Annotated in this window: 36 protein-coding genes and 2 pseudogenes; 17 read left to right on the top strand and 21 right to left on the bottom strand. The window is 43.2% G+C overall.

The annotated features are described in order from the left end of the window. The 3 genes and pseudogenes from ACTCNA_RS07195 to ACTCNA_RS07205 all read left to right on the top strand — a co-directional run. The coding region (locus tag ACTCNA_RS07195) for a T9SS type A sorting domain-containing protein (RefSeq protein ID WP_462947227.1) at nucleotides 1-421 on the top strand (421 nt) is incomplete at its 5' end. A gap of 104 nt (nucleotides 422-525) precedes the next feature. After that, entirely contained in the window at nucleotides 526-945 is a 420-nt protein-coding gene (locus tag ACTCNA_RS07200; RefSeq protein WP_462947228.1) for a hypothetical protein, read from the top strand. Nucleotides 946-957: 12 nt separating this feature from the next. Further along, nucleotides 958-1,374, top strand: a pseudogene (locus tag ACTCNA_RS07205) (DUF6261 family protein); the annotation flags it as partial. 113 nt (nucleotides 1,375-1,487) lie between these two features. Here the strand turns inward: ACTCNA_RS07205 and ACTCNA_RS07210 are convergent. The 3 genes from ACTCNA_RS07210 to ACTCNA_RS07220 form a co-directional block, all read right to left on the bottom strand. After that, nucleotides 1,488-2,975: an aldo/keto reductase gene (locus ACTCNA_RS07210; protein ID WP_462947229.1), complete on the bottom strand. Its 1,488-nt coding sequence runs from the start codon at nucleotides 2,973-2,975 to the stop codon at nucleotides 1,488-1,490. A 97-nt stretch (nucleotides 2,976-3,072) separates the two neighbouring features. Further along, nucleotides 3,073-4,707 (bottom strand): glycoside hydrolase family 9 protein, encoded by a 1,635-nt coding sequence (locus ACTCNA_RS07215; RefSeq protein WP_462947230.1) that lies wholly within the window; start codon nucleotides 4,705-4,707, stop codon nucleotides 3,073-3,075. Between the two features lie 218 nt (nucleotides 4,708-4,925). Beyond that, nucleotides 4,926-6,155, bottom strand: a complete 1,230-nt coding sequence (locus ACTCNA_RS07220) for an LL-diaminopimelate aminotransferase (RefSeq protein WP_462947231.1) — start codon at nucleotides 6,153-6,155, stop codon at nucleotides 4,926-4,928. A 143-nt stretch (nucleotides 6,156-6,298) separates the two neighbouring features. On the opposite strand from ACTCNA_RS07220, the gene dapF reads away from it, so the two are divergent. The 10 genes from dapF to ACTCNA_RS07270 all read left to right on the top strand — a co-directional run bounded on the left by dapF (nucleotide 6,299) and on the right by ACTCNA_RS07270 (nucleotide 17,168). Beyond that, the gene (gene dapF / locus ACTCNA_RS07225; RefSeq protein WP_462947232.1) at nucleotides 6,299-7,159 is read left to right on the top strand and encodes a diaminopimelate epimerase; all 861 of its coding nucleotides are present in this window, start codon (nucleotides 6,299-6,301) and stop codon (nucleotides 7,157-7,159) included. Between the two features lie 105 nt (nucleotides 7,160-7,264). Then, complete coding sequence (locus ACTCNA_RS07230) at nucleotides 7,265-8,530, top strand: diaminopimelate decarboxylase family protein (RefSeq protein ID WP_462947233.1); 1,266 nt, start codon at nucleotides 7,265-7,267, stop codon at nucleotides 8,528-8,530. A gap of 65 nt (nucleotides 8,531-8,595) precedes the next feature. Then, entirely contained in the window at nucleotides 8,596-9,705 is a 1,110-nt protein-coding gene (locus ACTCNA_RS07235; protein ID WP_462947234.1) for a glycosyltransferase family 4 protein, read from the top strand. Between the two features lie 6 nt (nucleotides 9,706-9,711). Continuing rightward, nucleotides 9,712-10,275, top strand: a complete 564-nt coding sequence (locus ACTCNA_RS07240) for an L-threonylcarbamoyladenylate synthase (protein WP_462947235.1) — start codon at nucleotides 9,712-9,714, stop codon at nucleotides 10,273-10,275. A 233-nt stretch (nucleotides 10,276-10,508) separates the two neighbouring features. After that, nucleotides 10,509-11,522: a LacI family DNA-binding transcriptional regulator gene (locus ACTCNA_RS07245; protein ID WP_462947236.1), complete on the top strand. Its 1,014-nt coding sequence runs from the start codon at nucleotides 10,509-10,511 to the stop codon at nucleotides 11,520-11,522. 222 nt (nucleotides 11,523-11,744) lie between these two features. Further along, on the top strand, nucleotides 11,745-12,416 hold the full coding sequence (locus ACTCNA_RS07250; RefSeq protein ID WP_462947237.1) for an MFS transporter: 672 nt from the start codon (nucleotides 11,745-11,747) through the stop codon (nucleotides 12,414-12,416). Further along, on the top strand, nucleotides 12,391-14,706 hold the full coding sequence (locus ACTCNA_RS07255; protein WP_462947238.1) for a family 65 glycosyl hydrolase domain-containing protein: 2,316 nt from the start codon (nucleotides 12,391-12,393) through the stop codon (nucleotides 14,704-14,706). The genes ACTCNA_RS07250 and ACTCNA_RS07255 overlap by 26 nt, the downstream gene beginning before the upstream one ends. Before the next feature lies 1 nt (nucleotide 14,707). Next, entirely contained in the window at nucleotides 14,708-16,552 is a 1,845-nt protein-coding gene (locus ACTCNA_RS07260) for a glycoside hydrolase family 13 protein (protein WP_462947239.1), read from the top strand. A 210-nt stretch (nucleotides 16,553-16,762) separates the two neighbouring features. Beyond that, nucleotides 16,763-17,059: a glycoside hydrolase family 99-like domain-containing protein gene (locus tag ACTCNA_RS07265; protein ID WP_462947240.1), complete on the top strand. Its 297-nt coding sequence runs from the start codon at nucleotides 16,763-16,765 to the stop codon at nucleotides 17,057-17,059. Next, nucleotides 17,055-17,168, top strand: a complete 114-nt coding sequence (locus ACTCNA_RS07270; protein WP_462947262.1) for a hypothetical protein — start codon at nucleotides 17,055-17,057, stop codon at nucleotides 17,166-17,168. The genes ACTCNA_RS07265 and ACTCNA_RS07270 overlap by 5 nt, the downstream gene beginning before the upstream one ends. A gap of 186 nt (nucleotides 17,169-17,354) precedes the next feature. On the opposite strand, the gene ACTCNA_RS07275 is transcribed toward ACTCNA_RS07270, so the two are convergent. Beyond that, complete coding sequence (locus tag ACTCNA_RS07275; RefSeq protein ID WP_462947241.1) at nucleotides 17,355-17,957, bottom strand: TetR/AcrR family transcriptional regulator; 603 nt, start codon at nucleotides 17,955-17,957, stop codon at nucleotides 17,355-17,357. Between the two features lie 142 nt (nucleotides 17,958-18,099). Beyond that, entirely contained in the window at nucleotides 18,100-20,346 is a 2,247-nt protein-coding gene (gene rnr, locus ACTCNA_RS07280; RefSeq protein WP_462947242.1) for a ribonuclease R, read from the bottom strand. 95 nt (nucleotides 20,347-20,441) lie between these two features. Between rnr and ACTCNA_RS07285 the strand changes: the two genes are divergently transcribed. Together ACTCNA_RS07285 and ACTCNA_RS07290 are read left to right on the top strand one after the other, a co-directional pair. Beyond that, nucleotides 20,442-22,406, top strand: a complete 1,965-nt coding sequence (locus ACTCNA_RS07285) for an Ig-like domain-containing protein (RefSeq protein ID WP_462947243.1) — start codon at nucleotides 20,442-20,444, stop codon at nucleotides 22,404-22,406. 230 nt (nucleotides 22,407-22,636) lie between these two features. Next, complete coding sequence (locus ACTCNA_RS07290; RefSeq protein ID WP_462947244.1) at nucleotides 22,637-23,134, top strand: response regulator; 498 nt, start codon at nucleotides 22,637-22,639, stop codon at nucleotides 23,132-23,134. 116 nt (nucleotides 23,135-23,250) lie between these two features. On the opposite strand, the gene ACTCNA_RS07295 is transcribed toward ACTCNA_RS07290, so the two are convergent. After that, nucleotides 23,251-23,835 (bottom strand): hypothetical protein, encoded by a 585-nt coding sequence (locus ACTCNA_RS07295; RefSeq protein ID WP_462947245.1) that lies wholly within the window; start codon nucleotides 23,833-23,835, stop codon nucleotides 23,251-23,253. A gap of 256 nt (nucleotides 23,836-24,091) precedes the next feature. On the opposite strand from ACTCNA_RS07295, the gene ACTCNA_RS07300 reads away from it, so the two are divergent. Continuing rightward, nucleotides 24,092-24,787 carry a 2-phosphosulfolactate phosphatase gene (locus ACTCNA_RS07300; protein WP_462947246.1) on the top strand — a complete coding sequence of 232 codons (696 nt, stop codon included), beginning with the start codon at nucleotides 24,092-24,094 and terminating at the stop codon, nucleotides 24,785-24,787. 20 nt (nucleotides 24,788-24,807) lie between these two features. Then, a complete protein-coding gene (locus tag ACTCNA_RS07305) occupies nucleotides 24,808-25,983 on the top strand; it encodes a MalY/PatB family protein (RefSeq protein ID WP_462947247.1) in 1,176 nt (391 codons plus the stop codon). Nucleotides 25,984-26,231: 248 nt separating this feature from the next. Here the strand turns inward: ACTCNA_RS07305 and ACTCNA_RS07310 are convergent, their stop codons facing one another. From ACTCNA_RS07310 to ACTCNA_RS07380, 15 genes and pseudogenes are all read right to left on the bottom strand, one after another. Beyond that, nucleotides 26,232-27,218 carry an NAD-dependent epimerase/dehydratase family protein gene (locus tag ACTCNA_RS07310; protein ID WP_462947248.1) on the bottom strand — a complete coding sequence of 329 codons (987 nt, stop codon included), beginning with the start codon at nucleotides 27,216-27,218 and terminating at the stop codon, nucleotides 26,232-26,234. 1 nt (nucleotide 27,219) lies between these two features. Further along, nucleotides 27,220-28,059, bottom strand: coding sequence for an SDR family NAD(P)-dependent oxidoreductase (locus ACTCNA_RS07315; protein WP_462947249.1), 840 nt, complete (start codon nucleotides 28,057-28,059; stop codon nucleotides 27,220-27,222). A gap of 212 nt (nucleotides 28,060-28,271) precedes the next feature. Next, nucleotides 28,272-29,261, bottom strand: coding sequence for a glycosyltransferase family 9 protein (locus ACTCNA_RS07320; protein ID WP_462947250.1), 990 nt, complete (start codon nucleotides 29,259-29,261; stop codon nucleotides 28,272-28,274). A 62-nt stretch (nucleotides 29,262-29,323) separates the two neighbouring features. Continuing rightward, the gene (gene atpC / locus ACTCNA_RS07325) at nucleotides 29,324-29,566 is read right to left on the bottom strand and encodes an ATP synthase F1 subunit epsilon (protein WP_462947251.1); all 243 of its coding nucleotides are present in this window, start codon (nucleotides 29,564-29,566) and stop codon (nucleotides 29,324-29,326) included. A gap of 17 nt (nucleotides 29,567-29,583) precedes the next feature. Beyond that, nucleotides 29,584-31,089, bottom strand: a complete 1,506-nt coding sequence (gene atpD / locus ACTCNA_RS07330) for a F0F1 ATP synthase subunit beta (protein WP_462947252.1) — start codon at nucleotides 31,087-31,089, stop codon at nucleotides 29,584-29,586. A 106-nt stretch (nucleotides 31,090-31,195) separates the two neighbouring features. Next, on the bottom strand, nucleotides 31,196-32,179 hold the full coding sequence (locus ACTCNA_RS07335; protein ID WP_462947253.1) for a polyprenyl synthetase family protein: 984 nt from the start codon (nucleotides 32,177-32,179) through the stop codon (nucleotides 31,196-31,198). A 10-nt stretch (nucleotides 32,180-32,189) separates the two neighbouring features. Next, nucleotides 32,190-34,577, bottom strand: coding sequence for an efflux RND transporter permease subunit (locus ACTCNA_RS07340; protein ID WP_462947254.1), 2,388 nt, complete (start codon nucleotides 34,575-34,577; stop codon nucleotides 32,190-32,192). Between the two features lie 84 nt (nucleotides 34,578-34,661). After that, nucleotides 34,662-35,396 carry a protein-L-isoaspartate(D-aspartate) O-methyltransferase gene (locus tag ACTCNA_RS07345; protein WP_462947255.1) on the bottom strand — a complete coding sequence of 245 codons (735 nt, stop codon included), beginning with the start codon at nucleotides 35,394-35,396 and terminating at the stop codon, nucleotides 34,662-34,664. A gap of 67 nt (nucleotides 35,397-35,463) precedes the next feature. Next, nucleotides 35,464-36,948 carry a glycosyl hydrolase gene (locus tag ACTCNA_RS07350; RefSeq protein WP_462947256.1) on the bottom strand — a complete coding sequence of 495 codons (1,485 nt, stop codon included), beginning with the start codon at nucleotides 36,946-36,948 and terminating at the stop codon, nucleotides 35,464-35,466. A gap of 30 nt (nucleotides 36,949-36,978) precedes the next feature. Next, complete coding sequence (locus ACTCNA_RS07355) at nucleotides 36,979-37,803, bottom strand: glycoside hydrolase family 16 protein (protein ID WP_462947257.1); 825 nt, start codon at nucleotides 37,801-37,803, stop codon at nucleotides 36,979-36,981. 19 nt (nucleotides 37,804-37,822) lie between these two features. Continuing rightward, the gene (locus tag ACTCNA_RS07360) at nucleotides 37,823-40,063 is read right to left on the bottom strand and encodes a glycoside hydrolase family 3 N-terminal domain-containing protein (protein WP_462947258.1); all 2,241 of its coding nucleotides are present in this window, start codon (nucleotides 40,061-40,063) and stop codon (nucleotides 37,823-37,825) included. Between the two features lie 273 nt (nucleotides 40,064-40,336). Further along, entirely contained in the window at nucleotides 40,337-41,125 is a 789-nt protein-coding gene (locus ACTCNA_RS07365; protein WP_462947259.1) for a hypothetical protein, read from the bottom strand. Nucleotides 41,126-41,153: 28 nt separating this feature from the next. Continuing rightward, entirely contained in the window at nucleotides 41,154-42,863 is a 1,710-nt protein-coding gene (locus ACTCNA_RS07370; protein ID WP_462947260.1) for a RagB/SusD family nutrient uptake outer membrane protein, read from the bottom strand. 18 nt (nucleotides 42,864-42,881) lie between these two features. Next, a complete protein-coding gene (locus ACTCNA_RS07375) occupies nucleotides 42,882-44,834 on the bottom strand; it encodes a SusC/RagA family TonB-linked outer membrane protein (RefSeq protein WP_462947261.1) in 1,953 nt (650 codons plus the stop codon). 9 nt (nucleotides 44,835-44,843) lie between these two features. Then, nucleotides 44,844-45,526 (bottom strand): annotated as a pseudogene (locus ACTCNA_RS07380) (SusC/RagA family TonB-linked outer membrane protein); the annotation flags it as partial.

Below are 45,526 nucleotides of genomic sequence, written 5' to 3' on the forward strand. Positions count from 1 at the left end.
ATACAGCAACGGAACTGTATATTGGGGAACTTTATCTGATGGTGCTACAATGTATTTTAACCTTGTTACCGCCAGTAACGTGCATTTTGAAGTTTCGTATAGCAAAGGGGAATGCGGAGAAGTGACTAATAACTACCATTTCATAAAAGGGAATAGACTATCTCTTGCTATTGCTCCTAATCCAACAACAGGAGAAACTACGCTGGCGATTAAATCTGATTCCAAAGAAAAAGATTTTGATGATAACGCCGAGTGGGACATGGAAATCTACAGCCCCATGCAGGCATTAAAAACGAAGAAAACCAAACTTAAAGGCAATAGCACAACCATTCAAACCGCCGGCTGGTCCAAAGGGGTTTATACTGTTCGTGTAAAATACAAGGATGAAATATTAACCGGGAAACTTATTGTGAAGCGATAGATTTTTTAGCTGTAATTAACCAAACCTTCAGGGGTTGCGTAACCCTGAAGGTTTAAACAAGCCAGTAAACTTACTTCTTACATCCCGGCTAAACCAAAAAACAGATGACAACCCGAAACAAAATACATTTGGAAAACCCCATGCAGCCTGCAGCAACAAATTCAAGGGACCGGAAAGTTTACTGCACTGTGCAGCAAAGTTTCCAATTAATTGGAAAACCTCCTGCAAGCTGCAGCAACATTTTAAAAGCAAACCTCGGAAACTACCGAAATGAAGAACATTTCCAGTTTCAAACCGAATTTAAAGGGCTGGTGGAGAAATACACGCCCGAAACGCTTAACATCAATGCGGCCAGGGCCGTTTATTTGCCGACCTACAACAAAGAAGACGGCACGCTGAATGTTATCCGCAAAAACCCGCTGACTTCCGATATCTCGGCGGCCGACGACCGGTGCGATTCGCTGGGCACCGGCCTTTTTTATACGGCAAAGGGCGCTACCTACCATTACTCTGCTGCCAAATGAGAAGCGGCCGGGCGGGTGCAGATTGTCGTTGAGAATTACGGCAACATTAACCGGAAATCGTACGACGAACAAACTGCCGCCATTAACAGTATGGTGAAAGACCTGCAAACCGGTTATGCCGAAGACATTGCCACCCTGGGCCTGGAAAAGTGGGTAACCGAACTGGCGGCAGCCAATGAGGCTTTTGAGGAGTTGATGCAAAAACGGTACGAGGCAGAAGCCGGAAAACCACAATATACCATGAAAACCGCCCGCGAGGAGGTGGATGAGGCTTATCGGGTCATCATTGAACGCATTGATGCCTTGATTATCGTGAATGGCGAAGAACAGTATGCCGGTTTTGTAAACAACCTGAACGAACGCATCGAGCGTTACAACAATGCTGTTTCGCGCCGTTACGGGCGGAACGAGAAAGAGGATGAAAATTAGCCAGCAGAGACGCACGGCCGTGTGTCTCTGCATCTCAGGGATCGGCGAAATGAATTCGCTGTCTTTTAGTCATAGCCTCACTAAGAGCGAGACTATGACTTTGTCAAAACTTTCTATTCCAGTTTTGTTTCGGAACGGTTTCCGGCTTTATCAACGGCTGCAATGAGTATCTCGCTTCCTGTTTTTTCGGTTTCAAAAACAAAGGGCCTGCTTTTTAAAGTTTGTGGCTGATGGGGCACCTCACCTGCCTTTTGGCCGTCAATAATCACCTCGTAATGCGAAACGGGTTCGTCGCCTGCCAGGGCTGTCTCCCAAATAATCCGGGTTTTTTCACCCGTTTTTTGCAGTTTCGGATTTCGTGGCCCTGAGAGTCCTTCATTTTCCAGCGCCTGGAAATAGTTGGTTTTTCCCTCTTTTACTTTGGCTGCATGTGCTTCAATTTTTCGGCGCTCTTCGGCCGATAATCCGTCGGGTTCAATCTGGGCGGCATAAAAATTCTGCACCAGCTGGCATTTCATGGGGTCGTCGTCAATCTGGCCTATACCAATAATCAACGTATGAATTCCCGGCGTGGTAAGTGCATACTCCACCAGCGGGCGGCTGGGCAGTTCGGGCGTTCCCACTTTCCGGTAAACATCGGCAGGCTCGTTCGACCATTTCGGTTCTTTATGATACATGGCCGCATCGGCAAAAACTTTCATGCCGATTATTCCCATGCCTTTGGCCTCGGCAACCGGGATAACATTGTGCTGCATGTTCATTTTCAGCTTGTCGTTGGCGTTGATGGCCACCAGCATTCCATCCAGAAGTCCGTATTCATCGCGCTGGATCATCTCCATCATTGCCGGCGGATGGGCATGCCCGGAGAAACCGATGTGACGGATCAGTTTTTCATTTTTCGGGTTCATTCCGGTGTGGTTAGTGCCGTCGCGTAAATCACGCAAAGCCACGAGCGCGCCAAAATTTCCTTCCGGATCGAGAGGCGTTTCCAGGCCTTCATATAATACGTCCACTTCATCCATGTTATGCAGGGTGTGAATCAGTACCATATCGAGGTAAGCCCCCTCGGGGTACCAGCCTTTGTTATCGCCAAACAGCTGGGTGAGCGAGCGTTTTACATCGTCAACGGCGCATTGCACTTCTTCCCCGTTCGACCAGTTACTCACATTTTCCCGCTCCGGCCAGCCGGGTTTTCCCCAGCGCATAGCCGTTTTACTGGTCAGCCAGATGGATTTGCGCAGCTCTTCGTTGTAGCCGTCTTCGCCGGGGATCAGGTTCAGTTTTTTAAAAGCTTTGTTGTAATTCAGCTGACTGTCAGCGTACAGGTTCGACGTATCGAAATAATTGATGCCCAAATCGAATGCTTTCAGAATGATGGGAACAGGATCAACGTCTTCGGGTGTCCACTGCAGTGAGGCCTGTCCACCCAGACCAAGCGTGGTTACATCGAATCCCAGGTTCCCAAACGGGCGTTTCATGGGCGCGGGTACATCCTCCACATTGCATCCGCCCAATGACATGGTTGATACCGCGGCAGTTGTTGCTGCCGATACTTTTATAAAATTCCTTCTCGAAATCGGGTATTTTTCTTTTTTCTCCATAACATTATTTTTTTTTGTAAAGATACAAAAAATGATTGAAGCACCTTCAATCCGGCACATTAAGTATCAGGTTGTCAACAAGTAAACTTACAACTTTTCAGTTCACGAAACCTGCCAGGGCATAAACCAGGGCAGCCTGCCAGTTGATGGCCACTTCGTTGTGGCTGTACGATGCTTCTTCATCCATCCAGTCGGTTGCCGAATGGCCTCCCCCCACGATGTATCCGGGCCAGGGTGCTTCCACATCATCGGCCCCCGAGCGGCGATCGTGAGGGTTCATGGGCGGGTTCAACCCCAAACCTGTTACATACGAACGGTTGTAATAATTGTGCCCGAAAATATGGTTCACGGCATCCAGTGCGGTTTCAATATATTTTTTATCGGGCTGAAGCAAGTTGGCCACCTGAAGATTAACGGTTTGCCGTGCTACTGTGCCGTTGCAACCCCAGTAGTAACGACCAGCCAGCGGACGGTTATACACATCTTCCTGGGCTTTTTTTACCAGTGCATCGGCATTCCCGAGAATGTTTTGCTGTATGGTTTTTGCTATTTCCGGTTTTTTGCCTGATTTTTCTGAAAGGGCGTAAGTGAACATGCCCAGGTTGGAAACATCGCTCCAGTCCCAGTTTTCGTCAATTTCAAAATTCATTTCGGCAGCCCGTTTTTCGAAATCGGCCAGGCATTTGGAGTCGCCGGTGGTTTCCCATAGTTCGGCAGCGGCCCACAGGCGGTCGTCCACATCGCGCGACTGGTAGCCCCCGGTTTGAAAATCGCCCTGAACAAAGCGCTTGTATCCCGGATTTTCCTGCAAAAAGCGGTAACTCACCCAGGCGGCATCAAGGCATTTTTGGGCATATTCGGCATCGTACGGTTCGAAATGGCGCGCTGCCATGGCCATCAAAGCCACGAAGTCGGCAGTGGCTGCCGAGCTCCATTCGGTGAAATAACGCTTTTCGTGGTCGTCCTGCGGCATAATAAACCCTGAAAAGTTGGTGCGTGTGAGTTTGTGCGACACCCTGCCCGAGCCGTCGGGATACTGCATTTTCAGAATCCAGTCGGTTTCCCATTTCAGTTCTTTCAAAAATTCGGGAAACCCAGGTGCTGTTTCAGGCAATTCATAATTAATTTTTCCCAGGTTTTCCTGAAAATGATCCCAGGCATAAAACAGCACCCCCAGCGTTACTCCTGCATTCACCACGTATTTGCCGTGGTCGCCTGCATCGTGCCAGCCGCCGGTGCCATCGCGCTGGGAGCCGGGTTTGCCCATGTAATCTTCATAAGCATCCTCCAAATGGCAAGCCTCTGTTTCATACACATTGCCTTGGTATTCACCGTGAACGCCCATTCCACAACGCCACAAATAAAAGGCACGATAGCTGGTTTTGGCGGCAAAACGAAATACGTCGCCGGCAATATCAAATTCAGTGGATTTACCCAACCCCGGAACTTCCAGGTAATATCTACCGGGAGTTGTCACACCGGAAAAATCGGCGGTCCACACATTCTGGTCCACATCTTTCTGAAATTCGGAACCGGTGGTTTTCCCGGTAAAAACAACATTCCCGTTTTCAGCATTTACCACTGTAAACAACTCACATTCATGCGGTATGGCTGCTGTTTTTTTCGATCCAGGCAAAAACCCGATGGAATTCAGATGCACCGGATACATTTGAGCAGCAACTGAAAATGAAAGGGTTAACAAAACAAAAAAGGAGGAAATCACTCTTCTCATCGCTATTGATTTAGGTTGCAAATTTTCACTGGGTTGAAGTTATGCAATTTTTTTAATTGTGGAAAATACAAAAAGAAAAACCATTTTATGCCAGTGGTTTTAACCACATTTTGGTTTGTATCTGTTAAACGCCTAATTCAAAAAAATACGACTGAAAATAATTCCAGCCGTATTTCTTATTTTATTCTTCCTTCCTGAGAAGAGCCAGGAAGTGTTTGTTATTTCAGGTTCTTTATACGTTTCATTGCCTCGATGGTACTTTCGCGGTCGGCAAAAGCGGAAAAGCGGAAGTAACCTTCGCCGGCAGGCCCGAATCCGGAACCCGGGGTTCCCACCACGTTGGCTTCTTTGAGCACTTTATCGAAAAAGTCCCACGAAGTCATCCCGTCTTTTGTTTTCACCCAAATGTAAGGCGCATTCACACCGCCAAAAACTTCATACCCAATTTCAGTGAGGCTTTCTTTCATAATGCGGGCGTTCTCGAGGTAATACCCGATTACTTCAGCAATTTCTTTTTTCCCATCTTCAGTAAAAACAGCAGCCGCGGCTTTTTGCACCGGGTACGAAACGCCGTTGAACTTGGTCGATTGCCTGCGGTTCCAAAGCGGCTTCACCGGATGGGCTTTTCCATTTTTGTCGTAACCCACCAGTTGTTCCGGGATTACGGTAAAAGCACAGCGTGTTCCGGTAAATCCGGCAGTTTTCGAGAAGCTGCGGAATTCGATAGCCACCTCTTTGGCACCTTCAATTTCATAAATGGAATGCGGAATATTTCCTTCCGTAATAAACGCCTCATAAGCTGCATCGAAAAGAATAATGCTTTTATTTTCGCGGGCATAGTCCACCCATTTTTTCAGCTCTTCTTTTGTGGCCACAGTACCCATCGGATTATTGGGGTAACACAGGAAAATCAAATCCGGTGTATCTTCCGGCAGCTCCGGCACAAAATCGTTTTCAATGGTACACGGCATGTACACAATCCCTTCGTAGTGGCCGTTGGGCTGGCACTGTCCGGTTTTCCCCGACATTACGGTAGTATCGGCATAAACCGGGTAAACCGGGTCGCAAATAGCTATTTTATTGTCGTGCCCGAAAATCTCCTGGATGTTCCCGGTATCGCATTTCGAACCGTCGGAGATAAAGATATCGTCGGCCGAAATATCAACTCCCCTGCTCTGGTAAGCATTTTTGGCGATGGCTTCGCGCAAAAAAGCATATCCCTGCTCGGGGCCGTACCCTTTAAACGTTTCGGCTTTGGCCATTTCATCCACACCTTCGTGAAACGCCTTTACCACACTCGGGACCAGCGGCTGAGTAACATCGCCAATGCCCATTTTAATTACTTTCTTGTCAGGGTTCGCTTCCATGAATTCACTCACCCTTCTCCCAATTTCCGGGAAGAGATAGCCCGCCTGAAGTTTCAGGTAATTTTCATTAATTAATGCCATAAATTATTGTTTTATTCAATTATTTGCTCTTTTGTGTACATACGTGCAAAGTTAAAAATATAATTATCAGCAGTGAATTCACTCTCTGGTACGGGAACAATATCGGCAATGTTTAATACTTTTGTAAAATTAAAACAACTGTTATGAAGAATTTCTTTGTGAAATCGCACGGTTTGGGAAACGATTATATTATTTTAAACCAAAGTGAAATTGAATTTGACCTGACCGAAAAAGCGATTCAACGAATATGTGATGTTCATTACGGCATTGGTTCCGACGGTATTTTGCTGAAAGTGCCCAGCCTGAATGCCAATTTCGGAGTACGTATTCTGAATCCCGATGGTTCGGAAGCGGAGAAAAGCGGCAACGGACTGCGAATTTTTGCCAAATACCTCCACGATTACAAAATTGCCAAATCGCCGGTTTTTACCATCGAAACTTCAGGTGGGCTGGTGCAGGCCGAAGTTACAGAAGAAGTAAACGGCAAAGCACAATCGGTAAAAGTGGATATGGGAAATGCCATTTTTAATTCGCCTGAAATCCCGGTGAACTGCCAAAACCCGGAGTGCATCGACGAAACGTTGCACCTCGAATACAAAGATTACAAAGTTAGCTGCGTATCGGTAGGAAACCCGCACTGCGTAATTCTTACAGATAAACTCGACGAAAAAGAGGTGAAAACCTTCGGCCCGCAAATTGAAACCAACCCCATGTTTCCCAATCGCATCAATGTACAGTTTGCAAAAGTACTTTCGCCCACCGAAGTGGAGATTATGATATGGGAACGCGGTGCCGGCTGGACCCTGTCCTCCGGAAGTTCGTCGTGTGCAGTGGCATCGGTATTGGTAAAAAAAGGATTGGTACAGCCCAATCTGACTGTAAAAATGCCCGGAGGAAACCTGATAATTGAAATTGACAGATCATGGTATATCCGGATGACAGGCGCCGTGAGGGAAATTGCCAACGGAACACTGAGCAATGAATTGCTGGAAGATATCCAATAATAGCAGAAGAATGATTAATTCTCCACTAAATTTACTGTCTTTATTTAGATTAATTCCAGGATATTTAGCACAAACACTATTTTTGTGTAGCAAAATTTAAAAGTTATGGCCGAAAAAAATTTACCTTTTTCAAAAGAACAACTGGAAAATATTATTGAAAACCACCCAACTCCTTTTCACATTTACGATGAAAAGGCAATCCGTGAAAATGCACGAAAATTCAAAAAAGCTTTCGACTGGAATGAAGGGTTTAAAGAATATTTTGCTGTTAAAGCAACTCCAAATCCTTACCTCGTAAAAATTTTGCGGGAAGAAGGTTTTGGTGCCGACTGCAGCTCGGAGGCTGAATTGGAACTGGTGAAACGCGTAGGTATGAGCGGCAACGAAATTATGCTGACCTCCAACGATACGCCGGTGAGCGAATTCAGCAAGGCAAAAGAGATGGGTGCCATAATCAACCTCGACGATATTTCGCATATTGAATACCTGCAGAAAAATGTGGGACTGCCCGAAACCATTTGCATGCGTTACAATCCGGGCGATTTAAAAGAAGGAAACCTGCTTATTGGGCATCCCGAAGAAGCCAAGTACGGTTTTACACACGAACAGATTATTGAAGGTTACCGAATTCTGAAAAGCAAGGGAGTCAAAAATTTTGGCGTGCATACCATGGTGGCTTCCAATGAACTCGATCCCGACTATTTTATTGAAACAGCCGAACTGCTGTTTAACCTGATTGCCGAAGTGCATGAAAAATCCGGCGTGGTGATTAGTTTTGCCAACATGGGCGGAGGAATCGGCATTCCATACAAACCGGAACAGAAAGCCGTGGATATGGAATATGTAAGCGAAGGAATCAAAAAACTGTACGAAGAAAAAATCACTGCCAACGGTCTGAAGCCGCTGAAACTGTTTTTTGAATCGGGCAGGGCAATAACAGGCCCTTACGGATACCTGGTATCAAAAGTGCTGCACCTGAAAGAAACTTACAAAAAATTCGCCGGTCTGGATGCCAGTATGGTAGATTTAATGCGCCCCGGGATGTATGGCGCTTACCACCACATTACCGTGGCCGGAAAAGAAAACGAACCACATACCGAAAAATATGACATAACCGGTTCGCTGTGCGAAAACAACGACAAGTTTGCCATTGACCGGATGTTGCCAAAACTGGAACCCGATGATATTGTGGTGATTCACGACACCGGCGCTCACGGCCATGCCATGGGATTCAACTACAACGGCAAGCTGCGTTCGGCCGAATTGCTGCTGCGCGAAAATGGGGAAGTGACTCAAATCCGCCGCCCGCAAACGCTCGAAGATTATTTCGAAACCCTCGATTTTGACGGATTGAAAGATTTTGAAGTTTAAACTAAAATCGGAATATTTGTGAATGGCCGGGCAATTTAACCCGGCCTTTTTTGTAATTTCGTGAAATGAAAATCGGTTTCGATGCAAAACGGGCATTTCTAAACTCCTCCGGACTGGGCAACTACAGCCGCAATACACTGAATGCCTTAAAAAACTATTTTCCTGAGAATAACTACCTACTTTTCACCCCGAAAGTGAAACCGAAACTTTTTGAAAACCATGAGCAGTTTCAGGTAGTTTCTCCGCCCGGGTTGTACAAAGGTTTTTTGAAATCAATTTGGCGCAGCTATTTCCTAACAGGGAGGTTGAAAAAATCCAACCTGGACCTTTTTCACGGACTAAGCAACGAGCTGCCTTCCGGCATCCAAAAAACAGGCATTCCTTCAGTAGTTACCATTCACGACCTGATTTTTATGCGCTACCCGGAATTTTACAAGCCGCTGGACCGCAATATCTATTTCCGGAAAATGAAATATGCCTGCCAGGTTGCTAACAAAATCATAGCCATCAGCCGGCAAACCAAAAGCGATTTGGAAACTTTTTTTAAGGTTGCCCCGGGAAAAATTGAAATTATTCACCAGCCCGTAGCGGCCACATTTTTCAAAAAACAGGACACATCAAAAGTGTTTACCGATCATGTAATTCCTGAAAATTTTATTCTGGCAGTGGGGACAATCGAACCACGCAAAAATCAACTTGCACTGCTCAGGGCTGTTCAAAATTCAAAAATTGAAACCCCAATTGTTTTTGTAGGCAAACCAACAACCTATATTTCTGAATTGAAAAATTTTATTGACAGAAACAACATGCAACGCCAGGTCTTTTTTCTTTCCGGTTTGGAAAAAGAAGAGTTGGCAGCACTTTACCGGAAGGCGCTGTTATCGGTTTATATTTCTGTTTTCGAGGGATTTGGTCTTCCTGTCATCGAGTCGATGGCAAGCGGCTGTCCGGTGCTGACTTCTTCCGTTTCGTGTTTGCCCGAAACGGCAGGCGATGCCGCTGTTTTATGCAATCCGGCGGATGCAAGCGATGTTGCTGAAAAATTAAAATCGTTACTCGAAGATGAATCTCTCAGAAAACAAATAATTCAGAAAGGTGTTGAACGGGCCAAAGCTTTTCATCCTGAAATTTATGCCAAAAAATTAATTTCTTTGTACACCAGTTTATTGAAGTAAAAAAACATGCAAAACGATATTAAAAAAGCGCTGGGAGTTTTAAAAAACGGGGGAGTGATTTTGTATCCCACCGACACTATTTGGGGACTGGGCTGCGATGCCACCAACCCCGACGCGGTTAAAAAAATCTATGAAATTAAAAAGCGGGAAGATTCAAAAAGTATGCTGGTGTTGATGGAAAACCCGGCACTGCTGGAACGATATGTTAATGAAGTGCCCGAAGTGGCGTGGGATTTGGTGGAAATCAGCACCACACCGCTGACAGTGATTTACCCCGGTGCCAAAAACCTGGCAGCCAATTTAATTGCCGACGACGGCAGCGTTGGCATCCGGTTCACCAAAGAGGAATTTACCAGCCGTTTGCTGCAACGGTTTCGCCGCCCGATAGTCTCAACATCAGCGAACATCAGCGGGGAAAAAGCTCCGGCTTTTTTCGATGAAATTTCAGAAGATATTAAAGAGCAGGCAGATTACATTGTGGAATACCGGCAGGATGATGTAATCCCGTCGCAACCATCGAGTATCATTAAACTTGGTCCCGGCGGGCAAATTGATATTATCCGGAAATAAAAAGCCACTGCAAAAATGCAATGTCTTAAACCCAGATTATTTAAGGAAATAACAATATGTCCCTAAATTATTTCTTGTTTATTATCAAAGGTATAGTAGGTAACACGCATGTATTTTAATCATCATCTTGGGTGCAAATGTTTTACATGCTCGTTTCAGATTTTTAGAAAAACTCCTGTTACTTTCATTTGAATTTGGTAGCTTTAGAAACAGAAATTTAACTTCCTTTAATAATGAAAAGAGCGCTTGCCACCATAAAAGATATTGCGCGGGAACTAAAAGTTTCGCCGTCAACCGTTTCAAGGGCGCTGAAAAACCATCCTGACATTAGCGCAGAAACCAAAAAGGCGGTAAAAGAACTCGCCCAAGAACTAAACTACCAGCCCAATGCAGTGGCACTCAGCCTAAAACACCAAAAAAGCAACACCATCGGCGTTATCATACCGAAAATTGTACACTACTTTTTTTCATCAGTTATCAGTGGTATTGAAGATGTGGCTTACGATGCCGGAATAAATGTTATCATTTGCCAGTCGAACGAAAGATACGACCGCGAGGTTGCCAACGTAAAAACATTGCTGGCCAACCGGGTTGATGGTATTCTGATGTCGGTTTCAAAAGAGACCCAGGATTTTAATCACATCGAATATATTCGCGAGAACCAGGTCCCCATGGTTTTTTACGACCGCATTGCCCCGGGATTTATTACCGACCAGGTTATTATCGACGACTTTGAAGCAGCCTGCCAGGCTACAAAACACCTGACCGATTCAGGCAGAAAAAAAATTGCCCATTTTGCAGGGCCGCAAAACCTGTTGCTCGGTCGTCAGCGAAAAGCCGGGTACCAAAAAGCTATTGCCGAAGCAGGTTTAACAACCGGCGATGAACTGATTTTCAGTACCGATAGTTTTGAAAAAGCCCACCTGACAGTTTTGGACATCCTGAACAAAAAAACAGAAATTGACGGCCTTTTTGCAGTTAACGATCTTACGGCCATCGGGGCAATGAAAACACTTTTAAAACATGGCGTAAAAATACCCAAAGACGTGGCAATCGTCGGTTTTTCTGACGGAAGGCTTTCAGGAATTACCGATCCTTCATTAACTTCCGTCGATCAGCACGGTTACGAAATGGGCTCTGCTGCCACCGAAATGCTTCTACGAAGAATTACTTCCAAAAAAAATTACCCGGCCGAAACAAGAATCCTGAATGCCAATCTTATTGTCAGGGAATCGTCAGCTATTTAAAAAAATGATTTTTTTGTCTCTCCGCAAACGTTTGAAACAACTATTCAAGCTTCAAAACTCCCTTTTTCAGTTTGTTGTAAAAACTAAAATATTTGTTTTTTTAAGATTTTATGCCGTATATTTGATTTGGCTTATCACATTATACTTCTCGTCTGCAACGCAGCAAATATCCCGAAATGTAATTTTTTTACATTGCATCGATGTAACTTAAAATATTGAATTATGAGTAAGAAACCTACGCTCAGCTTTTGGCAGATTTGGAATATGAGTTTCGGTTTTCTGGGCATTCAGTTTGGATTTGCACTGCAAAATGCGAATGTCAGCCGGATATTCGAAACGCTGGGTGCCGAGGTGGAAAATATTCCCATTTTGTGGATTGCCGCACCAGTTACCGGTTTGGTGGTTCAGCCTATTATCGGCCACATGAGCGACAAAACCTGGACCCGCCTGGGTCGCCGCCGTCCCTATTTTTTGGTTGGGGCCATTTTGGCTTCGCTGGCGCTGATTATAATGCCCGATTCCCCTGCATTGTGGATAGCGGCCGGTATGCTCTGGATAATGGATGCCTCCCTGAATGTTTCCATGGAACCATTTCGCGCTTTTGTGGGCGACATGCTGCCCAACGAACAGCGCACCCGCGGTTTTGCCATGCAAAGTTTTTTTATCGGCACCGGCGCAGTGGTGGGATCACTCCTGCCTTACATAATGACAAACTGGCTGAACATCCCGAACACTGCTCCTGAGGGAGTTATTCCACCCTCAGTGCGATGGTCATTTTATACTGGGGCATTCATATTTTTTCTCGCCATTCTATGGACCATCATCTCTACCAAAGAATACCCGCCCGAAAAAATGCAAGAATACGAAAATGAAGGACTTTATCATTCATCATGAATGGAAAATAATAGAAGAGGATTTCAATCCTGAAAACAACCGGATTTCAGAAAGTATTTTCAGTATTGGAAACGGCAAAATGGGCCAGCGTGCCAATTTTGAGGAAAACTACTCGGGCGATTCTCTGCAAGGCACTTACATTGCCGGAATCTATTATCCTGACAAAACCCGCGTGGGCTGGTGGAAAAACGGATATCCGGAATACTTTGCCAAAATTATTAACTCCACCAACTGGATTGGAATCGATATTTCAGTAAACGGCGAAGTACTCGACCTGGCCAAAATGAAAATTGAAAAATTCAGGCGCGAACTCGATATGAAAGAAGGTGTACTTTCACGCAGTTTTGTGGCCACAATGCCCGGCCGACAAAAAGTGGAAGTAAACTCCACGCGCTTTGTCAGCATCGACGATACCGAAATTGGGGCCATCCGCTACTCGGTAAAAGCACTGAATTTTTCGGGGGAGCTGACCCTTTCACCTTACCTCGACGGTGATGTAAAAAACGAAGATGCCAACTTCGATGAAAAATTCTGGGTGGAAAAGCATAAAGAAATCAATAAAAATGAAGGTTACCTGACGCTGGAAACACTGAGAACCCGTTTCCAGGTTACCACCGGAATGTGGTTCAGCATTCTGAAAAATAATGAAAAAGTTGCGGGACAACCCGAAAATGTCATCCGTGAAAAATACATCGGGGCATCGCAAACAATTCAGGTTAAAAAAGAAGACGAAATTACAATTGAAAAACTGGCGGCAACGGTTTCATCGTTGAACTACCCAAAACCCGATTTGCTGAAAAAAGCCAAATCTGCCATTGCCCGGGCACAAAATGCCGGATTCGACAAGCTTTTTAAAAACCACAAAAACAAGTGGCTAAAAAAATGGAAAACCAGCGATATAAAAATTGAAGGAGATATTGCCGCCCAGCAGGGAATCCGCTACAATATCTTTCAGATGAACCAAACCTACACCGGAGAAGACGAGCGCCTGAACATTGGCCCCAAAGGATTTACCGGCGAAAAATACGGAGGTGTAACTTATTGGGATACTGAAGCTTATTGTTTACCTTTCTTTTTGAGCACGGCTCCTCCAGAAGTGGCAAAAAACCTGCTGCTTTACCGGCACAAACACCTTAAAAAAGCCATTGAAAATGCTGAAAAGCTCGGCTTTAAAAACAACGCCGCGCTTTACCCGATGGTAACCATCAACGGCGAGGAGTGCCACAACGAATGGGAAATTACCTTCGAAGAAATTCACCGCAACGGCGCCATTGCCTACGCCATTTATAATTATATCAACTACACCGGCGATAAAGAATACCTCGCGCCCTACGGTTTCGAGGTACTTTTGGCCATCAGCCGTTTCTGGAGCCAGCGAGTGAACGGGTCAGAGGAAAAGCAAAAATTTGTAATGCTGGGCGTTACCGGACCGAACGAATACGAGAACAACGTGAACAACAACTTTCACACCAATTACATTGCAGTGTGGACACTGAAGTACACGCTTGAAGCTATCGACTACCTGAAAAAAAAGTTCCCGTTTTTGTTTGAAGAGCTGATTAAAAAATGGAAGTTCAATGAAACAGCAGAAACTACGCACTGGAAGAATATTATTGAAAACATGCATTTCCCATACGATAAAAATCAAAAGTTGTTTTTACAGCAAGACGGGTTTTGCGACAAAGTACTGCAACCGGTTTCGAAACTTCCGGCAAAAGAACAGCCTATAAATCAGAAATGGTCGTGGGACCGGATTCTGCGCTCGTGCTACATCAAACAGGCCGACACGCTGCAAAGTATTTTCTGGTTTGAAAATGATTTTTCAGATGAGCAGATAAAAAAGCATTTTGATTTTTACGAACCGTTTACCGTACATGAATCATCGCTCTCGCCATGTGTGCATTCCATTCTGGCAGCCAAAATCGGGTACGAAAAAAAGTCGTATGACATGTACCTGCGCACTGCCCGCCTCGATTTAGACAATTACAACAACGACACCGACGACGGCCTGCACATCACCAGCATGGGAGGTACCTGGATGTCGGTGGTAATGGGATTTTGCGGGGTCCGTGTAAAAAACAACCGGCTTGTTTTCAACCCTTTTCTGCCAAAAAAATGGAAAGCGTATTCATTCCGCATCAATTTCAGGGGCACCCATCTCGAAGTAAAAATGGAACGAAATGAATTTACCGTTGTAAACCATTCCAATCAAAAAACCTCGATTCAGGTTTGGAAAGAACAAGCTGAAATAGAAGGCAATAAACAAGTAAAACTTAAAAATTCAAAATAATATGAAACGCACTGTTTTTTCTGTGTTGATTACCCTCATCGCCTTGAATATTGTATCGGGCCAGGTCCAGCTCGAGCGGGTGGAACCCATGTTTTGGTGGGCCGGAATGAAATCGCCCGACCTGCAACTGATGGTTTATGGCGAAAATATTTCTGAAACAAATGTTTCGCTTGAATACTCCGGCGTAGAATTGGTTTCGGTTTCCAAAGTTCAAAACCCAAACTATCTTTTTATCGATTTAAAACTTTCGGAATCTGTAAAACCGGGCAGTTTCGACCTCCTTTTTCAAAAAGAAAATGAAACGGTGGAAACGTATAATTACGAATTGAAAGCCCGCGAAAACGGTTCGGCCAGCCGCGAAGGTTTCGACCAGTCGGATGTGATTTACCTGATTACCCCCGACCGTTTTGTGAACGGAAACCCGGGCAACGACCAGGTGGAAGGGATGAAAGAGCTGCCCGACCGAACTGACAAAGACGGCAGACACGGCGGCGATATCCGCGGAATTATCAACTCGCTCGATTACCTGCAGGACATGGGATTTACAGCAGTGTGGCTCAATCCGGTGCTGGAAAACAACATGACGCAGGTTTCGTACCACGGTTATTCCACCACCGATTTTTACAAGGTCGATCCACGTTTTGGCTCCAACGAAGAGTATCGCGAACTCAACGATGAATTAGACAAACGCGGCATGAAACTGATCATGGACATGATTTTTAACCACTGTGGATCGGAACACTGGTGGATGGACGACCTGCCCATGAATGACTGGATTAATCATTACCCGGAATATAAAATTACTTCGCACCGGCGCACCGTAAACCAGGATCCACACTCCTCGGAGTCGGATTACAAAGCCATGGTAGATGGCTGGTTTGTGCCTACCATGCCCGACCTGAACCAAAAAAATGAGTTCATGAAAAATTACCTCATCCAGAACAGCATCTGGTGGATTGAGTTCGTGGGCCTCGAAGGAATCAGGCAGGATACGTGGCCTTATCCCGACAAACACATGATGGCCGAATGGACACAACGGGTTTTGGAAGAATACCCGGATTTCAACATTGTGGGCGAAGAGTGGAGCCTGAACCCGGCCATTGTTTCGTACTGGCAGAAAGGACAGAATAATTTTGACGGGTACGAATGCCACCTGCCAAGCCTGATGGATTTTCCGCTGCAAAGTGCAGTTAGCAGCGGTTTGACAAACGAAGAAGGCTGGGGAACCGGGCTCATTGAAATGTACGAAATGCTGGCCAACGATTTTTTGTACCCCGATCCTGACAACCTTGTGGTATTCCCGGACAACCACGACATGTCGCGTTTTTTTGTACAGGTGGGCGAAGATGTGAATTTGCTGAAAATGGGAATCGCATATTTCCTGACTACGCGCGGCATTCCACAGTTGTACTACGGAACCGAAGTTTTAATGACACACGAGGGTAACGAACACGGTAATATCCGCGCTGAATTTCCCGGCGGCTGGACCGATCACGACGTAAATGCTTTTACAGGCGAAGGTTTGACGGCCGAACAAAAAAAGGTGCAGAACTATATTTCCACCATTCAAAACTGGCGGAGAAACAAAGAGGTTATCCACCACGGCAAACTGATTCATTTTACACCCGAAGATGGTATTTACACTTACTTCCGTTACAATGATGATGAAACAGTAATGGTGGTACTAAACAAAAACAGGGAGGAAAAAATGCTTTCCACAGAGCGATTCAGTGAAATTCTGAAAGGTTATTCCACAGGAAAAGAAATAATTACGTCGAAAACTATTTCTGATCTTTCAGAAATAAAAGTTCCTGCAATAGCGACAATGATTATTGAATTGGAGTAGAAAAAACCAATTATTTTCTTTGATCGACCGTAGGAAATAGAGCGAATTATTACGGTCGATCGTAGAAAATCGCCTGAATTGCTACGATGTTGAAGTTTATCTATGCCAGAAGAAATATCAGAAACTAACAAGTTTTCTCACTGTTTTAGAATTTATGCCGGAATTTCACTAAAATTGTAAGCAACCTTTTGATAAGAAAAAAAATTACCAATGAACCGGTTAAAACTCAATTTCAATTTTTCGCAGATAACTGTTTTTGCATTTGCACTTGCACTGTTTTCATGCAATCCGCCGGTAGAAAAACAAAGCGACGAAAACCCTAAAGAGAACGACTATAACGTTGCTGCTTACGTCTGGCCATCGTGCCACCACGACGAGCGGTTTGGCGATATGCTGTGGCCCGAAGGAACGGGCGAGTGGGAAATCATAAAAAAAGGAACTCCCCGGTTCGAGGGGCACTACCAGCCCAAAACTGATTACCGTTTTTTCGTGGAACGAATGGATTGAAGGCGGCTACCTGCTGCCTGACATGAAATACGGTTTTGGCCACCTGGAAGCTGTGAAAAGGGTGATGGAAGGAGAATACAATCCCTATCCTTCGAATTGGAACCAATAATTTCCTGCTGCCGAAATAATTAAAGCATCAAAAAAAGTCGTTAAAAAAGTAAACCTTTTTCGAGAAATTCTGTTTAAATAGTTGAAAGAAATTAGTTAACCCACCATACAGATGGTTTGGTTTTTGGTTTAGTTTAGGTTTAGGTTGATTGAGAAAAGGCTGGTTGTTGAACCGGCCTTTCTTTTTTTATCGTTTCATAATTCCGTAACACACAATTTTCAGGATAGTATCCACGCTGCGTTCCAGGTTCACTTCACCGTAATGCCCGGCCGAAAGCGGCATTTCAAGGCCTTTAATGGCAGTGGTAATTCCTATTGCAGACAGGTTAAAATCGTAAATCTCAAATTCATTTTTGCGGACACCTTCAATAAGAATTCGTTTTATCATTCTAATCTCATCCTGCTCGTAGCGGTGTTTAATATCTTCAATAAACTCAACGGCAGTAACATCATTCTCAATGGCGTGGTAAAAATTGGCCAGGCTCCTGAAAGTGGTCAATTTGGTAAGGACGTAATCGCGCAGTTTGTCAACCGGGTCGGTGTTTCTGTTGATTACAATTTCCAGTTCACGGGCCAAAATTTCAACCTCTTTCATAATTACAGCCTGAAAAAGATCTTCTTTACTTTTAAAATAGTAGTAAAGCGAGCTTTTCCCTTTTCGCACCGCATTGGCAATGTCGTCGAGTGTGGTTTTTTTGTAGCCGTATTTGCTAAAAATTTCGCGCGCAATTTTTAGAATGTTCTCTCTGTTCTGATCTCTTTTGCTGCCGTTTTCAGAAATGGTTTGCATCTTAGTTTGTTTTGCCGCATTAATACAGGTAGCAAATATAATTATTTATTTCACCTGCAAAACTGGTTGGAACTTTTTACTTTTACAGACGAATGGCTGCAGGTTAATCGCCACTGCCTTCAAATTACTGAATACACAATCCTCAATATTCGAAGTGAGATTCATTCTCGTCTTCCACAAGCTGAAAATCAAGTTGTTTTCGTTCAAGGTTTGTGCGCCAAATTTTCACTTTTATGTCGGCTCCCAACTGGTATGATTTATTTTTGTGGCGACCTACCAGTGCATAATTTTTTTCATCAAAAACATAGAAATCGTCGTCCAGCTCACGAATGGGAACCATGCCTTCAATTTTATTTTCCAGTTCAACAAAAATTCCAAAATCGGTAACTCCAGAAATCACACCAGAGTAAACTTCACCCACGTGGTCCTGCATAAATTCCACCTGTTTGTATTTAGTGGAAGCCCGCTCGGCATTCACAGCACGTGCTTCCATGTCGGAAGAATGGCGGCACAAATCTTCATATTTCTTTTCGTTGGCCGAGCTGCCGCCTTCCAGGTATTTTTCGAGCAGGCGATGAACCATCATGTCGGGGTAGCGGCGAATGGGCGAAGTAAAGTGCGTGTAATAATCGAATGCAAGCCCGTAGTGCCCAATATTTCGTGTTGAATAAACAGCTTTGGCCATGGTCCTTATTGCCAATGTTTCCACCAGGTTCTGCTCCTTTTTCCCCTTCACATTCTGCATCAGGTTGTTGAGCGAAGTAGAAATCGCGCGGGGCGTAGTCATTTGAATGCCATAACCAAAACGATGGATAAATGAATTGAACGATTCCAGTTTCTCGGCATCTGGCTTATCGTGAATTCGATACACAAAAGTTTTCGACGTTTTATTTCTTCCTTTTTTGCCGATGAATTCAGCTACGCGTTTGTTGGCCAGCAGCATGAATTCTTCAATCAACTCGTTGGCTTCCTCTGCCTGTTTAAAATGAACCGACAGGGGTTTGCCTTTTTCATCGATATTAAATTTTATTTCGATGCGATCGAACGCGATGGAACCTTTTTTGAAACGTTCATCCCGGAGTTTTATGGCTAAATCGTTCAAAGTCAGCAATTCTTCAGCCAGTTCTCCTTCTCCTTTTTCGATAATTCCCTGTGCATCTTCGTAAGCAAACCTCCGGTTGGAGTGAATTACCGTTTTTCCAAACCACTCTTTTTTAATGCCTGCTTCTTCATTCATCTCAAAAACAGCCGAAAAGCAAAGTTTGTCTTCATTGGGCCGTAGTGAACAAACCCCGTTTGAAAGCCTTTCGGGGAGCATGGGAACAACCCTGTCAACCAGGTAAACGGACGTTGCACGGTCCCTGGCTTCATCTTCAATTATGGTGTTGGGTGTAACGTAATGTGTAACATCGGCAATGTGGATGCCCACTTCCCAGTTTCCATTGTTGAGTTTCCGAAGCGAAAGCGCGTCGTCAAAATCTTTGGCATCGGCCGGGTCGATTGTAAAAGTGGTGACATCCCGGAAATCGCGGCGTTTTTTGTATTCTTCTTTTGGAATTTCCAATGGAATTCTCTCCGCTGCTTTATCCACTTTTTCGGGAAAAATGTGCGGCAGTTCAAATTCGGCAAGAATGGCGTGCATTTCGGCATCGTTATCGCCGGTGTCGCCCAGTACTTCAACAATCTGACCAATTGGGCTGCGCGCTTTTGGCGGCCATTCAACAATTTCGGCAATGGCTTTCTGCCCGTCTTTTGCACCTTTCAATTTTTCTTTCGGAATAAAAATATCGAAGCTCACTTTCCCTGACGGCGCAAGGAATGCAAAGTTGCGCGACATTTCAACTGTTCCTACAAAATGTGTTTTTTCGCGTTCAACTATTTCAATAACCTCCCCTTCCAAATCGTGTTTTTTGCGGCGGGCATACAGCCGGACTTTTACTTTATCGCCCTCCATGGCATGGTTGAGGTTACGCGACGAAACCAGTACCGGCCGGTCCATCTCTTCGCTGATAATATAAGCAAAACCCTGCGGCTGGAGTTCAACCACTCCGCAAATCGTACCGGTTTTGGCTTTCAGCTTGTATTTCCCGCGCGAAACCTCATCAAGGTACTCGTCATCTTTTAATTCCTGCAAAACTATATTTACCAATTGCCGTGTTTCGCTATCCTTAATTCCCAGCCACGAAGAAATTTGCTTATAGTTTACCGTCTTACCTGTTTCTTCGTAAAGCATGGAAAGGATGATGCTTTTGAGTTTCTTTTTATTGAAAGTAACTGATTTTTTGAACTTCCGTTTTTGTTTTTTCTTCTTTTTGGCCATTGAATTTCGTTTTATATAAGGCAAGTTAAATTTTTTATCTGATTCCTGCCAGTTTTTTGAATTATTCATTCCATTTTTTTAGCAAAGCTAACCTGCATATTTAACAACCCTTAATATTCAATGTTTGCAGGAATTTGTATGTTTGTGGTTCGTTTTTTTGAATAATGAAGATACTTGACAAATTACCATATTTCATTGTAGCTGCTTTTGCCTGGATTGCAATCGTTTCGTCGTGTGCCAACCAGGGCATGCCCACCGGCGGGCCGCGCGACACCATTCCCCCGGTGCTTGTGAGTACGCAGCCCGAATACAAAGCTTTAAACTTTAACGGAGAAGAAGTCCGGTTAACGTTTAATGAATTTATTATTCCGGATGCCATTTCAGAAAAACTCGTGGTTTCGCCCCCGCTTGAAAACCGCCCGTCAATTCTGACCAAATCAAAAACATTGATTATCCGGTTCAACGAAGAGCTAAAAGACAGTTCTACTTACTCCCTCGATTTTAAAAACTCGGTTGTTGACAATAATGAGGGAAACGAACTTAAAGGCCTGCGCTTTTCATTTAGTACTGGTGATGTGTATGACTCACTGCGGGTTGCCGGCAAAATAATTAACGGGTTTAATCTTGAACCGGAAGAAGAATCATTGGTGATGTTGCACAAAACCCTTCACGATTCAGCAGTTTATACACTTCGGCCCAACTATATTGCAAAAACCGATGAAGAGGGCAACTTTCTGATTTCGAACATTGCCCCCGGGAAATACCACCTTTTTTCAATAAACGATTTGAATAACGACTTGCGTTACAATGAAGGTGCTGAAAAAATTGCTTTTGCAGATACACTCATAGTTCCCGGTGCCGAATTTCATGCCGAAGCCGACACATTAATACAAGGACTTGACTCACTGCTCATTGAGGGGCACACCCATTTTTCACCCGATCCTGTTTTCATGCGTAATTTTACTGAAAACATATATGAGCAGTACGTAAAAAACGTTGAACGGGAATCAAAATATAAAAGCACCTTTGTTTTTAATGAAACGGTTATTGACACGTTCGGCATCAGGCCACTTAATGCAGAAACCAAAGACTGGTACATCCTGGAACCCAATGAAGAATTCGACTCGCTTACAGTTTGGATAGCAGACACAACACTGGCTGCCAACGATACTATTCCGCTTGAAATGTCCTATTATCAACTCGACTCATTGGAGCAGTTCTACCTGCAAACCGACACCATTGAATTGATTTTTACGGAGAAAAAAGAAGAATCAAAACGTGGCAGAAGAGGCAGAAATGAGGATGATGAAGAAGGCCCCGAGCCGGTTCCGCAGTTTAACTGGACAACCAACCTCAGTTCATCGAACTTTGAATTAAATAACGATATTGTGCTGACTGCCCCGCAGCCACTGGCAGGAATCGACACTTCGGCTATGCTGCTTTACTTGTCTCAAGACACGCTGCAAACACCTTTAAATTTTAAATTCGCTAAAGACACAACGGCCTGGAGAACTTACCGCATTGCCTTTAACTGGGAGCCGGAAACCAGTTACACCCTGGAAATTGACTCGGCCGCCTGTATAAATATTTACGGCATAACCAGCAAGGCACTTGAAAGCTCGTTTAAAACCAGGGCCGAAGACTACTATGGTTCCATCATCCTTGAACTGAAAAATGTACCTGGCGATGTTTTGGTTCAGTTGCTTGAAAACACCGACGAAGAAGAGGTTATCAGAGAAATTAAGGCAAACGACGACGGAACTGTTGTTTTCGATTTTCTTGCACCCGATAAATACAAAGTAAAAGTTATTTACGACCGAAACGGCAACGGGAAGTGGGACCCCGGAAGTTACCAGGATAAGTTTCAACCCGAACTGGTCAGTTATATCAATGAAGTAATTAAGGTTCGCTCAAACTGGGAATGGAAACATGTTTGGGATATGACACCCGATCCCACTTTCATTAAAAATATCAGGGACAAAGAACTGGAAGAGCAAAAACGAAAAGAAGCCGAGGAAAAAGCAAGGCGCGAATCAGAACAGGGCACAAATCAAAGGCAGCAGCAAAATAATATGTTTGGCCCGGGTGGTGGTATTTCACCGGGTTCGCTACAACCCTCCGGCAGGTAATTCCTGAAAATAATTCTGACAGAGACATATCGCGCCATCCTTTGCCTCTCCTTTGTTTTTTAAACGAAACAAAACCCTTTAATCATAATTATTTTATGTTACAAAAACTAAACGGCATAAAATAAACGTTAATATCAAAAATTGTGAATACCTTTATGATGTCCTGATTATTTGATTACTGAAAAAATTTGTGGTATTTTTAAGAATTCCTTTTAAAATTCGGTTGTGCTATGCAAAATACAAAACATCCGCTCATCTTTATTGTAAACGACAGCACGGTTTACAAAAACCTTATTCTTGGTTATTTAAATTCAAAAGGCTTTAACAATATTAAAACTTTCAGTAGTGGCGAAGAGTGCCTCAGGTCAATCCACCTGAAACCCGATATTGTTGTTTTGGATTATACTTTTGAAGGCATTTCAGGATTGGAACTCATGCGAAAAGTACATGCCGATCATCCGGAAATTGATTTTGTTTTCCTGAGCGGACAAAACGATGTGGAAGTAGCTGTAAACATCATGAAAAAAGGAGCTGCCGATTATATTGTAAAAAACGATCAGGCACCGCAACACCTTCTGCGTTCCATCGAATATTTAATTTCGGCAACAAAAAGCGAAAAAGTAAAAAGGGGTTTTCAAATTGGCGTAATCGGCTTCTTTATTATTATGTTCCTGCTCATCATGATTATTATTCTGATGACAATATTCCTTGAAGATTTCAACCTTTAAAAAATTCCAGACCCAAAAAAAATGAAATAAAAAAGCCGAAGAAGTTGCCCTCTCCGGCTTTAATATTACTGTTAATTCAATTCGTCATTATAAAAATGACAAACGTATTCTCTAATTTACTTTACTAAATCATAGGTGTACAGGTTATTGTTTGAGCTTAACACTACACGGTAGGTTCCTTTTTCCAGTTTGGAAAGATCGTACCCTGTTACAATGTTAAAATCATTACCCAGCTCGGTTTCATAAACCATTCTGCTATCATCAAAAAACTTCAGTTTCAGTTTTTCCTGATCAAAATTCAGGTAAGATAACTGAAGCACATTGTTAGTGTAGTTGAAATAAGGATCAAAATGCATTTTTGATTCTCCTACAACAATACCATTGTTCGAAACTTCGAAGTTGTTCGATACTTTGGTGTCGTTAACTTTCAGGTTAAAAACGTACTCTCCGGCTTCCAACCCTGCAAAATCGAAAACTTTACGGTAATCGGTTATTGCATTGTTGGTTTGTTTATAATAAACAATTGCACCGGTTTTGTCTTCAATACTCATTTCAAACACTGCCGGGTTTTCGTTTAAAATAGATACTACTGCCCTGTCGGCTGTAATAGGAGTTACACTCACTTTCGGTTTCTCTACGGCGGTGGTTATAGTGGCAACCGCTAATGCCATAACTGTAAATACTAATTTAATTGTTTTCATAACTTTCAATTTTAAGTTTAACATGAACTTCACTGCAAACATATATGTTTTTCGGCATTATGCTGTAAAACATACGTTAATAATACATCAAATAAATATGAAATTAACTTTTAATAATTGTTTCGTATCTAAATAAATCATTAACAAACTTATTTACAGCAAATTAAAAAAACGAAATACACTTATAACAAAAATCGTGCCTTAATTCTATTAACGTGTTAAATTAATTTTATTTAATTTCGTGTAAATTTTAAATATGGATGTACAAATACTGCAACTCCTTGACGGAGCAAGAGATGCAAGAGGCCTAACTGTAATTATTGATGTGTTTCGTGCTTTTTCCACAGCCTGCTATGCCTATGGGAAGGATGCTGCCAAAATAATCCCGGTAGGAAATATTGAAAAAGCCTATCAACTCAAAAAGGAAAATCCGGAATTTATTTTAATGGGAGAACGCGACGAAAAAAAACCAACCGGTTTCGATTTTGGAAATTCACCATCTCTTCTTTCCTCTGCCCGCCTCTCAGGCAAAACCATTGTGCATACCACAAGTTCGGGAACGCAGGGCATTGAAGCTGCCCTCCGTGCTGATGAAATTATAACCGGAAGTTTTGTCAATGCTGCTGCCATCGTACAATACATACGAAGCCAAAACCCCGAAACAGTTTCGCTGGTTTGCATGGGTTATGCCTGCGAATATCCGACCGATGAAGATACTTTGTGTGCCGAATACATTAAAAATGAACTGCAGGGGCTTGACAATGATTTTGCCCGCATGAAAGAAATTATCCGCCGGGGTCCGGGAAAACGTTTTTTTGAACCGGGCCACCAGGAATGGGCACCCAGCAACGATTTTGAACTTTGCCTGCAAAGAAATATTTTTGGCTTTATACTGAAAGTTGAAAACGACGGTTCCATTAATTATCTGCAAAAAGTAAAAGTTACCGAATAAACAAATACAATTACACGATAATGAAAAAATACGATTTTGATGAAATAATTCCTCGCGAAGGGACCAACTGCATAAAATACGACGGCCGTGAATGGATATTTAAAACCAACGATGTACTGCCGCTCTGGGTGGCCGACATGGATTTCCGCACACCCAATTTTATTGTTGAAGCCATAAAAAAACGTGCCGAACACGAAATATTCGGTTACACGTTTAAACCCGAATCCTATTTCAAATCCATAATTGGCTGGATGCAGCGCCGGCACAACTGGGAGGTTCAAAAAGAATGGATTTCGTTCAGCCCGGGTGTGGTGGCCGGACTGACACTTGCCGTTGAAACTTTTTCGAATCCCGGCGATGAAGTAGTGGTACAGCCGCCTGTTTATTTCCCGTTTTTTGATTGCGTGAAAGGAACCAGGCGAAAACTGGTTGAAAATCCGCTCAAACTTGAAAACGGGAGATACACTTTTGATTTTGAAGATTTAAAATCGAAAATCACCGGCAACACTAAACTGCTGCTGCTCTGCAACCCGCAAAACCCGGGCGGGATGGTCTGGACAAAAGAAGAACTGCAGGAACTTTCATCGATTTGCCTGAAAAACAACATCATGGTCATTTCAGATGAAATCCATTCTGATTTGGTTTTTGAAGGGCATAAGCATATTCCATTCGCTTCCATCTCAGAAGAAGCCGCCAGTAACTCGGTTGTTTTCATGGCTCCCAGCAAAACATTCAATGTGGCCGGGCTTTCATCCTCGGTAGCAATTATACCCAACAAAACAAATTTTGCCCGTTACGAGCGGGCACTGGGTGTCGGACATCTGGGAATGGGAAATATTTTCGGGACGGTGGCACTCGAGGCAGCTTATTTCCATGGAGATGGATGGTTGGCCCAAATGCTTGACTACATCTGGGACAATTACCTTTTCCTTGAAAAATTCATGAGCGAAAAACTGCCAAAAGTGAAGGTGATGAAACCGGAAGCTACCTATCTAATCTGGCTCAATTTCAGGGAGTACGGCATGAATGACGATGAATTGTTCAAGTTCACGATTAACGAGGCAAAAGTAGGTTTAAACAACGGGGCAAAATTCGGGACCGGCGGAGAAGGATGGCTGCGTATTAATATCGGCTGCCCGCGAAACACTTTGGAGGAAGCTTTGGAACGCCTGGGAAAAGCATTTGCAAATCTTTAAGCTCAGAAATATTCATTTTGGCGGAACCCACCCGATGGCTTTTTCTATTGACTCACGGGCAGGAACGCGTGGAACCCCGGGGAACCGTTCTTCCCGCAAAGAACGGTTCCGTTGCTGCCGTTGAGCTGGTGACTTTCCATCACCTGCTCAATGCCCTCACATTTGGACAAATAATTTTGCAAGAAATCCCGATGGAACCGTTCTTTTCAAAGAGAACGGTTCCGTTGCCGCCGCTCTGTGAAAATCGTTCAGAAATAATTATTTCCCCTAAACCAATCAATGGCTTTTTTTGCTGATTCGCGTGCCGAAACTAACGGAAGATCCAGTTCTTTCATGGCTTTTTCAGGCGTGTAAAAATTGTTTTCACACAACATGCGGGCATTCACTTTTGAGAGGCGAACCGGCAATTTCAACACCTTTTCGGAAAAATCGCCGAGGTAGCCCATCGCCATTAAAACGAAACGCGGAATGGGCACCAACACCGGGTTTTGCCCGGCAATTTCAGCAGTCATTTTGAAAAAATATTTATAGGTCATATTTTCACCTGCCAGCAAATAGCACTCCCCTGTCCTCCCCTTTTCCATGGCATTTACAACGCCGGTGGCAGCCGATTCAGCATCCACAAAATTTTTACCCCCGGGCGGATAAAATGCAATTTTTTTATTCAGAATGTGTGAAAAAATCTGACCGCTGCCTGGCTTTACATCATTGGCTCCTATAATAAATGTAGGATTCACAACAACCGCATCGAGATTTTTGTTTTTTGCTGCTTCCAACACTTTTTGCTGGGCAAGGTATTTACTGTACGCATATCCCGATTTTTTCATCCACTGATTAAAAGGACGTTGCTCGCTGCCCGGGTTTTCAATGGTCCCGTTGCCAAAACAATTCGCAGTACTAACATAAACCAGCCGTTTTACAGGTTGATTCCGGCACACTTCAATACAATGGGCGGTGCTTGTAATATTTGGCAGCCTGTAGGACTCCAGCCCGGATGGCTTTTGTGCTGTGCGCGCTGCAACGTGAAAAATAAAACTACAACCCTCTGCAGCTCCAGCAACATCACCTATTTCAGTAACCTGTCCGAAATAAAACTCAATACCGAGCCCTTTTAAAGCCTTTAAATTACTTTGTTTGCGCACCATTGCCCGCACTGAGTATTTCCTGCTTAACAATTCCCTTACAACATGCGCCCCCAGCAATCCGTTTGCTCCTGTTACAAGTACTTTTTCCATATCATTTCGTTAAACTGCCTCGTTGTTTCTGAAAATTGTTTTGTAGTTCAATATCCTTGCTGATTGAAGAACGCATCATTTTCATCCGCATCCATAAAGGTGTTATTTTAAGCAGCACCCAGCTTATTTTATTAATAAAACCGGGGATGATAGTTCGTTTCCGTTTCAGCAAAGATTTAATACAAATTTGAGCCACTTTTTCAACCGAGAGGGTGGTTGAACGGATTAACCGGTTGTAATTTTCAATACTGTGCGTAACTTCGGCATTAGTTCTCATTCCCCCCGGATGGGCTACACTTACCGATATTCCGGTTCCTTTCAGCTCAGCATCCAATCCCCGCGAAAATGAATAGACAAAAGCTTTTGAAGCCGGATAAACTGTTTTGAAAGGCATTGGACTAAAGGAAGCCATGCTGGCAATATTCAGTATGTATGCGTTTTTTTGCCGTTTCAGGTTGGGAAGCATCAACCTTGTTAATAAAACAAGTGCATTCATGTTCAGCAGAACAATTTGCTCAATATATTCAGTCGTGGCATCCAAAAATGATTTTGCCCCGCCAAGGCCGGCGTTATTAATAAGAATTTTAACCTCATATTTTTCTGAAATGGATGCAGCGAGTTTTTTCAACTCTTCGGGTTTTGTAAGATCGGCTTCAAAGGTATTCACTTCCACACCATATTTTTGTGAAAATTCATCACCAAGTTCACTGATTTCTTCATTGGGGAGTGCAGTAAGCAGAAGATTCATGCCCCTTTTGGCGCATTCTTTTGCCAGTTCTTTTCCCAAACCGCAACTAGCTCCGGTTATCAGCACGTATTGTCTTCCACTTTTATCATCCATAAAAATTATTATAGTGTTATGAAATAAATGAGCAAATTTTTTCCTCTAAAACGTTTATTATTCGATGAATGTTACCCGGAACCACTTAAAACAACTTACAATCCTGAATAGAACTATTTTTTCTTATAAGCACCTTCATCCATCGTTAATATGATAAAAGCAGCACAGGGTACACCACACAAATTAGTTTTGTGTATATTAGTATAAGCGAACTAATCATTAAAATTGCGGATAATCCAGTTCACGGCAGTATCCACATCCTGATCTCTCATACACCTGAAATGTTTTCGGGGACATTTTTTGTACCCGAGCTTGGAACAAGGCCTGCATTTCAGGTTTTTAATTTCCATAATTTTTGATGCCTGGTGAGGCAGGTAAGGCACCATGCCAAATTCAGGAATTGTATTGCCCCAGAAAGAAAGAATTTTTTTACCAAAGGCTGCAGCAATGTGCATGAGCCCGGTATCGTTGGTTAAAACCAACTTCGCATCCCGGACCAGGCTGGCAGATCGGTTCAGGCTTATTTTGCCGGTCAGGTTGAGAACGTGCCCCTGTGATTCACCCTCAATTTTTTCGCCTGTTTCCATTTCTCCTTTTCCCCCAAGCAGAACTATCGGAAAGTTTGTGTGGTTGCAAATCTCAGTAATTTTATCGTCCGGAAGTTTTTTGGTGGCATACGTTCCGGCAATTACAAAAGCCACGTAACCATCTTCTAATGCCTGCGGCAATTGAGATTTATCAAAAACCTCATTTTCAGGAATAAAAAAATCGAGCCCTTTCCCGTCATTTTTCACATCGAAAACCGAGAGGATTTCAAGATAGCGATCGACAATATGCTTTTGGGGCAGCCTGTTAATTTTAAACTGAACCAGCAGGAATTTTTGAAAGTTCAGTTTATTAAATGAAAACGCAGGAATTTTCAGCCGGCTTTTTATGCGGTTGCTCCTAAAATTCTGATGAAGATCGACAACGTAATCAAACTGCTCTTTTTCCAGCTCATTAATCAGTTCGTTAATATTGCCTGAAAAAGTGTGCACTTTGTGAATATAGGGATTGGCAGTAACAAGAGCAGCATGTTTTTTTTTGGTTACAAAATGGATTTCGGCTCCCTCAACCTGTTGTTTAAGGCAACGAACAACCGGCGATGTTAAAACAATATCACCAATTGAACTAAACCGTATGACCAGGTATTTTATTTTCATGCGCTTAAATAAAAACCCCGGGGAAACCTATCACCGGGGCTATGCGTAAAAGTTACTGTAATTTAAACCGATTCAAGCAACACAATAATTTTATTTCTTTTATTCTCCACTACCCCACCTTCTACTTCAAATTTATGCTTTTTATTATCCTTGTCAATTACCCTGATGGTTCCTTTTGCAAGGGTAGAAATGATGGGAGCGTGGTTATTTAAAATTTCGAACAAGCCGTTGCTTCCCGGGAGCCTGATACGTTTAGCTTCTCCTTCAAATATTTTTTTATCGGGTGTAATTATTTCGAGAAACATAGGAAAAATATTATATGTTATTTATCGGCCAGCAATTTTTCTCCCTTTTCAATGGCTTCTTCAATGGTACCAACCAGGTTAAAGGCAGCTTCCGGATATTTATCCACTTCGCCGTTCAAAATCATATTGAACCCTTTGATGGTATCTTCAATTGAAACCAGCTTTCCTTCGAGGCCGGTGAACTGCGATGCCACAAAAAACGGTTGTGATAAAAACCGCTGTGCACGGCGCGCCCTGTGAACTACCAGTTTGTCTTCTTCCGAGAGTTCTTCCATTCCCAAAATTGCAATAATATCCTGGAGTTCGTTGTATCGCTGTAACAACTGGATGACATTTTGCGCACAATTGTAGTGCTCGTCGCCAACAATTTCAGGCGTAAGAATCCGTGAAGAAGAATCGAGCGGATCAACCGCCGGGTATATTCCAAGCTCCACAATTTTCCGGCTCAGAACCGTTGTGGCATCCAGGTGTGAAAAAGTTGTTGCGGGAGCGGGGTCGGTAAGGTCATCAGCAGGCACGTAAACGGCCTGTACAGAAGTGATGGAGCCATCTTTGGTAGAAGTAATCCGTTCCTGCATCAAACCCATTTCGGTAGCCAGCGTGGGTTGGTACCCGACTGCCGACGGCATTCTGCCAAGGAGTGCCGACACTTCGGAACCCGCCTGGGTAAAACGAAAAACGTTGTCGATAAAAAACAGAATATCGCGGCCCCCGCTTTGCGAAGTTCCGGCATCGCGCAAACTTTCGGCAATGGAAAGACCCGAAAGTGCTACCCTGGCACGTGCACCGGGTGGTTCGTTCATTTGACCGAAGACCATTGCAAGTTTCGATTTTTTCAGCTTTTCCTTATCCACTTTCGACAAATCCCAGCTGCCTTCCTCCATCGACTTTTTAAACTCTTCTCCGTAATCAACAATGTTGGCTTCAATCATTTCGCGCAGCAGGTCGTTTCCTTCGCGGGTACGTTCGCCAACCCCGGCAAAAACCGAAAGTCCGCTGTGGGCAAGCGCAATATTATTTATCAATTCCTGAATTAAAACGGTTTTTCCAACCCCGGCACCTCCGAAAAGCCCAATTTTTCCTCCTTTTGCGTAAGGCTCAATCAGGTCGATTACTTTAATCCCTGTGTGAAGAATTTCAGACTCTGTCAGGAGATCTTCATATTTTGGCGGTTCGTTGTGGATGGTTTGCCCGTCTTTAGTGAGCGATTCCATTCCATCGATAGAGTTGCCCACAACATTTAAAAGCCTGCCAAGAGCTGCTTCTCCCTTAGGCATAATAATTGGCTTCCCTGTGGAAACGACTTCCATTCCGCGGGTTAACCCATCAGTAGAATCCATTGCAATGCACCGGATTGTATTTTCTCCAATGTGTTGCTGGCATTCAATAATCAGGTTGTCTTTCCCTTCGCGGGTAATTTCCAGTGCATCATAAATAGATGGAAGATCATGGCCTTCCTTTTCAAAACTCACATCGACTACCGGCCCAATGACCTGGATAATTTTTCCTTTGACTTGATCCATTTATTTTCAGTATTTTTTTAAAGCGGCTCAAAAGATACCGTTTTTTTTTAGTTGAGCAAAGTTAATATTGTTTTGAATTAATTGTAAACTAATTAACCTGAATTATTTAATGATTTCGCCCCAGCATATTGTTGCTTAATTCTTTCAGTGGTTGCTTCCTTTTTCCTTCAACTGGCATGGCATCGAGTATTTTGGAGGCTAATGTGAAATAGGAGTCAATTTTTCGTTCAGTAAGATCTTTTATTTTTAACTGGTTAAAAATGTCTGACACAGTCTCAATTTTTTCGTTGGGATCAAATTTTTTGGGTGCCATCCATTTTTCAAGCTTTTCGCGCTGATCATCCGATGCGTTTTCCAAAGCTTTTATCAGCAAATATGTTTTTTTGTTGGCCAAAATATCCCCGCCAATTTTCTTCCCAAATGTGTTCGGGTTTCCAAATGTGTCGAGCAAATCGTCTTGTAACTGAAATGCCAGGCCAAGGTTAATTCCGAAATCGTAAATGGAGGAGGTGATTTCATTTCCGGCACCGGCAAGTATAGCTCCTGCTTTCAGGCTGCTTGCAATCAACACTGCGGTTTTCAGCCTGATCATTTCAATATATTCCTTTTCTGAAACATCCCTGCGGACTTCAAAATCCATATCGTACTGCTGCCCTTCACATACCTCGAGGGCAGTATTTGTAAATAAATGAACCAAATCAAAAAGCCGGGTTGAATGGCACTTCAGCAAATAGCGGTAGGATAAAAAAGCCATTGCATCGCCCGAGAGGATAGCATTGTTCTCACTAAATTGCATGTGCACGGTTGGGTTGTTGCGGCGCACTTCGGCATTGTCCATAATGTCGTCGTGCAAAAGGGTGAAATTATGAAAAATTTCAACGGCAACAGCTGCTGGCAGCGCATCGTTAATATCATCAGTAAACATGTTATTTGCCATAAGCAACAACACCGGGCGCAGCCTTTTCCCCCCCATGTTGAGTGAATATTTCACCGGCTCGTATAACCCGCCTGGTTTTTGCCCTGTCAGTTCATTGCTTTGCGCAACAAGCTCATTATGAATTAGTTCCTGCAACTTCTCGGTTGAAAACATCGTATTAATGCTATTTGTTATTATCGGTAATTTTTAATTCTTCCATTTCAATATCTTCATCTTCATCGTAAATATTAAGCATCGGCTTTTTAAACGATTCAGTTGTGGTAAGCCTTTCGAGCCCAGTGAGCAGCGAAGGAAGAAGAATTAAGTTTGATGTAACAGCAACCAGCAATGTTAACGAAACCAGAACTCCCATAGCTACCGTACCTCCAAAGCCCGACAACGCAAATATACCAAATCCGAAAAACAAAACCACCGATGTGTAAAGCATACTCACCCCGGTTTCTTTTAAAGCCATTACAACCGACCGGCGGATGTCCCAGTTCGTTATCATAAGTTCCTGCCGGTATTTTGCCAGAAAGTGGATGGTGTTATCTACCGAAATACCAAAAGCAATGCTAAATACAAGGATGGTTGAAGCTTTGATTGGAATGCCGGTGAATCCCATAATGGCTGCCGTAAAAATAAGTGGTATTACATTGGGCGTTAACGACATAAGCACCATTCGCCACGATGAAAACATGATGGCCATAAAAAATGAAATCAGCAAAATTGCCAGACCTAAACTTATAAACAGGTTTTTCAACAAATACTGGGTTCCCTTAAAAGATGTAATACTGGAGCCGGTTACAGTTACATCATAATCATCAGATGAAAACACGGAGTCGATATCGGCATTAAAATCTGCATACAATTCCTCCATCCTTTTAGTTCCTACATCCTTCATCCTAATGCTAATCCGTGTTACCTGCTCCGCACTGTCGATAAATGAATGAAGTAATCCTGAATCCTCTTCTCCAATATCGGCATATTGTAAAATAAAATTCTTTTCGCGGTTATTCGGTAAACTGTAATAGTTTTCATTGCCATTGTAAAAAGCCTGTTTCGAAAACTTAAGCAGGTTCAGCAACGAAAGCGGCGGTGAGAGTTCAGGATATTGAGCCAGCCGCTGCTCAAGCTGGTCAATTTTGCGGAAAGTGGAAAGCTGCATCACCCCACCGGGCTTTTTTGTATCAATCATAATTTCAAGCGGCATGAGCCCGTCGAAATTGGATTCAAAAAATTTCAAATCTTTGTAAATAGGATCACTCTTCGGAATATCATCCACCATGTAGCCAGAACTTTTCATCAGTGTAATTCCGTAAACTCCAATTGCCAGCACAGCAACTGCAACTGCATAAACTGCTTTTCGGTTATACTCGGTTATGTGCACCAGTTTTCTGATAATCCCTTTTACAAACCTGTTATTAAGATGATTCACATGCTTTGAAGAGGGTGGGCCGATAAAACTGAAGATAATGGGAATCAGCAACAACGAAAGCAAAAACAGCCCCATAATATTAAGCGAGGCCACAATTCCAAATTCTTTCAGAATATCGCTTTTTACAATTACAAACGTAGCAAAACCGGAGGCAGTGGTAAGATTGGTTAAAAAAGTAGCATTGCCAATTTTAATGATTACACGCTGCAATGCTTTTATTTTATTGCCGTGGCTTACATATTCATGATGAAATTTATTGAGCATGTAGATACTGTTGGGAATCCCGATTACAATAAGCAACGGAGGTATCATCCCGGAAAGCAGCGTAATTTTGTAGCCAAACAGCGAAAGCATTCCCAACGCCCAAACCACCCCGGTAACAACAATAAGCACCGGAACAAAAACGGCTTTGAACGAGCGGAAGAAGAGAAACAGGACAACAATACAGATAGCAAGAGCCAGAACACTGAAAAGATAAAGCTCATTTCTGATTTTAATGGCATTTACAACCCGGATATACGGCAACCCTGAATATCGTAATTTAACATCCTGCTTTTCCTCAAAATTCCGACAAACAGCCTGGATGGATTTGACCATCTGCTCACGCTCCCTGGTCATCATTTTGTCTTTATTCACAGTAATGGCAAGCAGGTAGGTATTGGTTTCGGCATTATAAACTGTTTTCCGGTAAAAAGGCAAGCTTTTAAATTCAGCGGCAAGGCTATCCAGTTGCGCCTGGGATGAAATGGTATCCGGAAAAATCTGCTTAATTTCAAAAGTCCGTTTTTCAGTGTTTTTCTCCAGGTCATACGTGTTAGTCACCGTGAGCAAATCTTCAACACCTTCCACTTCCGAAAGATTTTCGCCCAGTTTTTTCCATTCCTGAAAATGTTGCAATTTGAAAAAGTCAGGATCCTGAATGCCAATAATTATGAGGTTTCCCTCTTCTCCAAATTTTTCCACAAATTGCTGGTAATCTTTATAAGCAGGATCTTTTGACGGGAGCAGCGAGGCATATTCATAAGACATCTCCACCTTTTGGGCATGATAGCCTAAAAAACCAGTAATAACCAATAAAATGCCAAGTAAAAGTATTTTATTTCTGAGGATAATGCCCGAAACCTTCAGCCACATAAATTTGATATAAAAAAACGCCGCGAAAATAAGAGAAATATTTGGATTATAAAAAGGAATGGGGCTTCTGTAAACATAAGGTGATCAACGTTTTTTCCCTTCGGTATCGAGCATTGGAACAAAACGCACGGGTAAAATACTTTTTTGCTTCAATCTGCCACGTTTTTTTGAGAGAAGAACAAGCTGCTGAACTGCATTCCCTCCAACGGGAATAACCATTCTTCCGCCTTTGGCAAGTTGATTTTTCAACGGTTCAGGAACTGCTGTCGGGGCGCAGGTAACAATAATGGCATCAAACGGTGCATGTTCAGGCCAGCCTTTGTACCCATCGCCAATTTTAGTATAAATATTTTTGTAGCCCAGTTCATCAAATAAACTTTTCGCTTTATTTCCCAGTTTTTCAAAAATTTCGATGGTATAAACAGAATCGACAATTTCGGCTAAAATGGCCGCCTGGTAACCCGAACCGGTCCCGATTTCAAGCACTTTGTCATCTTTTTCAAGATTTAGCGCTTCTGTCATGTAAGCTACAATGTAGGGTTGCGAAATGGTTTGGCCTTCGTCGATTGGCAGCGGAGAGTCCTGATATGCCATTGAAATATAGCGCGGCAATACAAACTTGTGGCGTTCCACTTTCCGGAAGGCATCCAAAACTTGTTCATCATCAATTCCACGGGCCTCCAGCTGGTTCCTGACCATTTGCTCGCGCAATCCGCTGAAATTTCCCTCCTGCGGCACGCAATATGAAACCGAACAAAACAAGAGGATTAATGTTAGTGAAAACCTTAAATGACTGACTATCTTCCGAAAAACTTTCATATCTGAACCTTTCTTTTTTTAAATTCAACGGAACATAATAGGAAAGGTTACTGAATGAACCGGGCAATTAATTTTTCAGAATAATTTTGCGCAAAGCAACTATTTTGCCTTTTTCATTTAGCGCACGAAGCAAATAAATACCCGGAGTTAGAGAACTTAAATCAATCTGATTTGAAAACGGAAGTGAGAGAACGACAGACCCCAAAATGTTTGTTATTGTCAGTTCTTTGATATTTTGTGAAGCGCGGATGTTAAATAATCCATTCCCCGGATTGGGAAAAACGATGAATGAATTTTCAGCATCTTTTATTTCAGAAGCATTGGTTGAAACTGCCGTAAATTTAAACCAGTTAATGTTGAATCCTGATGTAACTGCTTTTAGTTGAATGGTGTAAACACCGGCCGGGAGCGTGACAGTATTCGAAACGGTTTCCCAGCTTTGCCAGCCCGAAGTGTTATTCAGTGTTTGAGCGAGAATCTCTTCACCGTCTACAATTAAACTTATTACTGAAGTTTGGTTTGATGCAATCCGGAAGTCAATGGCATAAATTCCGCTGTCGGGCACTTCAATTTTATACTCCAGCCAGTCGCCTGCATCGATGTAACCCACATTGGCAAACCCGGTTTCATCGGCTGTTTTTTCTATCCGTATGCCATTCATTCGGTTGTATTCTTCGGCTTCGATGGTGGCCGGAATTTGTACCACGCGGGTTTCGTCATGCACCGGCATTTTTTTGTAGGTTTCACCCAGCACTGTCAGCTCACCGTTTGAGGCAAGAAGTTCGATGTGCGGGTAGTTATTGATTCCGTTCCATCTTCCGATAAACCATGAATAGCGGAAGACATCGGGATCCGATTCCAGAAAGTCCACAGCACCAATCATATAGTTCAATTGCTGTTCCAGGCTGAAATTCTGGTTGTCTTCCCAGGCATTGAACTCCGTAAGCCAGATGGGTTTGTCGTATTTTTTAAATTCACCGATGTACCATTGAAGCGCTTCTACGGTATTCATGTAGCCGTGTACAGCAATATAATCGACCCTACACCCTTCGCAGGCTTCAAAAAAATCATCCAGGTACTCAAAGGGGTCGTAATAAGTGGTTCCGTTTTCGGTAACACAATTGCCGCAAAAATTAACTGCCGGGCCCACAATTTCGAGATCAAATTCATTGGCAATCGCTTCCAGTCGGGGCCAAGCAGCAGCAGCTTCAGTTGGAGTCATATTTGCCTGCTCCAAAAAATTGGGCTCGTTAAATGCAAGAATGTATTTTGTTTCAGGATGTTCGGCAAGAAATGCCCGAAGCTGTGCCTCGTTGTAATTTCCGTTCCATGTCATCGGGACAAATTCAAAACCGTAATCCTGAAAAACACCAGCAACAGAACTTTCAGGTGTTACTGCCCAGTTGTACCACCAGGTAACGTCGGGTGAGAGCGCTTCCATATCCTCCGGAGAGTGATTTCCGTAGGCAATACCGCGTTTCCCGGTTTGTGCAACGGCAGAAACAGAAATAATTGTTCCCAGAATAATAATCAACAACCGGATAACATTCATTTTAATTCGATTTAAAAATGGAAGAAAATATTAATTCCTCATTGGAGTTATCGCTTTTTTCCCTTCCACGGGGACTGGATTTTTTTTATAAACCCTGACGTAATCAATTTCCATGGTTGCTTCCTTCAGGTTCGGGTCAATTCCCTGTGCGCCACCCCAGTTTCCGCCAATGGCAATGTTCATTATCAGGTGAAAACGTTTATCGAACGGCCATTCCTTGTAAGTTTTGTTGGGATTTTCAATCCGGTAATATTCATCCCCGTCCACATACCAAATAATTTCATCCTCGGTCCAGTCGATGGCGTACACATGAAATTGGGTGGAAACATTTTCCACTTCCACCGATTTTCCCAGTTGTGTTCCAATGGAATGGTTGAATGCTTCGGTATGAATTGTTCCGTGAACAGTACCAAAATCGTAGCCCACGTGTTCCATGATATCGATTTCGCCGCTCGCGGGCCATCCGCCGTATTCCCAGTCGGTGGGCAACATCCAGATGGCTGGCCAGGTTCCAACGCCTTCGGGCAGTTTGGCTTTTACTTCAATGCGGCCGTAAAGCCAGTCGCCCTTTCCTTTGGTAACCAACCTTTCAGAAGTCCAACTCCCGTTTGATTTTACGGCTTTGATGGTGAGTTTTCCATCCTGCACAAAAGAGTTTGTCCTTGTATTGGTATAATATTGAAGTTCATTGTTCCCCCAGCCGTGGCCGCCAATATCGTAGCCCCATTTTTCACTGTCGGGTGCGCCGGTATATTCAAAATCATCGGACCAAACCAGGTAAGAACAGGTATCCTGGGCCCCCGCAGGGAATCTGATTAAAACAAGAATGATGATCAAAAAACTAATTTTATTCATGTCAATTTTTATTTCCTGGTTACTCAAAGGCAAATTCACCTTTTAATCCATCCACAGAATTGGGCCCAATCCATACATTGAAATCGCCCGGTTCAGTCACAAACTCTTCGCCATTAAAAAATTCCAAATCGGCGGGGGCAATTTCAAACTGAACGTTTTTGGTTTCGCCCGGCGTTAACCGGATTTTTTTGAATCCTTTCAGCTCTTTTACCGGTCGTGTAATGCTTCCCACCCTGTCGCGAATATACAATTGCACGATTTCGTCGGTTTCAAAATTACCAATATTTTGTATGTTGGCCGCAACAGAAATGGTACTGTTTGAATTTAAAACCTTATTTGAAAGATTTAAATTGGAATACTGAAATTTGGTGTACGACAAACCAAATCCGAACGGAAACAAAGGCTCAATGCCGTAATCCAAATGCATGGATTTAAATCCAAGCGATAATTGTTTGGAATTTCTCGGAATATCGTCAATATGAATTACATCTGATTTTGATGCCGGCCTGCCGGTGTTTTTGTGGTAATAATAAAGTGGAATTTGACCTGCTCCTTTTACAAACGTAACCGGAAGTTTACCTGTTGGAGAATAATCGCCAAAAACCAGGTCGGCAATGGCAGGCCCGGCCATTGTTCCCGGGTGCCAGGCGTACAAAACGGCATCGGCCATTTCCAATTCCTGCTGAATAGCCAGTGGTCTGCCAGCCATAACAATAAGGATCAGCGGTTTTCCGGTCTTCTTTAACTCCCGGATTAACTCCGTTTGAATGCCGGGCAAATCAATGATTCCCCTGGAGTTGGCTTCACCGGAAAGAATCGCTTCTTCGCCTGCAAAAAAGAGGATAGCTTCTGAACTTTTTGCGGCAGCCAGCGCGGCCGCAAAACCTTTTTGGGATTTGTCGCGGCTGTATTCCAGTCCGGCAGCATAATGCAATTTGTTCCCCAATAAATTCTGAAAGGTAGTTTTTGGTGTTTCAGAATCTTCTTCGTTCCCGTCGAACACCCAGGTTCCCATTTGGTCGTGCGGGGCATCAGCCAGCGGGCCGATAACTGCCAGCGAACGGATTTCTTTCGAAAGCGGCAGTATGTGGTTGCTGTTTTTCAGCAAAACCATGCTGTTGCGTGCCAGTTCGCGTGCATGTGCCAGGTGCGAACCTGCTAAAATGGTATCGCTGCTCAATGCAGTATTTTCAACAGGTTTATCAAAAAGGCCCAGTTTAAATTTTACACGTAAAATATTTGCCACCCGCTCATTTATCAGCTCTTCACTGATTTTCCCTTCTTCAACCAGTTTTTTCAGGTTTTCAATATAAGCCGTGGTTGCCATTTCCATATCGACACCGGCCTTTACCGCAATTTCAGCGGCGTGTTTTTTGTCGGTAGCGTAGCCATGAGAAATCATTTCTTCAATGGAAGCCCAGTCACTAACCACCATTCCCTTGTAATTCCACTCATCGCGCAAAATGGTTTTCAGCGTAAATTCATTGCCAGAAGTGGGCACCCCGTTTAAATCGTTGAAGGCCGACATAAAAGTCAGCGCCCCGGCGTTTTGGGCAGCTTTGAATGGTTTTAAATGAACATTCCGCAAAAGTGGTTCCGGAATGTAGGTGGTGTTGTAATCCCTTCCGGCCTCCGACATGCCGTACCCCACAAAATGTTTGGCGCAAGCGGCAACTGCCGACGGACTGTTTAAATCTCCCTGTATTCCTTCCACCATTGCTTTGGCAAACTGAGAAGTAAGAAACGGATCTTCGCCGGTAGTTTCTGCAATCCTGCCCCAGCGCGGATCCCAGGTGATATCAATCATGGGGGCAAAAGTCCAGTTAATACCCATGGAAGCCGCTTCAACCGCAGAAATGCGCATGGCTTGCTTAACCAGGGTGGTATCCCATGAAGAAGCCATTCCCAGCGGAATGGGGAAAATGGTGCGGTAACCGTGAATGACATCGCGCCCAAAAAGCAACGGAATGCCAAGCCGGCTTTCTTCTTTGGCAATGCGCTGTATTTCGGCCACCTTTTCAGCGCCCTGAATGTTTAAAAACGAACCAACCCGTCCCTCCCTGACAGCTTTTTTCAGTTCTTCTTCACTGGAATAAAAACCATCGGATGCCTGAAACATCTGGCCAATTTTTTCATCGAGGGTCATTTCACCCAGAAATTTAATGATTTCCTGTTCATCAGAATTCTGACCCGTTTTTGTGTCTGCGCAACCAGCTGCCAGGAGAAAAATAAAGAATACCGCTATGAATAAATTCTGCATTTATCTTAATTTCAGTATTTTAATTAATGAGCGATTTGGTAAAAAAACAAAGGGGGCTCAAAAAGCTGATTTAGTTGTCATCAGAATTTCGCCGAAAATAATCCGGTGCTATTCTCAACAGCGCAATTTTAACGCTGATTTTATCCCACTAAATAACTGCCGGTAAACGGCAACTTTTTGAACACCCTTTTTTGAACTAAACTAAACTATGAACAGTGAATGGTTTTCTGCATTATTCAGGATAAACCATTCACCATTTTTTTTCTCCAAATACTATTCTACTGGTCTGAAAACCCAGGTCCAGCCTGTACCTCCAGCGTTATTTGGTGTAAAAAGTACCATTTCGTCTTCAGTAAGTGAAACGATCTGGTACACGCCATCAGGATTACGATAATCATCAGTTCCTCCCAAAAGGCGGGCTCCGCTAATAGTGAGTGTCTGATTTTCAACATCCAGAACAAATGATCCGGTTTCACCTTCTGCATCCGGGCCAGAATAGCGTGTATAATTTGCAGCTCCATCGAGGTCGAATGCGATTTTTCCGTCAACATCTTCCGGAGGGCAGCAGGTTCCACCTGCATTCCACCAAACTGCCCATGGATTGTCCGGGGCGGACATGAACCACCATATGCCATCGTCGCCACCATCGCCTGCAAATTCCCATTCTTTACCTTCGGAAGTGTTTTCCGAAACCAGGTCGTACCAGTCCTGCTCGAGTGGTGTGTCCAGTACATCGACCTGTACATCAATGGTTTTCTCAAAAAATTCTGCTCCCAGGGTTCCCACAAAAGTGAAGGTTGATGTCCCTGGGATAGGGTAAACAATTTCTACTCTGTTTGTAAGGGCTTGACCCAGGTTGTAGTCCCAGTAACCTGTTACTCCGGGTGTGTTCATGCTCAATTCAATGAGGTTACCATTGTTTTCGTTCTGGGTTGCAACCAGTTCAACACTTTCAACAGTTGTGCTGTTCTCCAGGTGTTTTTCGTCTACGATTGAATCGCACGATACCATCAGCATCATCAATCCAATAAAAAGACCGTATATTATATTATTTCTTTTCATATCGTTTCAATATTAAAATTAAATCTTATTACCATCCAGGATTTTGTTCGTAAACCCCATTTGACAATCTCATTTCAGTTTCAGGAATTGGAACCCGGCCTTTGGTTTCCGGTCTGTAAGTAACACTATACTTTGCTTCAGAACCTGAATTCCGTACGTCAATAGTATAATCAAATGCGTTATTTACATCTCCCCAGCGAACCAGGTCGAACCAACGTAACCCTTCAAAAGCGAATTCATGCAATCTTTCCTGTTTAAGCGCTTCTAACGAATAAGCAACAGGCTCTAAGCCGGCCCTTTCTCTAACTTGATTCATTCCATCTGCTGTACCGCTGATTTCCGAGTGCATCAACAATACATCGGCATATCGCATCAGAATAAAATCCTGTGCGTGCATCAACTGCATATCGGTATTACCCCAATTGTACAATTGTATAAACAATCCTTTTACGGTACCAGCCTCGTCGGCATACTGTAAAGCAGTGTATTTTTTGTTAAAGAGTCCGGTTTCGTGATCACCTTTATCTCCCACATATTCATCGGTGCCTTGAGCGGCCTCGCCAACCTGGAGAATTGAACCCAATTTCCTTGGATCTTCGTCATTCCACTGAGTGAATAACTTTGGATTTATCGTACACCAACCCCATCCTTCTCCGAAAGGTACCAATGAGTTACCACGAAGAGCATTGAATAAAGAAATTCGATTGGTGTAAATGTTCCCATTTGTCCAACCCCAATCTCCGAAAGAGAAACGTTGAGCAAACATGGTTTCATAGTTTCCGGTTCCAAAGGTAGGAGAGTGGCCATCCTGACCAACCCATGCCAAACCTTCTTCCTCGGCCCAGGGCAGAACTGTTCTGCCGGCAGCTGTATTCAAATAAGAATAGGGCCACAGGTTTCTGAAATCACTTGCCAATTCATATCCACTGTTATTCATAATGTCTTCCAGTTGTGCCAGAACATCTGAAGATGACATGGAACCACCCTCTACCAACGGCAATTCACTGGTTGACTGACCTTCCATGTTGGTCATATAACCGGTGTAATACAAGTAAACTCTTGCCAGATAGGCTTGTGCAACCCATTTGTTGGCATGCCCATATCGCGCTTCTGGGATGTCAGGGAAAGCGGTTGCCGGCATGGTTTCGATTGCGAGTTTCAAATCGGAAGCAATTTGTGCAAAGGTTTCAGTAAAAGTAGATCGGGGTGCATCCCTCGGATCGTCAAGTGCAACAATCATTGGTACACCTCCAAAAAATTTCCCTAATCTGAAATAGTAGTAAGCCCTCATAAACAGTGCTTCACCAATTGCCTGATCTTTAAAGGCCTGAGCTTCTTCAGGACTGCTAAAAAAACTGGTGAAATCAGCTTCAGCTGTATTTTCGATAATCCCTGTTGCTCTTACTATTCCGTTATAGGATTGTACCCATAAATCGCGATAAGTATCTTCGGCAGGGTCTTCAAAATTATCCACCCATTTAGCCGACTTATCATCGGGGCCACCGCCTCCCAGCATCATATCTGACATTAAATTAGCAGCAATGGCCTCGTTACTGTGCACATTCGGAGTATAAATTGCATTATACACACCAGCCATGGCTTCCTCTATGTCTTGCGGCCTACTATAAAAAGTCTCCAGACTTTTTCCATACAAATTATCTGTATCCAGTAAATCCTGGCTACAGCCTGATGCAAGAACCAATCCTGCAAAAAATGTAATATATATTAGTTTTTTCATCATTTTATATTTTAAATATTAAAAGGTAAGACTTAATCCAGCCATCACTGTTCTTGGAAGCGGATATAACCCAAGGTCAATTCCTGATGCCCAACTGGCATCATGTCCAAAACGTACTTCCGGATCCATGCCGTCATATTTCGTAAACGTATATAAGTTGTTAACGGCAGCATATACTTTGAGGTTTGAGATGGCTCTGAAGCCTGAAAGCATATTGCTGAAATCATAACCAACCGTAAAATTGCTTACTCTTACATAATCTGCATCGTGCATGTAAATATCAGAAATGTATTGCTGGTTTCTATTTGATCCGTATGTCAGGCGTGGCATTTTGGTAGAAGTACCTTCACCGTGCCATCTGTTAAAAACATCTGAAGTATAGTTTTGTGTAAACTGGTCAGCAAACGACCTGTATGATTGCATAACCTGCATACCAAATTTTCCGGTAAGGGTTGTATTTAAATAAACACCCTTATACTCAAGATTTATTTGAGCACCCAATTCGAAATCGGGATTTGGATTACCCAGCATCACTTTATCATTTACGTCTATAGTTCCGTCTCTATTTGTGTCAACAAAACGAACATCGCCCGGGCGCTGGTCATTAAAATACGGATTTCCATCGGCATTTACATAAGCATCTACCTCATCCTGGTTTTGCAATATGCCATCAGTTTTATATCCCCAGAAGAAACCGATTGGTTTGCCAACCTCAACTCTTGAAACTTCAGAGGTACCTTGCGATAAAACATGCGAAGGACCGTGAATGATTCCATCGGTATTTGCAATTCTGGTAACTTCGTTTTTATTATGGGCTCCGCTTAGGGTAACACCATAACTGAAATCGCTCACTCTGTCGTTCCAGTTCAACATTACTTCAAAACCAGTGTTTTCAATATCACCGCCGTTGATATATGGAGCACCTGCGCCAGAAGTTCCCAGAACAGGAGCTTCAAGCAGCCAGTCTTTGGTAGTTTTTTGATACCAGTCTAAAGTAACTCCCAATCGTGAATCCAGCATTCGTGCATCCAACCCGATGTTTAGCTGTTCCGATGTTTCCCATGTAACATCCGGATTAGGTACTCTTTCTGGGTAGGCAGTTGTACCTGATACCGGTTTTGTATCGCCAAAGAAGTAACCCGGAAATACGTAGGCGATTTGCGATGAGTAAATAAAATTAGGGATGGATTGGTTACCATTCTGTCCCCAACTGGCTCTCAATTTTGCGAAATCAACAATATCTGTTACACTACCCATAAAATCTTCACTGGTAATTACCCAACCGGCAGAAACCGAAGGGAAATAACCCCATCTGTGCCCTTCTGCGAAGTTGGAAGAACCATCTGCGCGCATAGTTACTGCAAGCAGGTATTTTTCCAGGTAGTTGTATTGTGCCCTGGCAATGTACGACATTAAACCACCGCCACCGGCGGCCCAATCGGCACCCCAGGTGTTGATATCGCTGATGGATTCAGGGCTTTTCGTATTGTTAATATAAGCGTAGCGTGGATCACCCGGGAACAACAAATTTGTTCGTGAGCCACCTACTTCTGTGTTGATCTGATTCTGAAGTAACTCGTAACCAACAAGGGCGTTAATACTGTGGTCGTTAAGCCGATAGTCGTACGAGAGTGTGGTTGACCAGGTCCAGTTGTTACCAAAATACTGGCTTTGCTGTGCTCCATCTGTATCGTCCCTGTAAAGCGAACCTAATGTATAGGTAGGATTCATGGATCTGCTGTGTCCAAACCAGGCATCGATACCGTAGGATGAACGCAATTTTAAATCCTTAATTGGTTCCAATTCTGCAAAGAAGTTACCAACAATCTGATTTCCTTTTCCATAGTTGTAATTAGTTGCATAATACATTGATGCAATCGGATTTGTTCCCTGATTGATGCCGTCCATTGTTGGTGTAAATCCAAACTTATTTACATTATTTTCAATGGCTGGTTGCCAGTAAGCAGGCATTAGTGGATGTTAAACTAATGCATTGTGCAAGTCATTCCAATAAATATTCCCTGTTCTTGCACTTCTGTTTTCGGTGTTTGTATAAGTAATGTTTTCACCTACGGTAAGGATATTGTGCTCCGGGTTCTTTTTTAACACCATTTGCGTATTCATTCGTGCTGTTAGCCTTTTATAACCTGCATCAATTATATCACCCCCAATAATACTTTTTTGATCTAAGTAAGAAACACCCAACGAATAGGTTATATCTTTACTTCCGCCAGTGATATTAACAGAATGGCTTTGAACCGGAGCATTATCCTGAGTCATCTCATTAATCCAGTTGGTGCCTTCCCAACCATTTTGCAACTTGTTCCAAACTTCTTCTCCCAATTGAGTACCTAATTCACCAGGAAAATTATTATTTAACCAATAGTTGTTCTTGATTTTTGTTTCCCAGTTAAATGGTTCAAGGCCATCATTCACTCTACCTTCATCCATTATGTACATATATTCCTGGGCGTTTAACGGATCCAGGTTTTTGTATATATTTTGAGCTCCGAAGTAGGCATCGTAGGTAATTTGAGGCGGACTATCCTGGCTACCCTTAACAGTAGTAACAAGAACTACACCATTGGCTGCCCTCGAACCATAAATTGAAGCTGCCGCTGCGTCTTTTAACACAGTCACAGATTCAATATCGTTAGGATTCA

Source organism: Tangfeifania sp., assembly GCF_055108615.1.

Bases quoted from the DNA above. Each gene is read 5' to 3' on its own strand.
- ACTCNA_RS07200 (WP_462947228.1), top strand. From the start codon at position 526: ATGACAACCCGAAACAAAATACATTTGGAAAACCCCATGCAGCCTGCA.
- ACTCNA_RS07210 (WP_462947229.1), bottom strand. From the start codon at position 2,975: ATGGAGAAAAAAGAAAAATACCCGATTTCGAGAAGGAATTTTATAAAA.
- ACTCNA_RS07215 (WP_462947230.1), bottom strand. From the start codon at position 4,707: ATGAGAAGAGTGATTTCCTCCTTTTTTGTTTTGTTAACCCTTTCATTT.
- ACTCNA_RS07220 (WP_462947231.1), bottom strand. From the start codon at position 6,155: ATGGCATTAATTAATGAAAATTACCTGAAACTTCAGGCGGGCTATCTC.
- dapF (WP_462947232.1), top strand. From the start codon at position 6,299: ATGAAGAATTTCTTTGTGAAATCGCACGGTTTGGGAAACGATTATATT.
- ACTCNA_RS07230 (WP_462947233.1), top strand. From the start codon at position 7,265: ATGGCCGAAAAAAATTTACCTTTTTCAAAAGAACAACTGGAAAATATT.
- ACTCNA_RS07235 (WP_462947234.1), top strand. From the start codon at position 8,596: ATGAAAATCGGTTTCGATGCAAAACGGGCATTTCTAAACTCCTCCGGA.
- ACTCNA_RS07240 (WP_462947235.1), top strand. From the start codon at position 9,712: ATGCAAAACGATATTAAAAAAGCGCTGGGAGTTTTAAAAAACGGGGGA.
- ACTCNA_RS07245 (WP_462947236.1), top strand. From the start codon at position 10,509: ATGAAAAGAGCGCTTGCCACCATAAAAGATATTGCGCGGGAACTAAAA.
- ACTCNA_RS07250 (WP_462947237.1), top strand. From the start codon at position 11,745: ATGAGTAAGAAACCTACGCTCAGCTTTTGGCAGATTTGGAATATGAGT.
- ACTCNA_RS07255 (WP_462947238.1), top strand. From the start codon at position 12,391: ATGAAGGACTTTATCATTCATCATGAATGGAAAATAATAGAAGAGGAT.
- ACTCNA_RS07260 (WP_462947239.1), top strand. From the start codon at position 14,708: ATGAAACGCACTGTTTTTTCTGTGTTGATTACCCTCATCGCCTTGAAT.
- ACTCNA_RS07265 (WP_462947240.1), top strand. From the start codon at position 16,763: ATGAACCGGTTAAAACTCAATTTCAATTTTTCGCAGATAACTGTTTTT.
- ACTCNA_RS07275 (WP_462947241.1), bottom strand. From the start codon at position 17,957: ATGCAAACCATTTCTGAAAACGGCAGCAAAAGAGATCAGAACAGAGAG.
- rnr (WP_462947242.1), bottom strand. From the start codon at position 20,346: ATGAATAATTCAAAAAACTGGCAGGAATCAGATAAAAAATTTAACTTG.
- ACTCNA_RS07285 (WP_462947243.1), top strand. From the start codon at position 20,442: ATGAAGATACTTGACAAATTACCATATTTCATTGTAGCTGCTTTTGCC.
- ACTCNA_RS07290 (WP_462947244.1), top strand. From the start codon at position 22,637: ATGCAAAATACAAAACATCCGCTCATCTTTATTGTAAACGACAGCACG.
- ACTCNA_RS07295 (WP_462947245.1), bottom strand. From the start codon at position 23,835: ATGAAAACAATTAAATTAGTATTTACAGTTATGGCATTAGCGGTTGCC.
- ACTCNA_RS07300 (WP_462947246.1), top strand. From the start codon at position 24,092: ATGGATGTACAAATACTGCAACTCCTTGACGGAGCAAGAGATGCAAGA.
- ACTCNA_RS07305 (WP_462947247.1), top strand. From the start codon at position 24,808: ATGAAAAAATACGATTTTGATGAAATAATTCCTCGCGAAGGGACCAAC.
- ACTCNA_RS07310 (WP_462947248.1), bottom strand. From the start codon at position 27,218: ATGGAAAAAGTACTTGTAACAGGAGCAAACGGATTGCTGGGGGCGCAT.
- ACTCNA_RS07315 (WP_462947249.1), bottom strand. From the start codon at position 28,059: ATGGATGATAAAAGTGGAAGACAATACGTGCTGATAACCGGAGCTAGT.
- ACTCNA_RS07320 (WP_462947250.1), bottom strand. From the start codon at position 29,261: ATGAAAATAAAATACCTGGTCATACGGTTTAGTTCAATTGGTGATATT.
- atpC (WP_462947251.1), bottom strand. From the start codon at position 29,566: ATGTTTCTCGAAATAATTACACCCGATAAAAAAATATTTGAAGGAGAA.
- atpD (WP_462947252.1), bottom strand. From the start codon at position 31,089: ATGGATCAAGTCAAAGGAAAAATTATCCAGGTCATTGGGCCGGTAGTC.
- ACTCNA_RS07335 (WP_462947253.1), bottom strand. From the start codon at position 32,179: ATGTTTTCAACCGAGAAGTTGCAGGAACTAATTCATAATGAGCTTGTT.
- ACTCNA_RS07340 (WP_462947254.1), bottom strand. From the start codon at position 34,577: ATGTGGCTGAAGGTTTCGGGCATTATCCTCAGAAATAAAATACTTTTA.
- ACTCNA_RS07345 (WP_462947255.1), bottom strand. From the start codon at position 35,396: ATGAAAGTTTTTCGGAAGATAGTCAGTCATTTAAGGTTTTCACTAACA.
- ACTCNA_RS07350 (WP_462947256.1), bottom strand. From the start codon at position 36,948: ATGAATGTTATCCGGTTGTTGATTATTATTCTGGGAACAATTATTTCT.
- ACTCNA_RS07355 (WP_462947257.1), bottom strand. From the start codon at position 37,803: ATGAATAAAATTAGTTTTTTGATCATCATTCTTGTTTTAATCAGATTC.
- ACTCNA_RS07360 (WP_462947258.1), bottom strand. From the start codon at position 40,063: ATGCAGAATTTATTCATAGCGGTATTCTTTATTTTTCTCCTGGCAGCT.
- ACTCNA_RS07365 (WP_462947259.1), bottom strand. From the start codon at position 41,125: ATGAAAAGAAATAATATAATATACGGTCTTTTTATTGGATTGATGATG.
- ACTCNA_RS07370 (WP_462947260.1), bottom strand. From the start codon at position 42,863: ATGAAAAAACTAATATATATTACATTTTTTGCAGGATTGGTTCTTGCA.
- ACTCNA_RS07375 (WP_462947261.1), bottom strand. From the start codon at position 44,834: ATGCCTGCTTACTGGCAACCAGCCATTGAAAATAATGTAAATAAGTTT.